Origin of the sequence: Streptomyces sp. NPDC056628 (assembly GCF_042792555.1) — a bacterium.
Taxonomy (GTDB): domain Bacteria; phylum Actinomycetota; class Actinomycetes; order Streptomycetales; family Streptomycetaceae; genus Streptomyces.
This window is the reverse complement of the sequence record NZ_JBHTWG010000030.1, coordinates 1-57671: the sequence shown is the minus strand read 5'-3', so window position 1 is coordinate 57671 and position 57671 is coordinate 1. Positions and strand designations below refer to the sequence as shown.

Genomic DNA, 57671 nt, shown 5'->3' with positions numbered 1-57671 from the left:
CAGGCTTTCTCCGCAACCGTCGCGAGGCGCTACAGCCGGAGGACGTCGGCATGCCTCGGGGACGGCGCCGCAGAACCAGCGGGCTACGGCGGGAGGAGGTCGCGACGCTGTGCAACATGTCGACCGACTACTACGCACGTCTGGAGCGCGAGCGTGGTCCGCAGCCGTCACCGCAGATGCTCGCCTCGATCGCCCAGGGACTCCACCTGTCCATAGACGAGCGTGACCATCTGTTCCGGCTGGCCGGGCACAACCCGCCACCCCGTGACAGCTCCAGTGAGCACATCAGCCCCGGGCTGCTGCGTGTTCTCGACCGGCTGCAGGACACGCCTGCGGAGATCGTCACCGAGCTCGGTGAGACCTTGCGGCAGACACCGATGGGCGTCGCCCTCACCGGCGACACGACGCGGTACGCCGGTCCTGCTCGCAGCATGGGCTACCGGTGGTTCACCGACCCGAGCGCCCGAGACCTGTACGCCCCGGAGCAGCACGCGTTCATGACCCGGATGTACGCCGCGGGCCTGCGCGGGATCGTCACCCTCCGGGGTCCGGACTCCCGAGCCGCATATCTGGCGGATCTGCTCCTGGACTCCAGCGAGGAGTTCCGGCGGGTGTGGGACGACCACGAGATCGGGATCCGCCCGCGCGAGGTCAAGCACTTCGTTCACCCCGAGGTCGGTGCTCTGGAGCTGAACTGCCAGCGGCTGATCGACCCGGACCAGGCCCACTCCCTGATGGTCTACACCGCCGTCCCCGGCACGGAGAGCTACGAGAAGCTGCAGGTCCTGTCCGTGATCGGCACACAGACGCTGCACTGAACCGACGACCGAACACCTGCTCGGCCGGATGCCGCCATGACGACGGGTGAGGTCGGCGTCGACTTCCGCGCTCACGTTAGAGCTTCGAGTAGTAGTAGTAGGACTCCGTTATGTTGCTCTGGCTCTTGGGTTTGGGCTGGTGGTGGCTGTTCTGGGGAGGGGGCGGTGGCAGGTGGTGCAGGTGCCGCTCCAGCAGTTCAGCAGGTCTTGGATGGCGTCGAGGGTCTGGTAGAGGGTGAGTCCGCTGTATCGGCTTTTGGGGCCAGGCGCTGTTCGGTGAGGAACGCGCGGGCGGCGGTGACCAGGGTGACGTGGTGGTGCCAGCCGTTCCAGGAGCGGCCTTCGAAGTGGTCCAGGCCGGGGCCGTGTTTGAGTCCCCGGTAGTCGTGCTCGATGCGCCAGCGGATCTTGGCCAGGCGGACCAGCTCGGCCGGCGGGGTGTCCTGGGGCGGGTTGGACAGCCAGTACTCGGTGGGTGCTTCGGCTCCGGCGGGCCATTCGATCAGCAGCGTGACCTCGGGCAGGGCACCGTCCCAGGGGCCCTCTTGCGCGGTTGCGGCGGCCTGGGCCAGGCGCCGGGCCCGGACCCCGTCCGGCCGCACCCGCAGTGCCACAAAGCGTGAGCGCATCGGCCCGCGGGAGCCTTCCCGCCAGGTGACCTCGGTGAAGGCCTGCCGCCCGTGGCCGGCCGCGACCGCGGCCAACGGGAGGGGCTTGTGGCGGTAGCGGGGCTGCGGCTTGCGGCCGTTGCCGGACCAGGGCGGGGCAACGGGCAGCGCATTATCCGGGTGGCCGGTCACATTCGAGCGGATCGTCACCACGTAGCCGATGTCCCGGTCGGCCGGCCCGGCCCGGAAGTCGGCGTTCTGCCCGTAGCCGGCGTCGGCCACCAGCACCGGCGGCACCAGGCCCCATGTGGCCGACTCGTCTGGGGTGACCAGGGCCAGACGCCACTTCTCCCGGTGCCCGGTCTCCTCAGGGATCCCGGTCTTCTGCCGCCGTTCGGCATCCTGTGCCCACTCCTGGGGCACGAACAGGCGCCACTGCAGCGGACAGGACGCGGTGTCGGAGACCGCGTGCACGCCCGCCGCGACCTGACAGTTGGCCTGCTTGCCCAACGCGCCGCTGTACTGGTGCGCGACCGCCACCGACATCCGGTCGTCCTTGGGGAAGGACACGTCATCGACCGACCAGGCGTCCGGGCCGATCAGCGGGACCATGCGCTCCGTGATCCGCCGCCGCACCGGCACCGGCACCGGATCTCAGGTCGACCGGTTCACGAACTGCTGCAGGTTCTGCTCGTTGCCGTCCGGCAGCCGCTCCGCCAACGGCTGGATCGACCTGCGCCGCCCGTCCAGCATCAGCCCCCGCAGATAGCAGCCGCCCTTGGCCCGCTGGTCCTTGCGCGGCACCGACGCGAACACATCAGCGCCGAATAACGCCAACGTCGCCCGAGCACGGTTCACTTCATGGGCATCCACACACCCAACATGCCCCCAAACAGGACCGCGAGACAGACCTAACGGAGTCCTACTGATGGCCTGCGCCGTAGTCCGTCGTCGTATCGTGCATGAGTTCGACGGCAGCCTCGGGAGCCCCGTTCGACGACTCCTGTCGGCCCCGTCAGGCATCGCGAACGGTCGCCCGTTGCACCCATTGCCCACGCCGGCTCTCTCACGCACCGCACCTCACAGGTCGCGGTGAGTGAGGAAGGGCTGTCGATGGCAGGGGGCGGCATCCTGGAGGAAGAGGTGTGACGGTCGGAGAGGAGGCGTGATGCGAACCAGCGACGAGATCTACCACCGCATCCTCTGGGACCCGCGGTTCGACCCGGCCCGGTTCGTGCTGGGGATCAGCCAGCGCGGGGGTGCCGTCCAACGCATCCCCCTGACGTCCTTCGTGCCCGGCGGCGACATCCCTTGGCACCGGGTGATGTTCATCGAGGCGGACGGCTGGGTGGTCTGGGACAGGACCACGGGCGTGGACCGCATCGACGCCTCGGGCGCCGGCCGAGTGCGGGACCACAACGGCTGACCCCGCTCGGCTCGCTGCCCGACGGAATCCGCCGTGGAGGCGCGGTGAGCGCGCACCAGCCCGCTGGTGACGGCCGCGGTCACGATGCTGTCCCCCGCGCCGGTGGCCCTGCCCCCCACTCGCAGGTCCGGGACCGACGCTTGAGGGAAGCGTTCAAAGTACAACGGTTCTATTTCTGTACGCACCAGGGGCTGACACCAGGGTCCCGGGCCGCGATAACGTGCGCGCTCGGCCCGATCATCGTACTGACCAGGGACTGTTATGCCTGATCCCTCCATGCCGCCGGACGACCGGCCGGCGTCGCCCGTGACGCCCCGTGTGACGGCCGAGACGCCGGCCGCGTCCCTGAGACGGCGTCTGGTGCTGTCGTCCGTGCTGCCGCCGGGCGTGGTCGCCGTGACCGGTGCGGTGGCCACCGCGCTGGCCCGCGATGGCCACCTGGACCGGGCGTACCAGGGCGCGGCGTTCGGCGGCGTGGTACTCATCGGCACCATGGCGACCGCGATCGCGGGCATACGGGCTTCGGCGCAGGCACGAGCAGTCACCGAGCACTGGGCGGAGCTGTCCCGCGCAGCCGACCGAAACAGTGCCGAGCTGGCCGAGTTGACCCGTGCCACAGCCGAGGGCAGGGCCGAACTGGAGTCGCTGTGCCGTCGGTTGAGGGCGGGGGAGCGGCCTGTGCGGCGCCGGCCGGAACTCCCCCCGCAGACAGGCCCGGACGAACTCTCCCGCCTTGGATTCGAGATCGCTGTGGCCCGGCACGACGCGGAGGCAGCCCTGCTGGAGACCGCCGTCTCCGCGATCGGCGCGGAACACCACTTCCGGCTGGAACAGTTCGAGGTGTTCGCCAACCTGGCGCGCCGTCTGGAGTCCCTGGTGCACCGCGAGATCGGCCTGCTGGACACCCTGGAGAACGAGGTCGAGGACCCCGATCTGCTCAAGGGGCTGTTCCGGGTGGACCACCTGTCCACCCGGATCCGCCGCTACGCAGAGAACCTGGCCGTGCTCGGCGGCGCGAACACCCACCGCCAGTGGACCCGCCCCGTCGGCCTGACCGACGTGCTGCGCTCCGCCGTCGCCGAGATCGACCAGTACGCCCGGGTCAAACTGGTCCCGCCCGTCGAAGGATCGGTCAGCGGCCACGCCGTGATCGACGTCGTCCATCTGCTGGCCGAGCTGCTGGAGAACGCGACGGTCTTCTCCCCGCCCCACACCACCGTGCACGTGCGGGTGGAGCCCGTCGCCGCGGGGGTGGCGATCGAGGTCGAGGACCGGGGCCTGGGCATGTCCCCGGCCGAGCGCGGACAGATGAACACCGTGTTGAGTGCACCCGACAAGGTCGCGCTCGGCGAACTGCTGCAAGACGGCCGCATCGGCCTGTACGTGGTCTCCGTCCTGTCTCAGCGGCACGACATCGCCGTGCAATTGCAGAGCAACGTCTACGGCGGCACCCAGGCCGTCATGGTGCTGCCCCAGGCACTGCTCGGTCCGCAGCCGGCAGCTCCCGCTCCGGCGCACCACACCGCCCCTGCCCCTGACGCGGAGCCGCCCGACCTGGGGGAGGCCGAGGCGGTGGACCCCCGGGCGGCAGAGACGAGCGTCGGCGCGCATCCGAGCGGGTCCGATACCGGACCCGAGCCCGCCCCGGCCCGCTCCGACGGCGAGGACGACCGCCCGCAGCTGCCTCAGCGCCGCCGTCAGGACCATCCCGCCGAAGCGCCGCAGCCGGTCCGCGGCGCCGCTGCTGCCGAGGACATCGCGCACGACCCCGGCCTGATGGCCGCATTCCAGACCGGACTACGCAGGGCCGAGGAAGCGCAGACGCCCTGATGACCGAGGCCGCCCCGAAGGCCTCGAGGTCCGTGCAGCACAACGTTTCCTTCTGCCGAAGAGGAGTACACAGATCGTGGCGAGCGAAGATCTTTCCTGGCTGTTGACGGGTCTGGTGAACCGGGTGCCGCACACCCGAAGTGCGTTGTTGCTGTCCTCGGACGGGCTCGTGAAGGCAGCGGAGGGGCTTGACCAGGACGCCGCGGACCAGTTGGCCGCGCTCGCCAGTGGGCTGTACTCGCTGGCGCGCAGCGCGGGCCGACACTTCGACGACGGCGGTGACGTGCGACAGATCGTGACGGAACTCAGCTCCTCGCTGCTGTTCGTCTCGTCCGCCGGGCACGGCGCGGTGCTGGCGGTGCTGGCCGGACGCGATGCGGACGCGGCGGTACTGGGCTACGAGATGGGGATGATGGTGAAGAGCGTGCGTCCGCACCTGGCCACACCGCCCCGGCACCCGGTGGGGTGACGGATGACGCCGGTCCTCCCAGACGGACCGCAGCTCGACGAAGCGGCCGGACGGCTCGTCCGTCCCTACACCTTGAGCGACGGCCGGACCAGGGCCACGTCCCACTTCACACTGGTGACCACGGTGCGGGCCACCGGCGCACAGACACAGGGCGCCTACGGCCTGGAGCATGCGCAGGTCCTGGCGCTGTGCGAACAGCCGGTGAGCGTGGCCGAGGTCGCGGCCCGGATGCAGGTGCCCGCCGCCGTGGTCAAGGTACTGCTGTCCGATCTGGCCGAGGGAGGCGCGCTGGTCGCAGGTGACACGCGCCCGGCGCCCACGGGCCCCTGCGCACCACCTGATCCGGACCTCCTGGAAGCGATACGCGATGGCCTCCTCAAACGACTGTGACCCGCTGCCCGCCGACATCCTGCCGGTGGGCGTCAAGGTGCTGATCGCCGGCGGCTTCGGCGTGGGAAAGACCACCTTCGTCAACGCGCTCAGCGAGATCGAGCCGCTGAGCACCGAGGAGATGCTGACCGCCGTCAGCGCGGCCACGGACCGGCTGGACGGAGTGGAGAACAAGGCCACCACCACGGTGGCCTTGGACTTCGGCCGGATCACGCTCAGTCCCTCCCACGTCCTGTACCTGTTCGGCACGCCCGGGCAGGAGCGCTTCTGGTTCATGTGGGACGAACTCTCCGAGGGAGCGCTCGGAGCGGTGGTCCTCGCCGACACCCGCAGGCTGGAGCACTCCTTCGCGGCGGTGGACTTCTTCGAGCGGCGCGGCATCCCCTTCGTCGTCGCCGTCAACGAGTTCGACGGAGCTCACCGCTACCGCGCGCAGGAGGTGCGCACCGCGCTCGACCTCAGGCCGGAGGTGCCGGTGGTGCTGTGCGACGCCCGCGTCCAGAACTCGGGCATACGCGTGCTGCTCGACCTGGTTCAGCATCTGATGACGACAAGGAGTTCCCATGGCAGCGACACCGACCAACTCACCGTCCGGGCCTGAGGCCGGGATCGCCCTGCGCCATCTGCTCCTCCCCCCGGAGGATCCGCAGATGCGTGCCCGATCCGAGCGGCTGCGCGAGCTGGGCATCGAAGCTCGTCCGGATGCCGAACTCGACGCCTTCGCACGCGAGCTGGCACACCGTACCGGCGGCTGCTACGCCGGGGTCAACTTCTTCCTCGACGCGGACCGCCAGTACTTCGCAGGGCTGTACAGCGCCGCGCAGGACACCACGGCTCACATGGGGCCGCCGTTGCTGGAGGAACCCGTGCCCGGCCGCGTCATGCCCCGCGACATCGACATGGGCATCTGCCCCCACGTGGTCAAGCGCCGCCGGGCGCTGGTACTGGAGGACATCCGCGACTTCCCGCGGTTCGCCGGCAACCCGGTGGTCGATGCGATCGGCGTCCACTCCTACCTGGGCGCACCGCTGATAGACAGCACCGGCGTGGTGCTGGGCACGATCTGCGTGGTCGACCAGGACCCGCAGCCGTGGGGGCGCCAGGGGCTGGAAACCATCAAGGCCATGGCTGCCGAACTGGTCGAGCGGCTGGAGCAGTCGGCGAGCCGCCGCAGCTGACGGCACTGTCGGACACGCGGCCGCCCCACAGCGGCGCCTACGGTGTTGTTCCCCACCCTGGCCCGGGCGGCCGCGCTGAGCCGTGACTTCGACGGGATCGTCGCCGCGAACGCCCTGGTCGCGGTGGACGACGAGCACGACCCCGAAGGGGGCACCACCGCTTTCGGGCGGGCCCGCGTCGCCGCCCTGATGGCGCAGACGCGTGAGCACCTGGAAGAACTGGACCGGGCGCTGGAGCGACTCGAACGGGGACAGTACGGGCAGTGTGAAGGCTACGGTTGGACGATTCCGCCCGAGCGCTTGGAGATGTCCTCACCGGGCCGTTGGGCGACGGCAGCGAGGACGTCGGGACCAGGAGCTTCGGCGCCCGCGGTCTCGGGGAGATCGGCACGGTGGGCTCGGCGGCCGCGATCGGGAACGCCGTCTACAACGCCACGGGGATCCGGGTGCGCGACGTGCCGATCACCCTCGACAAGCTGATCGAGCACCTGTGATCGGTGAACCGTGCCTCCCCTGAATGGCCCGGTCACGGGGGTGCTACGGCCAGTCTGTGAGTGCGGCGCACGGCGGGCCAACCGATCGGACTCGGCGTGGCCGAACCGCTGTGGCTGGTTGCCGCGGGCGTCACGGCGTCAGATCGCTGGTCGCTGATCAACAGCATCTCGCGGCGGCGGGCGTGCCGTCACCCGTGCCCGGCGGTACGCACGAGATCCAGGAATCACACCGTTTCGGTCGCGCACACCTCAAGCGCGGGCGTCCGACCGTCCGGTCAGGTAAGCGAGAACGGCCGGCGCATCAGCCACTCGATGTCTCGAGGTGTCCACGCTCGCGGTGAAAGGCCCGTGCTGCTGCCCCCAGGGAGTGGCCTCGCCGACGTACTCGGAGATCTGCCAGCCGTTCTTACGGGACAGCGGAGCCGGCAGGCCGCGCACGCACGCCACCGGCCGTCGCCACAGATCGACGCGCAGGAAGGTCCAGGCGATGTCGAGCAGCAGGTCGTCGAGCTGATCACCGATTCCCTCAGCGCACTCCGGGTCCGTGACATCCGCCGGGAGGTCGCGCAACTACGCCTTCATACACGTCAGTTACCGGTCGCACGACCGGATGCCGCGGTCCTTGAGCTCAACGGACCACCTCCGCGCGAAGGACCGGACAGCCGCCTTCGACGCTGCGTACGCGCCGAACGCCTCCATTCCGCGGTGGCCGTCGAACCGACCAGGACGATCGACCCTCCGTCGTTGAACACGCACCTCAGGGGTGGATCGTCAGGCCCTGAATAACCCAGTCCACTTCCGCGACAGTTGAACCGACGACCTGACCTTTAGGAGTGAACCCATGTCACGCACACCCATCGACATCACCATCCCCGACCTCTCGGGAAAGCTCGCCGTCGTAACCGGCGCCAGCGACGGCATGGGTCTGGGGATGGCTGCACGCCTCGCGCAGGCAGGTGCAGAAGTGATCATGCCCGTGCGCAATCGACGCAAGGGGGAGACCGCGATCAATGTGATCCGGGACTCCGTGCCCGCTGCGAAGGTCTCACTGCGAGATCTCGACCTGTCGTCGCTCACGTCCGTTGCCGCACTCGGTGACACGTTGCGCGCAGAGGGGCGACCGATTCATCTCCTGATCAACAACGCGGGCGTCATGACCCCACCGGACCGGCAGACGACAGCCGACGGGTTCGAGCTGCAGTTCGGCACGAACCACCTGGGCCATTTCGCGCTCGTCGCGCACTTGATGCCGCTGCTGCGGGCCGGCCGCGCGCGGGTAACCTCGCAAGTGAGCATCGCCGCCAATCAGGGCTCCATCAACTGGGACGACCTGAACTGGGAACGCAGCTACGTCGGTGCGCGCGCCTACAGTCAGTCAAAGATCGCATTCGGGCTGTTCGGTCTGGAACTCGACCGACGCAGCTGCGCGGGCGGATGGGGTATCACCAGCAATCTCTCACATCCAGGACTCGCTCCGACGAGCCTGCTCGCGGCGCGCCCCGAACTGGGCCGCGACAAGGAGGTGGCAGGCCGAAGGATGATCCGTCTCCTGTCCGGGAAGGGCATCCTGGTCGGGACGGTCGAAACGGCGAAGCTGCCCGCGCTCATGGCCGCCACGGACCCCCATGCCAAGCCCGGGGGCTTCTACGGTCCCCGATGGCCTGGACGCGTCGGAGGGCCGCCCGCTGAGCAGAAGCTCTACTCGCGACTGCGCAGCACGGACGAGGCCGCACGCGTCTGGGAAGTCTCCGAGCAGCTGACGACGACGACCATCGGTGCCGTCTGAGAGAGGTCGGGACCCTGTCACCCTCGTCGGCGTGTGGGCGCAGCGACCAAGGCCTGCCCGGTGGCCGAACACCCTTCAGCCAATCGGGGGAGGACTCCCGCAACATCGAAACCTGGGCCGCACCGGCATCGAGGTCTGTCCGTTCGTGCTCGGCGCGATGATGTTCGCCAATCAGATGGGCAATGACCCGGACGAGTCGGGCAAGGGAATCCCCAAAGCGTAGGACGCGGGGGTCAACCAGGCAGGGCTGTCGATGCCCCATCTCGATATGGCGTGCGCGATCGCGCACCCCTGAGTCACCAGTGGCTGCTCGCCCTTCGCACGATGAAGCAGCTCGGCGGCCTTCTCGCGGGACTGCACCCTGTCTTGTCCGACGAGGTCCTGGAGCAGATCGCCCTGCCCGGCGTCGGCACTCGCGACCAGGCGTACGTGCCGCCGTCGATCGAGCAACCCGAACTGCGCCGCCCCCGGGTCGACGAGCCGTTCATCGTGTGAGACCGGTACGCCACCAGCCACCAGCCACCAGCCACCAGCCACCAGCCACCAGCCGAATGCCGCGAGAAAGGTTGGCAGCGGTGAAGTTGACCATCCGCCTTTGCCTTGCGGCCCGAGTACATCATGACGAAAGGGGCCACCGACATGGCCGATATCAGTGAGACGGACCTGCCAGACAACTGGGGCCGATGGGGAGCGGACGACGAACTCGGCACCCTCAACCTGATTACCGACGAGGTACGCACCAGAGCCGCCGCGGAGGCGCAGACTGGCCAGTGGGTGTCACTGGCACAGCCGATCACGCCGAGCGCGATGTTCTTCAGCCCGTTCTCGCCCGAGACGGTCGACGCATCGCCGGTGCAGCAGATGGTGTCCCACACCGGTGGACCAGTGGCAGCCGATCTGGCGGTGGTCTACAACCACCACTGGAAGTCGACGCACCTCGACGCGCTCGCACACTGGTCGACCGACGGCCAGGTCTATCCGGGCCGAGCGAGGGAGCAGGTGGTCACCCCCGTCGGGATCACGCACGCATCGACGGCTGCATTCGCCGCCGGGATAGTGACACGTGGAGTCCTGCTCGATCTGGCCGTCGAAGGACCACTTCCCCCCGGCTATGCAGTGACGTCACACGACTTCGAACAGGCCGAGAAGCGGCAGGGAGCCCAGGTGGGCTCTGGGGACGCACTGGTGGTCCGACTCGGCTGGACGGGTCGCGCGCCCCACGACACACCGAGCCCGGGAATCAGCATGGAGGCGGTGCGGTGGATGCACCGCCGAGGGGTTGCCGTCGTCGCCCCGGACAGGGGGGACGCGCATCCTCCCCTGAACCCGGCCGAACCCTCCCCCCTGCACGGGGTAGCGCTCGGCCGGATGGCGATGCCCCTGATCGACGTGCCCCAATTGGATGACCTCGCGGCGTTGTGCTCGCGGCTGAAGCGCTACAGCTTCCTGCTCACCGTCGCCCCGCCCCGCATCCACGGTCTGACCGGCGTACCAGTCAACCCCATCGCGATGTTCTGACCGAACGATCGCCAGCGCCTCTTTGAGATCCCCGGGCACTCTCGTGGGAGGACTTCGCCGTACGCCCGCCGACCCGCATCTTCACCAAGCCACTGGTCCTAGCGGGCGGAATCGAGCTCCAGCGCCTGGGCGGCAACCACGCGCCGGACTCCACGGTCGTGGCCGTCCCTGATGCCAGCGTGATGCTGCTCGGCGACTGCTTCTACGCGCCGCCGCTCCATCTACGCGCGGCAGGCCCCGGCGGCGAGGGGATCGATCTGCCGCAGATCACCGCCTAGGTGGCCGAGCGCCTCGACTGGCACGTCGACAGCTCTGGCGTTCACCGTTGGCCTGAGCACCCCTGGTGAGCCTCGAACACGGCATCGTCGAAGGCAATGCCCTCGCGTCGGGATCACGATTGAACCAGCGTCTGGTGCATGACGTCCCCGACGCAGCGCCGTCGGCTCACGGCGGACCTCCGACGTTCTGGGTCTGCCTCAACGCCACGATGGCTTCTGGGCCGACTGCTTGCCTGATGGGGGCTGCCGGTTCACGTCACGGGTAGTACGGCGTGTGCGTGATGGCGGAGATCTTGAGGTAGCGGGCGCCGTCGGCGGTGGCCCAGGTGGAGCTGTTCGGGTTGCCCGGCCAGTCACCACCGACCGCGATATTGGCGATGAAGTGCATGCCCGTCCCGACTGGTGTGCTGTACCAGGTGGTGCCCGTGAAGGCGCCGTCCACGGCGAAATCGATGTGGTCGGGAAACCAGCTGAACGAGTAGGTATGGAAGGCGTTCGTCCAGCCCGACGCGTTCGTCCTGGAGAACTGCTGCTGGGCGTTGCCCGCGTCGTGGGAGGTCTGATAGACGACGCTGGGGCTCTGACCCACGATCTCGGCTGCGTCGAACTCGGGCAGCCACGGATTCAGGTACGCCGCCCACACGGCCGGCAGCAGGCCTTGGCCGTTGGGCATGTTCGCGGTGAAGCTGTACGTGCCGTACCCGTAGAGTGCCGTGGACTCCACGCGGCCTGAGTAGTAGACCCCGCCCCCAGCGTTGTACGCCTTGATGATCAGCGTGCTGCCCTCGTACCAGACACAGTCCGGCGTGTACGTCTCCAGTTCGTTGTTCGCGGTCCACCTTCCGCTGATCTTCTTCCAGGAGGTAACCGTGACGGGCGCGCCCCAGGAGGCGGCCCGTGCGCTGGGCGCGCCCAGCATCAGCCCGGGCGGCACGGCCAGCGCGGCACCCAGGACGCGCCTGCGGCTCGGCCTCAGTGATATGTCGGTCATCTCAGCTCCATTGCTTGGATGAACGAAGGGGCTTGGGAGCGATCCCACGCCTCACTTGCCGCCGGACTGTAGGAGTCCGTTCACCGGTTGACAAGGTGCGTCGCACGGAACGGCGCATGCCTTTGGCAACTGAACGGCTTCGTGAGCTGGGCATGGCTTGCCCGCCATCCGTCGCGTGCACAGCCTGATTCGGCGACGCCGTATGCCACCGGCTCGTCGGGGGCCGGGCTCACGATGTGGTCTTCTCTTGTGCGTCTCGTTCGCGTGCCCGACAGGTGAGAGCCGTGCTCGCCCGTTCTGTTGGAACGCAAGTGGATTGACTGTGCGTCATCGGGGTCCAGGCGCCTTCCCACGCTCGCTGGAGGACGCGTAGGAGGCAGCCGTTGTGAGCGGGGCAGCCCCCTTCGGTGCGGGCGCAGACCATGCGCGAGGGGGTCGAACCGCGACTGCGCCGCGCCGACCTGTTAGCGCAACTTGTGGCCATGGGATTCGGCACGTGGTTCGCGCGGCGGACGAAGCGGTGAGGGCCGAGTCGGTCCGAGAGATCCCGGGCCTGCGGCGCGCAAAAACGCACCGCGAACGGAAGGTGAACTTCTACTTGCATGCAGATGTACAACCTTCCCCATCTTGCTCACGTCGAACGGGTGTACCGCGGCGCCGCCGCCTCGCGCAGCCTTCCGAAGAGGAAACCCTTGCCCATGTTGATCCGTTGGCTCTGTGCCGTGCTGCGTGTGCGGGGGGCGGCCGACTTGCTCCTCGTGCTTCTGTTCGGCACCGCTTTCGCGGCCCTGCCGGTGTTTGCCCTGATGCCGTCCCTGTGGGGCTTCGCCGCGGCCTCGGCCGTGACGTACGCGGCCGACGAGGCGCTGCACGTGCGGGCGCCCGCCTTCGTGCGCCGGCTGGCGGCGCTGCAGCTCGACCGCACCCTGCGCTTCGCCGTGCGGACGGCCCTGCTGCTCGTCCTGGCCCAGCGCATGGACGTACCGACCACCCTCCTGGTTACCGGGCTGGCCGCCTTCAGCCTGCACTTCGCACTCGTCATGCTGTACACCGCCGTGCACCACGCCGTGCGTCGCCGGCGCGAGCTGCCCATGGCCGTCCGCAATCTCGACATGAGCGCGGCGGGTATCCCGCAGAGCCCGCCCGCTCTGCTGTATCGCCGGTTTCTGCGCAAGCTGCTCCACCTCGATGTACCGGCCCACATAGGACTGCTGGCCGCGCTGGCCGCAGGGACCAGGTACCCGGCCGAGACCGGCTTCGCGCTCACGCCGGGGCTGTCCCTGGCCGCGGTGCTGACCATGCTGGGGCAGCTGCACCGGGCACGCCGGATGCCGGGACCGGACGAGGTGGTCTTCGAGGTCAACCGGCAACTGGCCGCATACCGGCCCGAGGTGGCGCTGTACTTCAGCTTCGCCTCGGTGTCGCGGGACTTCATGTACCAGGTCAACATGTGGATCGAGACCCTGGAACAGCTCGACCGGCGCGCGCTGATCATCCTGCGTGAGCACGCCTCGTTCCGATACCTGAGCCGCACCCGCCTTCCCGTGATCTGTGTCCCCAAGGCCGACGACCTGGCCAAGCTGGAACTGCCCCACGTCCGGGTCGTCCTCTACCCCGGCAACGCCGGGAAGAACGTGCACATGCTGCGGGTCGCCGAGGCCAAGCACGTCTTCATCGGCCACGGCGACAGCGACAAGCTCGCCAGCAGCAACCGGGTCAGCAAGGTCTACGACGAGATCTGGGTGGCCGGCCGCGCGGGCCGCGACCGGTACCAGCGGGTACGGCACGCCATCAGCGACCAGGCCATCGTCGAGGTGGGCCGCCCCCAACTGGCGCCGATCCGCCCGGCCGCCGAGCACACCCCGGCGAGTCCGCTGCCGACCGTCCTGTACGCCCCCACCTGGGAGGGCTGGAGCGACGACGACTGCCACACCTCCCTGATCCCGATGGGCGTACCCCTGGTCGAGCGGCTCCTCGCGGAGAACGTGCGGGTCCTCTACAAACCGCACCCTCTCACCGGCAAACGCTCGGCCGAGGCGGCCGCCGCCGACCGGGCCATCCGAGAGCTGCTGTACGCCGACAACGAACGCCGCGAGACCTCCCGGGCCGAAGCCGCCGCCCCACGCTTGAAGGAGTTGCGGACCCATCTGGGCGAGCTGACGGGCCGTCGCAGTGGCGATTACGCCCAGCAGACCCGCGACGCACAACTGCCGAACGACGACGGCGCGGGAGAATGGAACGCGCTGCATGCCGCCTGGCACGAGCTCCACTGGGAGAGCCAGGGGCTGGTCCGCCACCAGGTGATTACCGGGCAACTGCCCACGCTCTACGAGTGCTTCAACCAGGCGGACATGCTCATCAGTGACGTCTCCTCCGTTGTCGCCGACTTCGTGGCCAGCCTCAAGCCGTACGCCCTGACCAACGCCCAGGACCTGCCCGACGAAGACTTCCGGGCCGCGTACACCACCGCAGGCGGCGCCTACCTGCTCGACCGCGCCTGCACCCGGCTTCCGGAGATCCTGAGGTCGGTCCGCGCACCACGCCATGACCCGATGGAACCGCACCGCCGCACCCTCAAGGAGTACGTCCTCGGCCCGGACCGTCCCTTGTCCATCGAGCGGTTCAACGCCGCCGTCAACGCCCTGGCCGAGAAGGCGACGGCGGAACGGGCCGAACACGACGCGGACCGACGCCACGACGTCGTGATCCCCTTCCAGCGTGCTGGCACGGACAGCACACATGAGCCGGAGAGCGAAACGGCAGCCCGGGAGGCGCTTGAGGCGGCCGCACGCCTGCAGCCGGGTGGAGGCTCAGGAAGGGGGGCGGCCGACGGTGTGCCGATGTCTGGTGCGGTGACGGAAGCCTGTGGTGCCCCGCCTCCTGAGTGAGGTAACCGTCCAGCGTGCGGGAATGGCGGCCGTGACTGGTGGACAGGGCTGATCACACGCTCGCTCCCGATGAAGTCTCGTCCCTGTCGCCCAGGAAACCTCTACACGGAGGGACTCTCTGTGGGCGGGGACGGAACCGTTTCCGCCGTGGTCGCCGGAACGTGCCCGGCAGAGATACGTTCCTTGCGCCACGGCAGGAGCAGTGCGCTCGCCATGCACAGCAAGCTGGCGATGAGCAGTGCGTCACGTACGCCCGCTGCGGCTGCGACAAGACCACCGGCGATCATGAAGGCGGCCTGGCACGTCTTCGCGCCGACGGACCAGGAGGTGCCGACGCGGGACATGAAGGCGTCCGGTGTGGCCGCCATGCGGTAGGTGGTGAACGACGGGTTGAAGACTCCGGCGGAGAAGAGCAGGCCGAAGTCGGCGGCCACGATGAGGAACAGGCCGGGGGCACCGGAGGGTGTCAGTGGCAGCAGGACCGTCCACAGTGTGCGTGCGGCACCGGACAGCAGCAGGATGCGGCGCTGTCCGAATCGCCGGGTGAGCAGCGGAGTCACGCGTGAGCCCAGTACGCTGCCCAGGCACGGCAGTCCCAGAGCGAGTCCGTACTGCCACGGTGCCAGGCCGAGGTCATCCAGCATGAGGACGGCCATCAGGGGTGAGGTCATCATGACGGATCCGCCGAAGAGCAGCGCGTTGAAGAACAGCGGCCGCAGTCCTGGGTGCCGCAGGAGGTACTGCCAGCCGGCAGCGATGTCACGGCCCAGGTGAGATGTGGCGGCGCGTGCTGGTGGTGCGGGTTCTGGCTGCCGGATGCGTCGGATGCCCAGGGCTGATCCGAGGAAGGACAGTGCGTCGGCCACCATCGTGGCGGCCGCGCCCAGTGCCCCGATGAGAAGCCCGCCCACGGGTGGGCCGGCGCTGGCGTTGATCCAGTTGGTGGTCTCAAGCAGGCTGTTGGCACGAAGGCGGTGCTCGGGCAGGACCAGTGCCTTCAGATGCGCCCCACTCGCCGCGTCGAACGCGACGGACGCCGCCGTCTGGAGGACGCCGACGGCACACAACTGGATGAAGGTGAGACTGTCGAAGGCCATGGCGACCGGAATGCTCGCCAGGAACACGCAGCGGGCCAGATCGGCGGTGATCATTACCGGCCGCTTGTATTGGTGCTCGACACGCACACCGAGCGGCAGAGCGATCACCGCACTGGCCACTGCGGACAACGCAGCGAGCAAAGAGACCTGGAACGCCGAGGAATCCAGCACCAGGAGGGCGATCAGCGGCAACGCCCCCATGCCGACGGCACTGCCCGCTGCGCTGACCGCGTAGGCACTCCACAGCCGTCGGAAGTCCTGCCCGAGCGTGCTCCGCCGTACCAACCGAACCCTCCCGAGTGCGACGGCGCTCAGCGTAGTGAATCGGACCAAGCACCAGGTCACCACACTTGGTTGGTCGGAGGTTCCAAGATCGCCAAGATCGCTGCCCAGTCCTATCGTTGTCTCATGCGCGCACACCCCATCGACCGACCGTCCGACCTGGACGAGGTTCGTGAGTCCTATGACCGTGTGGCCGACAACTACGCCCACATGGTGGTGACGACGGGAGTCGGCGACATCCGCCGCCATCCATGGCTCAAGGCATCGATCGACGCCTTCGCCGACACTGTGAGTGGGCTGGGGCCTGTCCTCGACGTCGGCTGCGGCCCCGGAACGGTGACTGCCTACCTCGCCGAACGTGGACTCGACGTGTCCGGGGTGGATCTTTCTCCTCGCATGATCGAGCACGCGCGCCGACTGCATCCGCAATGCCGTTTCAGCGTGGCTTCGGTGACCGACCTTGACCTTGCCGAAGCGTCACTCGGCGGCGTGCTCGGATGGTGGTCTCTGTTCAACCTTCCCCGCGACGTTCTCCCCCAGGTCCTCGCCCTGTTCTCACGCGCGTTGAAGCCAGGCGGACACCTCATCACCGCCACGCACGTCGGCGACGAAGACGTGGTGCGCACCGAGGCATACGGAGGCGTACCCGTGCGCTGGACGACCCACAAATGGCAGCCAGAACACCTGGTGGGCCTGATTGAAGAGGCCGGCCTGCACCCGGTCGCCGAACTTCGGCTCCCTCCCGAGGAATACAGCGGGCCGGGCCTAGTCATCATGGCCAAGCGTCCCGGCTGACGATCGAGCGTCGGAAGCGGCACTGGAGTTGCTGCACTGGAACGCGCCATCAGACGCCTACCGCCATCCTCCGTTGCGAAGCACAAGGTCTGGGTGTGAGGCAGACGGTAGGCACAGCCCGCCGTATCGGTAGCACGGAGCCACCTGTCGAGCCCGCCCGCACGTTGTCCAGGATGAGCCTCATTCAACCTCTGACGGGCCGTATGAGAACTTGTATCCGGCGAAGTCGGCAACGTGGACATACCCAATGCGTTGGTAGAGGGCGTTGCTCGTGGGGTTGTCCGGGTCGGTAAACAGGACTACGTCCGTTGCCCCCGCAGCGAGCGCGCTCCTGCTCGCTTCGACCGTCACAGCTCCCGCGTAGCCGTGTCCGCGGAGGTGGGCAGGGGTGTAGACGGGGTCGATCCGGACCATGCCGCCGGTGACCGAGGTCGCGGCTGCCATCGAGACGGGGGTGCCCTCATGGGTTTCCCAGAAGGTGAAGTGCCTGTCGCCGAAACGCGAGTCGTCCCATGCACCGGCGTCGATCAACTCGATGGAGTGCTGCTCCCCGACATCGACACAGAACTCACGGCACCAGCGCACGACTTGCTCACGGTCCTTACTCTCGGTGGGGCGCCCTTGGCCTTTCGGTCGCGGCTGTGGTGGGGTGAGCGTGCCGAGACGGTAAAGGTGCGTCCTCCAGAACCTCTCCGGGGCCGCGCCTGAGTGCTGCTGCCATGACGCGGCGAAGGCGTCGGCGGTATCCTGGTCCGCGATGACGTGGGCGGGTGAGTAGCCGAGGTCGGCCAGGTATGCAGCCAGGGCGTCAGTCTGTGCGACGGAGAGAGGCGTGAGGCCAAGGCGTCCTCGGGGAGTGAGATAGAAGATCGCGCGAACTTCGCCTTGTGATGTCAGCCAGCCGAACACGGCGGTTTGCTCGTCGTGATCAGCCGCCCTCTGCATCCGCAGTTTCTCGATGTCCGTCAGCGGCGTGTTGTGCAGGGCGGCACGTGAGGACAGGAAGTCCCCGGCTTGAGCGCGGAAGTCGTCGACGTCTTGAGTGAGGTGCCAGTCATCCAGGGGCATGGTTCATGATCCCGGACGGCCCCGGCCAGTCGGCGGCTGTTCCACGTCCCGGACACACCCGATGTCGACGGCCTTTTGTTCCAGTACGGGACCCCCACGCCTCCCGACGTCCGGCACCGCACCGCCGAACGCCGCAGCTGCCCAACGCTGCACCCGCCTCGGGCTGTGCGACGTCGGGGAAGCGATATCGAAAAGCCCCCGATCGCTCATCGCCCCACTTGAACCGTGCGATCGACTACCGTGAGCGGCCATCCGCCCGGACTGGGGGCGTCGCAGACGACGGCGGCTATCTCGAGCGCCCGCTGCTCGGTGTTTCGCCGCCCTCGATCCATGCATAAGAGGGCAAGCGCAGCGCGGTGGGTGCCGCCAGGACGACCGTGCACATGGTTGCCGCGGTGGCGACGATGGCCGAGACGGTGAACGGCCGCGCCATCTGGCTGTCAGCTCCTCTCCGCAGCCGGTGACCGCTGTGGAGAGGAGCGCGTGTCAGGAGGACTCGGAGGTCGAGGCCAGTGACGTGAGGTGCTTGCGCCAGGCAGTGCTCACGCTGGGCGGGATCTTCGTGGTCAGGCCCTCTTCCTTGGTGAAGGCGAGGCCTTCGCTAGAGGCGCCGCCACCGCAGCCGTCGGACTGGTGGGTCAGCTTGACGTCGGTGGACGCGTCGATCTCTGGATGGGTGCTCCCCTTGGGAGTGACGCGGAAGCGGACTGTGCCGAGGTGCTCATCCACGTCGTCGGGAAGGCGCAGGCTGAGCTGGGTGATGTCCTCCTGTTCCAAGTGGCCCTTGCCGCATCTGCCTCCCGCGCAGAGCTCGTAGGAGGCGCCGGCGAGGTCGGTGTAGCCCCGCTGGAGGAACATCACGCCGACCTGCGAGACGACGCCCACTCCGGCGCACGGCTTGGAGCTGCTGCACGCCGACGCGGTCATCGCCACGACGGACACAGCGGCGAGGACTGTGAGTCTCACCGTTCGTTTCACCACTTCTTGACCCCTCCGGGAAGCGCCTTTTGGGCCAGAGCAATGTCCGTGAAGAACACCGTGCACTTGCCGTCCCTGCTGTCACTGCACTCGCCGTTGTCACTCACCGAGTCACAGCCGCTAGAGATGATGCCCTCGGCGTTGACGTGTCCGGTGACTCCGGCGGTCCCGTCTACACCGTGAAGGCGAATGGACTCGCCGCCCGGTACCAGGCCGGACTCCACCTCGCGGCGCTCGTCCTCTGGCTCCGCGAACCTGCCCGCTGATCCTTACCAGCGGACTGTACTCAGCCCGTTACCGAGATCCGTCACCTCGGCTCCAGCAAGAACAGCCGGGACGGCGCTGAGCCGGTCCGTCCGGAAGTGCACTCGGTCCGGGCGCGGGCCCATCGGTAGTCGGCCATACAGGACCAGCGCGTCGTCGTCCTCGTCCGCTGTTTCGCCGCCCAGATCGATGAGCAGCGCAACAGTCCTGTCCAACTCCCTCTGGACCAGTCGCTGAACCGCATCGGTGGCTTGCTCACGCTCGTTCTCGGTCAACCCGCCGAGTACGAAGGTGAGGACCTGGGTGTCCGGCGTCGCGTACCTGACATCGCACACCACGTCAGTGTCAGCCGACAGCCGGAACTGCAAGCAGAGCGGTCCGACAGACAGGCAAACAAGGTCCAGAATTCGCCCGACAGGAAGCTTCACCTGTTCCCCCTCGACGTCCAACAGCATCCCGCAGCCCAGCACCGGGTGTTCGACGGTCAGCCCGGACTGGGCCAAGAGGTCGGTGACCGAGCGGAACTCGGACTCGTCCATCCGGCCCTCGCGGTACCAGGACAGATAGGTCTCCCACACCGCTGACACTCCTCTTCGTCATGGCCGGCCACGGGGGAGATGTGACGCCCCATGACGGTGGCCACCCTCCTCGGCAAGCATGCGGCATTCTCAGCCCGCGAGTGATCATTTATCAGACAGACCTAGCACCGCCCGCGCGGTGCGGCCGTGAAGCACAGCACCCAGGTGAACCGGCGATGACCTTCAGCGCGGGACGGCAGGAGCGCCTTCACTCGGGCAGTGAGCTTCCCGCAGCGTTGTCATGCCGACCTGCCGTCGGAGTGAACGCCGGCGGACAAGTGCTTACTGTGAGGGCCGAGGGACTGATTCATGGTCACGCCCTGACCGTCCCGATGCTGTTCGGTTCTTTCGTCATCCACGTCGACGGCCCCGGGGGGCTGGGGAGGGCCACCTCACGATCGGCCTCGTCGTCCTGTTGCGGGGACGCGTTTTGCGGGGCCAGGCCTTGAGGGTGCCGGGGCGGAGGGGGCCTCGCCCTGCTGGGCCGCCGTGTTCTCCCACCTGACGAAGCCTGACCCCAGCGCCCCGACGGTCACTCCGTGAGGGTGGCGAGTGCTGCGCGCCAGCCGCCGTGTGCGGTGATGTCCCGGGCGTCGTCGAGGGCCTCGGGTTCGCAGAGGAAGCCTGGCACGCTGGTGCCGTCCGCGAGTTCCACGCTGCCGAGGGTCATCGGGCGGGGGAGGGCCGCCACCAGCGCGCCCAGTCCTTCGGCGGGGAGCCGCCACACTTCGGCCTCGATCGCCGCGCCGTGTTCGCGGACCCGGACCAGACCGGGTTTCGCGGGCGTCGTGTCCAGCGCGTAGAGCCGGTACGCGGGCGCCGTCGCGGTCGAGCGGACGAACCGGCCGCCCAGGGCGAGCAGTTGCCCGTTGAGCGGTTGCCCCGACAGGTGCGCGCCCACCACCGCCAGGTCCAGGGGCGGTGCCGTGAGCAGACGGGCGATCCGGATGAGGCGTTCGTCGGTGTGGGCTGGTCCGATCAGCATGACGCCGAAGGGCCGTCCCGCCACCTCGCCCGCCGGGACGGCGACCGCCGCGAGCCCGAAGAGGTTGGTGGAGTTGGTGAACCGGCCGAGCCGGGCGTTCGCGTGGAGGGGTGCGGCGGCGACGTCGGCGAGGGTCGGGTGCCCGGGGGTGGTCGGCAGGAGCAGCGCGTCTGCGTCGCCGAGGGAGGCCAGGGCCCGGGCGCGGAGGACGGCCAGTCTCTCCCGGTCCGCGTACAGACGGTGGGCCGGCACGTCGCGCGCCCCGGAGATGATCCCGGCCACCGTCGGGTCGAGGCCGGGTTCGCCCGTGTGCTCGTCGACGAAGGCGCCGACGGCCGTGTAGCGCTCGGCGACGAACGCCCCCTCGTACAGCATGGCCGCTGCCTCGAGGAAGGGCTCAAGGTCCACGAGCAGGAGTTCGGCCCCCGCCTCGTCCAGTCGGGTCGCCGTCGTGGTGAACGCCTGCGCCCAGCCCTCGTCCAGCTCGCCGAGCTGCGGGACGTGGGGGACCGCGACGCGCCACGGTCCCGGGCGGCGTGGCGGCGTGGCGGCGCGATCCACCGGCGCCGCCATGAACGACAGGGCCTGCTCGGCCTCGGCAACGGTGCGGGCGAACACCGTGACGCAGTCGAGCGACGCGCAGGCCGGGACGACGCCCTCGGTGGGGACGAGGCCGGGGGTCGGCTTGAGGCCGACGACGCCGTTGAAGGCGGCCGGCACCCGGCCGGAACCCGCCGTGTCCGTGCCGAGGGCGAGGTCCACGAGGCCGAGGGCGACCGCGACCGCCGAACCGGACGAGGACCCGCCGGACACGTACGCCGGGTCGACGGCGTTGCGGACCGCCCCGTACGGGCTGCGCGTGCCGACCAGACCGGTCGCGAACTGGTCCAGGTTGGTGGTGCCGAGGACCACCGTCCCGGCCGCCCTCAGCCGTGCCACCGCCGGTGCGTCGGCTTCGGGCCGGTACGCGTACGAGGGGCAGCCCGCGGTGGTCGGGAGGCCCGCCACGTCGATGTTGCCCTTGACGGCGAGGACCGTTCCGGCCAAGGGCAGGCGCTCGCCGGCGGCGGTCCGCGCGTCGATCGCGGCGGCCTCCGCCTCCGCGTCCTGCTGGGGGCGCAGGTCGATCCACACCTCGGGCCGGTCCGCTCGGGCGATGCGGGCGTACGCGGCCCGTACCCGTTCCAGCGCACCGCTCATACGGCCACGTCCGCGGTCTCGACGGGGGCCAGGACGACGAGGGCGGTACCGGCCTCGACCTGGCTTCCCGGCCTGATCAGGATCTCCGCGACGACGCCCGCGGCGGGAGCCGTCACGGGGGACTCCATCTTCATCGCCTCCAGGGCGACGAGCTGCTGACCCGCAGAGACCCGGTCGCCGACCTCTACGTTGACCTGCCAGACGCAGGCGGTGAGGTCGGCCTCGACCAGCCGGCCGCCCTCGGGCACCTCGACGTCGGCGGGCGGCGGGACGACCTCGGTGGCCGCTTCGGCGCGGGCGAACTCGCCGGCGGCCTCCCAGGCGTCGCGCTCGGCGCCGAAGGCCGCGCCCTGCCGGGCCCGGAAGGCGGCGATCGACGCGGCGTCGGCGTCGAGGAAGTCCCGGTAGGAGGCGAGGGAGAAGGTGCCCTCCTCGGTCTTCGGCACGAACCGGCCGGAGACGATGTCCGCGCGCAGTTCCAGGAGTTCGTCGGCCCCGACCGGGTACCACTTGATCCGGTCGAAGAAGCGCATCAGCCAGGGCCTGTCCGGTGCGAAGGCGCCGCGTTGTTGCCAGGGCGACCACACCTGGGTCGTGCGGCCGACGAACTGGTAGCCTCCGGGGCCCTCCATGCCGTAGACGCACAAGTAGGCGCCGCCGATGCCGACCGAGTTCTGCGCCGTCCAGGTGCGGGCCGGGTTGTACTTGGTGGTGACCAGCCGGTGCCGGGGGTCCAGCGGGGTGGCGACGGGGGCGCCGAGGTAGACGTCGCCCAGGCCGAGCACCAGGTACTCGGCGTCGAAGACGGTCCGGTACACGTCGTCGACCGTGTCCAGGCCGTTGACGCGGCGGATGAACTCGATGTTCGACGGGCACCAGGGGGCGTCGTCGCGCACGCCGGCGATGTAGCGCTCGATGGCCTCGCGGGTCGCCGGGTCGTCCCAGGACAGCGGCAGGTGCACGGTCCGGCTGGGCACCACCAGTTCGTCCGTGGCGGGGAGCGTCTCCTCCACGCGCAGCACCACGTCGAGCAGGTCGTGCTGCGCCAGCACGTCCGGATCGGTCTGGATCTGGAGCGAGCGGATGCCCGGCGTGAGGTCGACGACTCCGGGGAGCTCGCGGGCGGCCAGCGCCCGCGCGAGGGCGTGGACCCGCATGCGCAGCGCCAGGTCGAGCTGCATGGGCCCGTACTCGACGAGGAGGTTGTCGTCGCCGCTGCGCCGGTATGTGACCGACGGACGGGCGTCGTTCTCGGGCAGACGGGCGAGGACGCCCCCGTCGACGATCACCTCTCGGTCGGCGCGCGGCACCGTGGCCGGGGCGCGGCGCAGTCCGGCGGCGGCCTGCGGGGTGACCGGGACGAACCGGACGGTGTCGCCGGGACGGAGCTGGCCGAGCTTCCAGCGCTGCCCGGTGACGACCGTCGCCGGGCAGACGAAACCGCCGAGGGACGGCCCGTCGGGGCCTAGGAGGACCGGCATGTCACCGGTGTAGTCGACGGCGCCGACCGAGTACGGCGTGTCATGGATGTTGGAGGGGTGCAGGCCGGCCTCGCCGCCGTCCGCGCGCGCCCAGCGCGGCTTGGGGCCGACCAGTCGGACGCCGGTGCGCGCCGAGTTGAAGTGCACCTTCCAGTGCGCCGCGTAGAAGTCGCGGATGTCGTCCTCGGTGAAGAACTCGGGGGCGGCGTGCGGACCTTCGACCGCGCCGACGTGCCAGACGGCGCCGAAGTCCGGCCGCTCGCCGACGGGGACGGCGGAGGTCTCCGTACGTGCCTCGCCGCCGTGCAGGACGTCGCCCGGGCGTAGGGCCCGCCCGCCGTGCCCGCCGAACCCGCCCAGGGTGAAGGTGGCGGCGCTGCCCAGGAACTCCGGTACGTCGAGGCCGCCCGCGAACAGGACGTAGGTGCGCAGACCGTGTGCGGTGGGTGCGGCGACGGCGAGGGTCTGTCCGGCGCCGACGGTGATCGGTTCCCACTGCGGCACGGCGGCGCCGTCGACCGTCACCCGTGCCGGGGCGCCGGTGACGCAGACGGTGGTCGGGTGGGTGAACCGCAGGGAGGGGCCCTGGAGGGTGCATTCCAGTCCGGGGGCGCCCTCGTCGTTGCCGAGGGCGGTGTTGCCGAGCCGGAAGGACAGGTCGTCCATCGGCCCGCCCGGGGGCACGCCGACCTGCCAGTAGCCGGTACGCCCCGGCGAGTCCTGCACGGTGGTCAGGGTGCCCGCGGCGACGACCTCGATACGCGGGGTCGGGTCGGTGACGGCGGCGAGCGTGGCCGTGCAGTGGGCGGCCGCGCGGATGTCGGCGTTCCGCAGGGCCGCGCGGACCAGGCCGAGGTTGGTCTCGATGCCGTCGACGCGGGTCGCCGCGAGGGCCGCGTCGAGCCGGTCGAGTGCGTCGGCGCGGTCGGAGCCGTGTGCGATCACCTTGGCGAGCATGGGGTCGTAGGAGGTGGTGACCTCGGTGCCTGTCTCGACCCAGGCGTCCACGCGGACGTCCTCGGGAAAGGCGACCCGCGTCAGCAGGCCCGCGCTGGGGCGGTGGTCGCGGGAGGGGTCCTCCGCGTAGACGCGCGCCTCGACGGCGTGGCCGGTGGGGGCCGGGGGAGCGGTGACGACGTTCGTGTCGCCCTGCGCGAGGCGCAGCATCCAGGCGACGAGGTCGACGCCGTAGATCGCCTCGGTGACCGGGTGTTCCACCTGGAGGCGGGTGTTGACCTCCAGGAAGTAGGCCTCCTCGCGGGCGGCGTCGTACACGAACTCGACCGTGCCGGCGGATCGGTAGTCGACCGACGCGCACAGGTCGCGGGCGGCGGTCGTGAGCCGGTGGCGGACGTGGTCCGGCAGGCCGGGTGCCGGGGCCTCCTCCACGACCTTCTGGTTGCGGCGCTGGAGGGAGCAGTCGCGGTCGCCGAGGGTGACGACCCGGCCCCGGCCGTCGCCGAAGACCTGCACTTCGACGTGGCGGGCCCGCTCGACGAGTCGTTCCAGGAAGACCCCGGCGGAGGAGAAGGAGGCGGCGGCGACCCGCTGCACCCGTTCCCAGGCGTCCGCGAGTTCGGTCGCGTCGTGACAGGCCCGCATGCCGATGCCGCCGCCACCGCCTGTCGCCTTGAGCATCACCGGGTACCCGATCGTGTCGGCGGCGTCGAGGGCCGCGGTCACGTCGGGCAGGAGGCCGGTGCCGGGGGCGAGCGGGACGCCCGCCGCCTCGGCGGCGGCGCGCGCGGTGTGCTTGGCTCCGAAGAGCTCCAGCTGTTCCGGGGTGGGGCCGACGAAGACGATGCCGGCGTCCGCGCAGCGGCGCGCGAAGGCGGCGTCCTCGGACAGGAAGCCGTAGCCGGGGTGGATCGCACCCGCCCCCGTGTCCTTGGCCGCCCTGAGGACCAGGTCGGCGTCGAGGTACGACTCCTTGGCCGGGGCGGGGCCGAGCCGTACGGCCTCGTCGGCGATCCGGACGTGCTCGGTGGCGCGGTCGGCGTCGGAGTACACGGCGACGGTCCGCAGCCCGAGCGTCCGAGCGGTGCGGATGACGCGCGCCGCGATCTCGCCGCGGTTGGCGACCAGCAAGGTGTCGAAGGTCATCGTGCGCCGTCCTCGTCGTTCTCGCCGGGCTCGGTGATGGTCATCCGGACGGCCGTCGGGTCGAACCCGTTGCAGGGGTTGTTGATCTGGGGGCAGTTGGACAGCAGGACGAGGACGTCGATCTCGGCGCGGAGCACGACCTTCAGGCCCGGGGCCGAGATGCCGTCGACGATGCCGAGCGTGCCGTCCTCCTCGACCGGCACGTTCATGAACCAGTTGATATTGGAGACCATGTCGCGCTTGCCGAGGCCGTGCTGGGCGCCCTCGCGGAGGAAGTTCTCCACGCAGGCGTGCTGCGACCAGGTGTGGTGGCCGTAGCGGAGGGTGTTGGACTCCTTGGAGCAGGCGCCGCCGAGGGTGTCGTGCCGTCCGCAGGTGTCCTCGACGACGGTCATCAGCGGCGTGTGCTCGTTGGAGAGCAGGACCGAGCCGGTGGTCAGGAAGACGTTGCCCTGGGCCTGGATCGTGTCGGGGGCGCTGTAGCGCACGGAGGTGTCGTGCGCGTCGTACACCAGGAAGTCCGCGGCCTGGTTGGCGTGCAGGTCGGTGAGGGTCAGCAGTTGCCCCTCGCGGACGACCGCGGACCAGCCGGCGCGGGCGGGGACGGTGTCGTCGCGGACGACGAGGCCGGGAAGGGTGGTGACGGTCATGCGAGCCCCCGGGCGGTGAGGTGGCCGACGGTGTTCAGGAAGGCGCGGCGGCCTTCGGGGCCGGCGTCCCAGAGGGCGTCTTCGGGAGCGGTCGGCCGGGACCGGTATGCCAGTACCTGGAGGTTTCCGCAGGCGTACTCGGGGCGCGGGTCCAGCGGGTGCGGCACGTTGGCGAGGAGGACGGTGACGTCCTGTTCGGCGCGCAGGGTGACGGACGCGCCGGGGCCCGCCGAGCCGGTGAACACGGTGGTGCCGTCCTCGGCGATCCGGACGCCCTGGAAGAAGGAGACGGACGGCGGGAGGTCGCGCGGGGCGAGGCCGTTCTTCAGGGCGGCGAGCTTGAACAGCTCGCGTCCCGCCGGCGAGGCGGACTGCGGGGTCCCGTCCCCGTACCGCGCGGTGTTGCGCGCGAGGGTGGAGGTGCCGGTGAGGGCGTCGTGCCGGCCGGAGGTGTCCTCGACGAGGGAGGCGAGCACCCGGCCCTGGTCGGAGAGGAGCAGGTGTCCCTCGCCCAGGTAGGCGTTCCAGAGCACCTTGACCGTGTCGGCCGTGTTCAGCCGTTCCCAGGGGCGGTCGGCGCAGTGCAGGAGGAGGTGGGCGCAGGCGTCGCCGGTGAGGTCGGTCAGCCGCAGTTCGGTGCCGCGGGCGAGCACCCCGTGGGTGTAGTTGCCACCCGCGACGGTCTCGGCCCAGACGAGGTCGCCCGCTGCGACGCCCTGGGGAGGGGCCGGCCAGTCGCTGGCGGGGACGACCGGCATGGCATCCGCCCGCGTGCCCTCCTGGGCGCGGGCATGTGCGCGGGCGCCGTACGCCGACGCGGTGACTGACGGTGGCGCTGAGGGTGTCCCCATGGCTCGACCTCCGGTGCGGGCTCGTCTCTCGGGCCTAATTTCTGTCGCTCGACAGAAATTAGACAGCGGCCGCTTCACCCCCATTGCCCGCGCGTTTCCGCTCGGTTACCGGGAACTCACCCCCACGGCCCGCTCCGAGGCGGCGACCGGCCCTGTGCGAGGATCACGGAGTGAGCACGTCGAACACGCCCGCCGGCAGGAGAGTCGGCCGCCCGAGAGCCCAAGAGCGCCGGGCCGACGGCCCGGAGCCGCGTGACGAAGTCCTCGCCGCGGCGGCGGAGTTGTTCACCACCCGGGGCTACACGGCCACCTCCACCCGCTCCATCGCCGAGCGCGCCGGGCTGCGACAGGCCTCCCTGTACCACTACTTCGACGGCAAAGAGGCGATCCTCGCGGATCTGCTGGAAGGGACCGTGCGCCCCTCGCTGGAGCTGGCGGCCGGACTCGTGTCCCGTACCGAGGCGTCCCCCGAGGCGCGCCTGTGGGCGCTGTGCCATTCCGACGCCACCCTGCTGTGCGCGGGGCCGTACAACCTCGGCGCGCTCTACCTGCTGCCCGAGGTCGGGACGGAGCACTTCGCCGCCTTCCACCGCCTCAGGAACGAACTCAAGTCCGCCTACAGGGGGTTGCTCGCCACCACCGAGCCCGCTGCGGACCTCGCCCCCGAGGAACTGGCGCTCCGTGCCGACCTCCTCTTCGGCCTCACCGAGAGCGTGATCCTCATCCGCCGCGCCGGCCCCGACCACGACCCCGACGCCCTCGCGGGGGCGACGGCCGACGCCGCGCTACGGGTGGCCGGCGTGCCGCAGCGCGCCCTGGCACGACTGCGCCGCGAAGGGCTGGGGCTCCTCGCGGCGCGGGTCTGATCCTCGGATTCCTGATGCGGGCGTGTCTCAGGCGCGTACGGTCGCGGCCTCCGGCTCCGGTTTCGCGGGAATCCCGTGTTCCGGGATGTTCCGGCGCCGGCGGTGCCAGCGGTAGGCCGCGCCCGTCGCGACCGTCGCCGCGAGGACCAGGACGGTGAACCAGCGGAAGTACCAGTGGCCGCCCTCGGGGTCGTACACCTCGGCACGCGGCCAGGCGAGGTTGACCGTCATGAAGACTCCGTAGGCGGCCGCGAGCACGTTGACGGGCAGTCCCCAGCGGCCGAGGGAGAACAGGGGACGCCCGAGCTCGTCGCGCTCACCGTCGGCCGGAGGCCGCCACTCGCCCCGCAGCCGCCGGACCAGCATCGGCCCGGTCACCATGGCGTACGCCAGATACACCATCGCGATACACGTCGTGCCGATGGCGAGGAACGCCTGCGGGGAGGCGAGGTTGAGCAGGAGCAGCAGGGCCGCACCGACGCCGACCACCACCGCGGCCGTGCCGGGCATCCCGGTCCGTCGCGGCACCCGCGCCAGCGCCGCCGACCGGGGCAGGACGCCGTCGCGGGCCATGGAGAAGAGCATGCGGGTCGCCGAGGTCTGGATGGCGAGGGTCGCCGCGCAGACGGCGACCGCCACGTCGGCGAGCAGGACCCGGCCGAGGCCGTCGCCGAGGGTGCTGGTGAGCACGTAGCCGAGCCCCTCCGTCGCCAGCCGTCCGTCGGTGAGGCTGGGCGCGGCGAGCAGGCCGCCGAGGAGCAGCAACCCGCCGCAGACGCCGGAGGTGGTGAGGGCGGTGAGCGTCGTGCGGGGCGCGGTGCGGCGGGGGTTGACGGTCTCCTCACTCATCTCGCTCGCGCTCTCGAAGCCGATCAGGACGTACGCCGCGGTGAACGAGCCCACGAGGAGCGCCGTGACGAGACCGCCCTCGCCACCGGTGTGCAGGGTGATGCCGGGGTCCCGCTCCGCGTGGGTGGCCAGGAGGGTGACGATCAGGGCTACGCCGGCAATCTCGGCGGTGACACCGACCGTGTTGACGGCCGACAGCGCGCGGTTGTCCAGGACGTTCAGCAGGGTGGTGAGCGCCAGCAGGGCGAGGCCGAGAAGGACGGCGTTGGCGGCGCCGCTGGTCGTCGTGGGCGACGGGTCGCCGCCGACGATCTGGAAACCGGGCCAGACGGCGGGCAGGACGACCTGTAGGGCGAGCGCGGCCGCCGCCACCACCACGATCCGCCCGATCACCATGATCCAGCCCGCGTACCACCCGAAGGCGGGGGAGCCGAGCCGGCTCGCCCACTGGTAGATCGCCCCGGCGATGGGCATGCGGGCGGCGAGCTCGGCGAAGCAGGCGGCGACGAGGAGCTGCCCGACGAGGACGAAGGGCCAGGTCCAGAAGAAGAACGGACCCCCGAAGGAGTAGCCGAGGGAGAAGAACTGGAAGACCGTGGTCAGCACGGAGATGAAGGAGAATCCGGCGGCGAAGGAGGCGTACCGCCCCATCCGCCGCCGCAGTTCCTGGGGATAGCCGAACGGGGCGAGTGCGCCGCCGTCACCCGGCGATGGAGAGGCCGGCGGCGTGGGATCGGTGGTCACGGTCATGGCGGTCCCCTGTCACGGAGGTGAGTCGTCCCTGCGAATTCCTGTCGGTTGACAGAAATTAGGGACGACCCGTTTCCGCCGCGTGTCGCGGCCGTGTCCCGCCCGTTAGTGACTGCTCTCCCGCCGGACGCGCCGGACGCGCCGGGAACCCGACTCAGCTTGCGGTCTCGCGGACCGCCTCCTTGATGAGGTCGACGACGGCCTGGGGCTGGGAAGCGGGGGAGGCGTGGCTCGCGTCGAGCGCGACGACCTCGCGGGGGTTCATGCGCGCGTCCGGAGGCGTTCATTGCCGTGGTGGATCACGCGGTCCTGAGTGGAGACCTGATACCGGATGGGCTCGGCGTGCCAGGCGGGGGCGGTAACGGTGTGTCGCCGAAGGTGGGGGATCCGCACGATGCCCCGCGCAGCCCGCGTGGGTCGGTGCGTCTTGGGCTCAGTAGCGGCTCGCCCGTCGGTGATGCAGGTTGGCGCGCCGCGCGTCGCCGCCGTAGTGCGCCAGGACCTTGGGGTCCATCACCCGGCGCCACAGCGGGGTCACCCAGGCCAGGACGATCATGGAGGCGTACCCGGAGGGGAGTTGGGGCGCCTCATCGAAGTGGCGCAGGGTCTGGTACCGGCGCAGCGGGTTGGCGTGGTGGTCCGAGTGCCGCTGCAACTGGTAGAGGAAGATGTTGCTGGTGGTGTTGTTGCTGTTCCAGCTGTGGCGGGGGGCGACCCGCTCGTACCGCCCGTCCGGCCGGCGCTCACGCGACAGGCCGTAGTGTTCGAGGTAGTTGACCGTCTCCAGCAGCAGGATGCCGCACGCTGCCTGGGCGAGCAGGTAGGGCAGGACCGTTGGTCCGAAGGCGGCGGCGAGCGTGGTGAAGACCAGAGCGGTCAGTCCCCACGCGGTCAGTACGTCGTTGTGGTGCGACCAGATGCGATGGTGGCGGCGGCCGAGGCGACGGGCCTCCAGGCGCCAGGCCGACCGCACGCTCCCCGCGACGGTCCGCGGGAGGAACGCCCACAGGCTCTCACCGAGTCGTGAACTGGCAGGATCCTCGGGCGTCGCGACCCGGATGTGGTGTCCGTGGTTGTGCTCGACGTAGAAGTGGCCGTAGGCGGACTGGGCCAGCGCGAGGCGGGCCAGACGGCGTTCCACGGTCTCCCGCTTGTGCCCGAGTTCGTGCGCCGTGTTGATGGCGACACCCGCGACCACGCCCACGGTGGCGGCGAGGCCCAGTGAGCTCTGCACGCTCATGCCCTCGGCCCAGAGCAGGCAGGCGTACAGCAGTCCGGCGTACTGCAGGGGCAGGTACAGGTAGGTGCACCAGCGGTAGTACCGGTCCTCCTCCAGCTGCGGAATCACCTCGTCCGGTGGGTTTGCCTGGTCCGGGCCAATCAGCGTGTCGAGCAGCGGGATGATCACGAAGGCGAAGAACGGCCCCCACCACCACAGCACCGTCCAGTCACTGACGGCGACCAGCGCCGCGGCCTGGAAGGGCAGCGTGGGGACGGCGAGACCGAGCAGCCACGCGTAGCGCTTGCGGTCGCGCCAGGGTATGCCGGCGGGGGATGCGGGAGGCGTCGTCGACGGTGCGGTCATCGGACTGTGCTCCTTGCGGGCGTTCGGCTCTGACCCGGCAGAGCGTGGCACCGGCCCCGATCGCTGACAATCAGGGACGCACTGTCAATGTTTTGACGGATCGTCAGGTAAGGTCGCCCGGTTCAGTGCCCCGATGGCCGCCGCCGTGATGACCTCGGCGGATTCGTGCGGCGAGTGGTCGGGCGGCGGCAGCACGATGTGCGACAGGGTGAGGCGCACGATGACGTCGGCGGCCTGATCCGTCCGCGCCTCGTCGAACTGCTGGAAGTGTGCCTGGCACCAGGCCCGCACCATGAGGCGAGCGCCCGTGACCACCGGTTCCGAGCGGGCCGTCAGGTAGGGCAGCAGGGAGTCCGTGCCGGCGCGGGCGGCCTTGACGACCGAGGCGACGAGTACGTTGTTACGGGCCTCCTGGAGCGCGTACAGCACGGCGGCGGCCAGCGCCTTCGACGCGGTGGGTGCCGGCTGCCGCAGCGCGTGGTCCACACCGGCGAGGAAGCGCTCCGCCTCGCGGTGGACCAGCGCCTGGCTCAGGCCGCCGCGGCTTCCGAACTCCTTGTAGACCGTGGGTCGTGAGACCTCGGCGCGTGCCGCCACCTGCGACAGGCTCACCGAGTCCCATCCCTTCTCCGCCGCCATGGCGTGGGCCGCGTCGAGCACGTCGTCCCGCATCCGTCTTCGCCACGCCTCGCGGGGCGGCAGAGGGGTGGAATCGCGGTCCGTGGCCGTGGCGAACGGCTTTGCCTCCACAGCGTCTCTCCTCGCATCTGGTGCCGGGCAAGGTGCCGATGATGCAATGCCGCAAGGACCTGATGAAGTGTCAGGACATTGACACCGCGTCACCCTGGGCGTCGTCCGGCCGGCGTGGCACGCTGACCGTCGGCGGAATCCCCCCCGTGTCCGCCAGGCTGGTAGCCCGCCCCGTACGGCCGCTTGCGTCCCGTCGGCGGCGGTACGGGCGCACGTATCAGGATCCGCTCGTCGCGCAGCGTGCCGGGGTGCCGGGGTGCCGTCATACGCATCCTCGTGCGCTGCCGCCGCAGGCGTCGTGCACGACGGACTGCCGACCTGGCGGCCCGCGCTGCCCCCCTCGCCCGCGCCGCAGCCCTGGGCGAGCGCGTACTAGGCCGGTGTCTTGTGCGCCGTGGCCGTCCGGCGCACGTACCGGCACTGGTCGCCGACCGCGACGTACACGACCCGGCGTGGCGGAAGTCCGTGCCGGCCCGGGGGCTGCTGTCGTCGGCAGCGGGGGTGGGGGTTCAAGTGGTGCGGGAGTTTGCCGGCGAGCTTGATGACGTCGTCGCATTCCGTCGTCCTGCTGCCCGAGGACGGCGCGGAGCCGGCGAGCACGACGGCATCGAGGGAGTCGATGCCCCGCTGACCGTGGCGACAACTCGGGCTGTGGAGCCGGCGGTGACCGAGCCGTCGCCGTTCATGGTGAAACGCCGGGCCGTTCCAGGTGTCGTGGCGGGTGTCGCACGCGCTGGCCGACCGGATCCGGTGGACCGCGGTCCGAGCGGCAGGGGGGCAGAAGCGAGCGTGGCGGCGAGGGCGGGGAGCGCGACTGCGGCGGCGGTGACCGGGCGGCGCGACAGGCGTGCGGGTACGGACCCCCTGGGTCGGGGCTTCACGGGTGGGGGAGCAAGGTGCTAGCGGGCGGTACAACCAGGCGAACTTGGCGGGAATCTGTATCGCACGCTCGGCTGTAGACGCGTCGCATGATGTTGAGAAAGTCCAGCTCGTGCCTGGTTCGGTGCGAGGGATCGATGTCTGTGCGTCGCGTTACGCGAACGTAACGTGCGATACATCTAGGCAAGAAGCGAAGCATTCTGTAATTTCCGGTGTGCGGTCGGCGGCACCTCCGTCGGCCAAGGATTCCGAGAGGCCCGATCCGCCATGAACGCTCGCACAGTCCGCCGCCTGGCGGCCGCCACCGCAGTGACCACCGCCCTGACCGCGCTCACCGCCTGCTCCGGCGATGACGACACCGCACCGGCCGCGAGCGGCAGCGTCACGGTCGCCGGTGTGAAGATCGACAAGGACCCCGCGCTGCACGACGCGCTGCCCGCGGAGATCAAGGACGCGGGCACCGTGAAGGTCGCCACCGATGTGCCGTACCCGCCCTTCGAGATGTACGTCACGGAGGGCGAGAGCGAGCTGACGGGCCTCGACTACGACCTCGGCCAGGCCATCGGCGCCAAGCTCGGCGTGCGGTTCGCCTTCACCCCGCAGAAGTTCGACGGCATCGTCCCGGCGATCCAGGCCGGCAAGTTCCACGCGGCGATGTCGGCCATCACCGACAACAAGGAGCGGCAGCAGGTCGTCGACTTCGTCGACTACTCGCAGTCCGGGTCCGGCGTTCTCGTCGCCGACGGCAACCCCGAGAAGATCGCCACTCTCGACGACCTGTGCGGCAGGAAGGTCGCCGTACAGGCCGCCACCAACCAGCTGGACCTGCTCAAGAAGCACCAGGCGCAGTGCAAGAAGGCCGGTGGCGGCCAGGTCGAGATCCTGACCTTCCCCAAGGACTCCGACGCCCAGCTCGCCCTGCGCTCCGGCAAGGTCGTCGCCCAGCTGCTGACCAAGCCGGCCGCCGGCTGGACCGCCAAGACGGCCGACGACGGCAAGACGTTCGACCTCGTCGAGGACCCGGCGGCACCCGGCGGCTACAACGCCTCACCCAACGGCATCGCCGTCACCAAGAAGCTGCCCGAGCTGACCGACGCGATCCAAAAGGCCCTGCAGGCCCTGATCGACGACGGCACGGCCACCAAGATCTTCGAGAAGTACGGCGTCGCCTCCATCGCGGTGAAGGAAGCCACCAAGAACGTGGCGGTCGACTGAACATGGCCACCCTGAAAGCAACCCGGGACACCGCGCCGCCCGCACCCGCGCGTCCGGCCGACGGCCTCGTCGTCGTGCCGGTGCGCAACTACGGCCGCTGGGTAGCCGCCCTGGCGGCCCTGGCCGCACTCGTCGGCCTGGTCGGCTCACTGGCCAAGAACGACAACCTGCGCTGGGACATCGTCGGCGACTACCTCTTCGCCGACCTCATCTTCGACGGCCTGTTCGCCACCCTGTGGCTGACCGCCGCCGCCATGGTCCTCGGGCTCGCCCTCGGGACGCTCGTCGCGGTCATGCGGCTGTCGCAGAGCCCGGTCCTGTACGGTCTCGCCACTTTCTTCGTCTGGATCTTCCGCGGCACCCCGCTGCTCGTACAGATCATTTTCTGGGGCTACGCGGCCGCGCTGTACAAGTACGTGAAGATCGGTGTCCCGTTCACCGACATCACCTTCTTCCAGGCCGAGACCAACTCGCTGCTCACCCCGGCCGTCGCGGCCCTGCTCGCCCTCGGGCTCAACGAGGCCGCCTACGCCTCCGAGATCGTGCGCGCGGGCATCCAGTCCGTCGACCTGGGGCAGACCGAGGCCGCGCACTCGCTCGGTATGCGTCCCGCCCTGACCATGCGCAGGATCGTGCTGCCCCAGGCGATGCGCGTCATCATCCCGCCGATGGGCAACGAGACCATCAACATGCTGAAGATGACCGCCTTGGTCTCGGTCATCTCCGCGCACGACCTGATGTCCAACATCCAGGACGTGTACGCCCAGAACTACCAGGTCGTCCCCATGCTGGTGGTGGCGAGTCTGTGGTACCTCGCCCTGGTCACGCTGCTCGGCATCCCGCAGGCCTGGCTGGAGCGGCGCTACGGCCGCGGCACCGCGGGCGCCCAGCACGTGTCGCCTCTGCGGCGGCTGCTCGGCACAGCCGCCCGGCCCACTCGCGTGAAGAACAAGGAAGCGGGCCGGTGAGCGCCCCCAAGACGCACGACGGCAGTGCCCCGACCGGGCACGACGGCATCGCCCCCAAGACGCACGACCGCAGTGCCCCGACTGGCCACGACCAGCGCGTGCCGATGCAGCATGACGAGCGCGTGCCGATGGTGCACGCGGAAGGTGTGCGCAAGCAGTACGGCAAGCTGGAGGTTCTCAAAGGCATCGACCTCACCGTCCGGCGCGGCAGCGTGTGCTGCCTGCTGGGACCGTCCGGCTCGGGCAAGTCCACGTTCCTGCGCTGCATCAACCACCTGGAGAAGGTCGACGGTGGCAGGCTCACCGTGGACGGCGAGCTCGTCGGCTACCGCCAGCACGGCGGCAAGCTGCACGAGCTGAGGGAGCGGGAGGTCGCCGAGCGGCGCCGTGACATCGGGATGGTGTTCCAGCGCTTCAACCTCTTCCCGCACATGACCGCCCTGGAGAATGTCATCGAGGCACCCGTACGGGTCGCCGGGGTGCCCAGGGCGCAGGCCCGCGAGGAGGCGGGCCACCTGCTGGAACGGGTCGGCCTCGCCGACCGCGCCGGTCACTACCCCGCGCAGCTCTCCGGCGGACAGCAGCAGCGCGTGGCCATCGCCAGGGCGCTTGCGATGAAGCCCAAGCTGATGCTGTTCGACGAGCCGACATCGGCCCTCGACCCGGAGCTCGTCGGCGATGTCCTCGACGTGATGCGCCGGCTGGCGGACGACGGGATGACGATGGTCGTCGTCACCCACGAGATCGGCTTCGCCCGCGAGGTCGGCGACACGGCCGTCTTCATGGACGAAGGTGTGATCGTCGAGGCCGGCGACCCGCGCCAGGTCCTGGTCGCCCCCGAGCAGAAGCGCACCCGCGCGTTCCTGTCGAAGGTCCTGTGAGCGCCCCCTCGCGGCAGCGGCCCCACCCCGCCGACCTGCTCGGCCCGGCCCGTAGCCGACTGCCGCGGTACCTGCACGACCTCGCCGAACTCGTGGCCATCGACTCGGGCTCCTACAGCCCCGGCGGTGTCAACGCCGTAGCCGACTGGGTGCAGACGCGCCTGACGTCGCTCGGCTTCGCCGTCGAGCGGATCCGGCCGCCCCGCGCCGACGGCCCCGGTGCCGATGACCTCCGCACGGGCGACGTGCTGGTCGCCCGCAAGGCGGGCCGCCTCGCCGAGGCGGACGGCGGGCGCCGGATCCTGCTGGCCGCCCACATGGACACCGTCTTCGAGGACGGCACCGCCGCAGAGCGGCCCTTCACCCTCACCGGCACCCGTGCGCACGGGCCCGGCGTCAGCGACGACAAAGGCGGCCTGCTGGCCGGCCTGACCGCGCTGGAACTCCTTCGCGAGCAAGAGGCGCAGAACTACGCGGAGTTGGTGTTCCTCGCCACCCCCGACGAGGAGATCGGCTCCCCGGCCAGCCGCAGGATCACCGAGGACGTCGCCCGGGGCGTGCACTACGCCCTGGGCCTGGAGTGCGCGCGGGAGAACGGGGACCTGGTGCTCGCCCGCAAGGGTGTCGCCGACTTCCGGCTCACCGTCACCGGACGCGCCGCCCACGCCGGCATCGAGCCCGAGCGGGGCGCAAACGCCGCCCTAGCCGCCGCGCACCTCGTGGTCGCCCTGCAGGCCCTCAACGGGCGCTGGGACGACGTCACCGTCAATGTCGGTGTCGTCAGGGCTGGCCACCGCCCCAACATCGTCTGCCCCGAGGCCGAACTCCGCCTGGAGGTACGCGCGGTCACCGCCACCGGTCTGAACAGGGTCAGGCGGACTATCGAGGCCGCCGCCGCCTGCCCGGCCGTCCCCGGCACGACCGTCACCGTCGAACAGCTCGACGACTGTCCCCCGATGGAGGCGACCGCGGCATCGCACCGCATGCTCGCCGCGGCCGAACAGGCGGCAGCCGCGCTCGGCTTCTCCCTCGGTGCCACGGCCACCGGAGGCGTCGGCGACGCCAACCTGATCGCGGGCACCGGTGTCCCCGTCCTGGACGGTCTCGGCCCCGTCGGCGGCGCCGACCACAGCCCTCAGGAGTGGCTGGACACAGCGAGCGTGCCCGAGCGCGTCGCCCTGCTCGCCGCGCTGGTCATGTCCCTCGGTGACCACAGCGGCGACAGCAGCGACAGGAGTGCCTGACCACCGGGCCCCGGCCGCGTCGCGGTCCGGCCGGTGGCCCGGTTTCCCCCTCGACCCTCCGATCACCCCCAAGGAGACACCATGCGCGATCGTTCCCTGCTCGGCCGGCGCCACTTTGTCGCCGGGGCCACCGCCCTCGTACTGACCCTCACCGCCGCGCCCGCGGCTCAGGCAGCCGTCCGCGGCGGCAGCGCACCGCGGACGGGTTCCCTGGTCCTGATCGGCGGAGGGCTCGCGCCCGACAACACGCAGGTGTACGGCGAGATCATCGAGCGGGCCGGCGGATCCCGCGCCCGCATCGGCGTCCTCACCGCCGCGTCCGTCCCCGAGAGCCAGGACCCGCACGCCGACGACCCCGAGAAGTGCAGCAACTCCGCCTGCAACGGCGCCTATTACGCCGGACTGTTCAAGAAGCACGGCGCGGCCGACGCCGAATGGATCCCCGTCGACCTGGACCACATCGCCAACGCCGACTCGGACGCCGTGGTCGACCAGATCAACTCCATGACCGGGTTCTTCTTCGGCGGTGGCGACCAGTACCGGTACGTCACCACCCTCCTGCACGGCGCCCGGCACACTGATTCCAAGGTGCTTGCCGCCGTCCGCGCCAAGCTCGCCGACGGCGCGGTCGTCGCCGGCACCTCCGCGGGCGCACAGATCGCCGCCGGCCCCGACATGGTCACCGGCGGTGAGTCCTACCAGGCACTGCGGGACGGCAGCGCCGCCGGCTACTTCGACGACGCCACCCGGCTCGGCTACCTCCCCGACGGCGGATTCGGCTTCCTGCGCTCCGGCCTCGTGGACACCCACACCGGCGCCTTGGGCCGGGAGGGCCGGGCGCTGCGCCTGGCCGCGGACACCGGGCACGACCGCGTCTACGCCCTGCAGGAGAACAGCGCACTCGTCGTCGACAACCCGGGAACGCTCCACGAGTCCACGACCGTCCTCGGCAGCAACGGCGTGGGCATCCTCGACCTGCGCGACGCCCGCGCCCGCACCACACCCGACGGCTGGACCCTCACCCGCGCCCGCTACACCCACCTCACCGACGGCGACCGCTACGACGCCCACCGCTGGTCCGCACACCCGGCCCCCGGCAAGCTCCCCCTGATCGCCCGCACGACGTCCCCCGTGCCTGCCAACGACGACGTCTTCTACTCGATCGACAACCCTTCAGGAGTCCCGTACTCCTTCCTGGGCACGGCCCGGGCACTCGCCGAGACCAGGAACCAGCGCACCGCCACGGCCACCACCTACGAGAACGAGCCCCGCTTCACCGTCACCTTCACCAAGCAGCCCGGCTTCACGGCCTGGACCAGCGACGGCACCACGGCGCGGACGCTCGTCGGACTGCGCATCGACGTCGCACCCCGGTGACGTGACCGACTCCAGCCCGCGCTCGGTGGCCCGGACCGGCAGGTACCTGCGGCCGGTCCCGGCCACCCCTGCGGGCATTAGGCTCGGCACCGGCGCACCGCGTGATCCGAAAGGAGCCCTCATGGCCTCCGGCACACTTGCCGACGACATTCGCCTCAAGCTGGGTACCCTCAGCCCCGCCGAGCGGAAGGTCGCGAGGGTGCTGCTGGCCGCCTACCCCGCCGCCGGCTTCGAGACGGTCGCCACCATCGCCGAACGCGCCGCCGTCAGCGCCCCCACCGTGCTGCGTTTTGCCGCCCGCCTCGGCTACAGCGGATTCCCCGAGTTCCAGGCCGCCCTGCGCGCCGAGCTGGACCAGCGCAACGCCTCGCCGCTGTCGCTGTACGAGGACGCGGAGGACACTTCGGGTGACGACTCGGCGGCAGGCCTCATGGCCCGCAGCAGCAAGCTGTTCACCGCCGCCGTCGCCCAGACCCTGGCCGAGACCCCGCCGCACGACCTGGAGCGGGCCGTGGCGCTGCTGTCCGATCCCAAGCGCCGGATCACCCTGGTCGGAGGCCGGTTCACGCACTTGCTCGCCCAGTACCTCGGCCTGCACCTGATGCAACTGCGAGACGACGTCCACGTCCTGTCCGAACGCGATGTGGAACGGGCCGCCGCCCTTGCCCGGCTGGGCCGCCGCGACGTCCTCGTCGTCTTCGACTACCGGCGCTACGAGGACGACAAGGTGGCCCTCGCCCAGCTCACCCAGGAACGCGGCGGCAAGGTCGTCGTCTTCACCGACACCTGGCTCTCACCGACCAGCGCGCACGCCGAGGTCGTCCTGCCCAGCCAGGTCACCACCCCGTCCCCGTACGACAGTCTGGTGCCGACGCTCGCGGTCATCGAGACGGTCGTCGCCGGTCTCCTCACGACCCTCGGCGACGACGCGCACCAGCACATGCGGCACACCGAGGACGTCGCCCGCCGCGCCGGGCTGGTGTGACCGGAACGGACCGGCCCGGCCGAATCCCGCTCCAGCCCGGCCATCGTGCGGCCCGAACCGGGGGCTACGTGCGCAGACGTCGTCGTGTCAGGAGCGCCCTCGCACCTCTCGGCAGCTTGGCATCCGACGACGGTCGTCGCCGGTGTGACTCGGACCGTCAGCCGTCAGCCGTCAGCCGTCAGCCGTCAGCCGTCAGCCGTCAGCCGTCAGCCGTCAGCCGTCAGCCGTCAGGTAGGTCAGTGCGCCGTGTGCTGTGTGCTGTGCGGCCAGCCGCACGGGAGCGTTGGGCGCGCCGTAGCCGCGGTAGCCGTCGCGCTGGACGAGCTCGAAGAAGACCCGGCCGACGGTCAGGGTGTAGCAGTGCAGGAACTCGCCGTGCGCGTCGCGGTCGTAGAGGATGCCGAGTTCGCGGTACGTCTCCAGTTCGTCGTCCGCCGGCTCGTACCGCGCGGCCAGGTCGTCGTAGTAGTTGGCCGGGATCGGCAGCAGCCGGCCGCCCGCCTCGCGGAAGGCACGAGCGGCGGCGACCACGTCGTGCGTGGCGAGCGCGATGTGCTGGGCGTGCACGGTGTCGTCGCCAGGTGCCGCGCCGACGCCGAGGGCGATGCGGACCGCGCCGTCGGCGCCGGTGAGGGCCCTGCTGCGCATGAGGCCGTAGGGGTCGGCGACGTCGACGCTCTCCTGGGCGTGCAGGCCGAGGACGCCGCGGTGGAAGAGCGCGGCCTGGTCGAAGTGGTGCCAGGGCTGGGTGAGGGCGATGTGGTCGATGCGGCGCACGTGTGCCCCGTCGGGCGAGGCGGGCAGATCGGCGAAGTCACCGCGCCAGTCCGGGGTTCCGGGGTGGCCCGTGGCGCAGAAGAACAGTTCCGTGCCGTCGGGGGCCGCGACCGCGTCGAGCGGGGCGTCCCCGGGGGCGCGGCGGCGCGGCAGCACGGGGGCGAGCAGGGCCTCGGCGCGCCGGGCGGCGGCGGCCGGGTCCGGCGACTCCAGGCCGATCGCGGCGAGCCGGCTGCCGTCGCGGCGGGCCGCGCCCGCGGTGTTCACCAGGATGCGGGCCTCGCCGTGCTGCCACAGGTCGACCGGTTTGCTGCGATGCCGTCCGGCGCGGGTGAAGCCGAGGGCACCGAGCACGGCGCCGACCGGTTCGGCGTCGGGCGTCAGCAGTTCGGCGAAGGCGACGCCGGTGGGGACGACGGGCTCCGGCGGGGTGGCGGCGCCGACCGCCTCCTCCAGGAGGATCAGAGAGCGGCGGGCGTCCACGGCAGTGGGGCCGGCCTCGGCCTGGCGGAGGACGTCGTTGAAGACCTCCAGGGAGAGCGGCCCGTCGTACCCGGTGCGCAGGACGTGCCGCAGGAGTCCCGCGACGTCGAAGCCGCCCTGTCCGGGAAAGCAGCGGTGGTGGCGGCTCCACTGGAGGACGTCCATGGCCGGCAGCGGGGCGTCGGCGAGTTGGAGGAAGAAGATCTTCTCGCCGGGGATGTCCTCGATGGCCTTGGGATCGGTGCCCCGCGAGAGGATGTGGAAGCTGTCCAGGCAGGTCCCGAGAGCGGGATGGCCGGCGGCCTCGACGATGCTCCAGGCATGGGTGTAGGTGTGCACGTGCCGCCCCCAGGCCAGTGCCTCGTAGGCCACCTTGATCCCGAACTCCTGGGCGAGGTCGGCGAGTCGGCTCAGCTGGTCGGCGGCCAGCGCGTCGTCGTCCACGGCGAGCGGGTGCACGCTGGAGCAGACGAGGACGGTGTCGGCGCCGAGCCTGCGCATCAGCTCGAACTTGTGCCGGGCGCGGCGCAGGTTGCGGGCGAACTCGTCGGCGGGCACCGCCTCGACGTCCCTCATCGGCTGGTAGAGCTCGATGCCCAGGCCGAGGTCCGCGCAGCGGGCGCGGATCTCCTCGGGGGTCAGCGGACTGGCCAGCAGGTCGTTCTCGAAGATCTCCACACCGTCGAAGCCGGCCCGCGAGGCGGCCGTCAGCTTCTCGGTGAGTGCTCCGCTGAGGGAGACGGTGGCGATGGATGTGCGCATACCGATACCTCTTCCTGCCTGTGGCCTAGCGTCGGGTTCCGACGGCGCCCGCGAGTTCGGCCATGTCCGCGAGCATCCGCACGCAGTCGGGCTCGCGGCCGGTGAACAGGCGGAAGGCGTCGGCAGCCTGGAAGACCGCCATACCGCCGCCGTCCAGGACGGGGCAGCCGAGCGCACGGGCGGCGCGCAGCAGTTCGGTCTCCAGGGGGCGGTACACGACCTCGGCGACCCACAGTCCGGGATGCAGCAGACCGGCGGAGAGCGGCATGCCGGGGTGGGCCGCCATGCCGGTGGGCGTCGCGTTGACCAGTCCGTCGGCGCGGCTGAGGAGGGCGGGCAGTGCGTCGGATGCGGCGCCGGCCGCCCGATCGGTGCCGAAATGCCGGTTCAGCACGTCGGCGAGGCCCGCGGCGCGTTCGCCGAGCGGGTCGACGACGGTGATCCGACCGGCGCCCAGGGTCAGCAGGGCGTGCGCGACGGCCGCGCCCGCGCCGCCGGCACCCAGTTGGACGACGTGCTCCAGCGGCGCGTCGGGCAGGCCGCGGGCGAAGGAGGCAGCGAAGCCGGTGACGTCCGTGTTGTGCCCGACGGCCCGGCCGTGGTCGAAGACGACGGTGTTGACCGCGCCCAGGGCTTCGGCCTGGGGGGAGAGCGTGTCCAGGTGTGCGAGGACGGTCTGCTTGCAGGGGTGGGTGATGTTGAGCCCGTCGAAGCCGAGGTCGCGGGCGGACCGCACCAGGTCGCCCACCGCCTGGGGCGGCAGGTCGAGGCGGTCGATGTCGATGAGCCGGTACAGATAGCGCAGGCCCTGCCGTCCCGCCTCCCGCTCGTGCAGCGCCGGGCTGAGCGAGGGGCCGATGCCGGACCCGATCAGCCCGACGAGATACGAGTCCTTGGCGTCCTTGGCCACCGCGGGGACCTCCTGAGCGTTCGCAATGTACGAACTGGTGAGTTAGTCATAGCAGCTGTCGCGGGACCTTGGGAAGGGTCGACCCGGCGCCAGGGACGTGCGGGCTTCTACAATCACCGGCACGCGGGTGGGCCACCGGGGCGCGCTCACCCCTCGCCGAAGGAAGCCGATGACCAGCGTCGAAGAGCCGGCACGCAGCAACGCGCGGATCCGTGACGCCGCGCGCACCAGGGCCGAGATCCTCGACGTGGCGACACAGGAGTTCGCCCGGGCCGGCTACGACGGGGCCCGCGTGGACGAGATCGCCGCCCGCACCCGGACGACGAAGCGAATGATCTACTACTACTTCGGCGGCAAGGAGCAGCTGTTCACGGCCGTGCTGGAGCGGGCGTACACCGTGATCCGGGAGGCCGAGCAGGAGCTCGACGTCGAGCACCTGGACCCGGTCGCCGCCATCAGGCGCCTGGCGGAGCTGACCTTCGACCACCATGAGCAGCACCCGGACTTCATCCGGCTGGTCAGCATCGAGAACATCCACGGTGCCGCGCACATCGCCTCCTCGGAGAAGCTCGGCAAGATCGGCTCGCCGGCCCTGGACGTCATCCGCCGCATCCTGGAGTCGGGCCGGGAGTCCGGCCTGTTCACGGCCGAGGTCGACGCGGTCGACCTGCACGCGATGATCAGCTCCTTCTGCTTCTTCCGGGTCTCCAACCGCCACACCTTCGGCGCGCTCTTCGGCCGTGACCTGGTGGATCCGGCGCAGCGCGAGCACTACCGCGCGATGCTCGGCGACATGGTGATCGCCTACCTGACGGCGGAGCGCACGGCCGGCTGAGGCCGGGGCGCCACCGGCCCAAGTCGTCCGGTAGCGCCCCTTGACACCCGGGAAGCGTGGGCGCACCATCCGTAGCCATCGCTACTAACTATCCAGTGGGTTAATTAGCCGCAACCCGGCCCCTTCCCCTCCTGGTCTTCGTCGTTCCCGCTCACTCCGCCGACGTCACCGTCCCCCGAAGGAGCACCACTGTGTCCGTCCCCGTGCCCGACGCACCTCCCGGCCAGCCGAAAAAGGCGGCGACGGCCGCCTGGATCGGCAGCGCGCTGGAGTACTACGACTTCTTCATCTACGGCAGCGCGGCCGCGCTGATCTTCCCCGAGGTCTTCTTCGACGAGTCGGACCCGGCGACCGCGACTCTGCTGTCCTTGGCCACGTTCGGCGTGGCCTACGCCGCCCGGCCGGTCGGCGCGCTCTTCCTCGGGCACTTCGGAGACCGGCTGGGACGCAAGAAGATCATGGTCTTCACGCTGATCCTGATGGGCGTCTCGACATTCCTCATCGGTTGCCTTCCCACTCGCGACCAGGTCGGCGCCCTGGCCCCCGTCCTGCTGGTGCTGTGCCGGGTGCTCCAGGGCATCTCGGCGGCCGGCGAGCAGGCCAGCGCCAACTCGATGACCCTGGAACACGCACCGGCCCACCGGCGCGGCTTCTTCACCAGCTTCACCCTCAGCGGCACGCAGGGCGGGCAACTGCTGGCCACCCTGGTCTTCATCCCGGTGGCGGCGCTACCCGAGGAGCAGTTGATGTCGTGGGGCTGGCGCGTCCCGTTCTGGATGAGCGTCGCGGTCGCCGTCGTGGGCTACGTCATCCGCCGCAAGCTGGACGAGACGCCCGCCTTCGAGCAGCAGGCGGCCACCGAGGGCGTCGTGAAGCTGCCGCTCGCGGTGCTGATGCGGGAGCACTGGGCGGATGTGCTGCGCGTGGTCGCCGGCGCGCTGGTCGCCTCGGTCAGCACGATCTTCACGGTGTGGGCGCTGTCGTACGCCACCAGTGACTCGGTGGGGATGAGCAGGTCGTCGATGCTGTGGGTGGGGGCACTGGCCAACGTGGTCGCGCTCGTCGCGATCCCGCTGTGGGCGTCGCTGTCGGACCGGATCGGCCGTCGCCCGGTGTTCCTTGCGGGCGCCGCGGGCAGCGCGGTGACGATGTTCCTCTACCTGTGGGCGATCTCGACCGGGTCCTACCCGCTCACCCTGCTGCTCGGCATCCTGGCCTTCGGAGTGGTCTACAGCGCCGCGAACGGTGTGTGGCCCTCGTTCTACGGCGAGATGTTCTCGACCCGAGTCCGGCTGTCCGGTATGGCCATCGGCACGCAGATCGGCTTCGCCGTCGCGGGCTTCGCCGTCACCTTCGCCGCAGGGATCGCGGGCCCGGACGGGGACGACTGGAGCGCGGTGGGCCTCTTCACGGCCGCCCTGTGCGTGCCGCCGGTGGTGGCCGCGATCTGCGCCCGCGAGACGGCCGCCGTCCCGACAGAGCGGCTCGGCGAGCCCGCGCCGCGCGAGTCCGGGAAGCCAGAGCGGGTGACGGCCTGATCAGGCGGAGTCCGCGGGGCCGTTGGACAAGGCCCGCCCGCACAGCACGAGCCGGTACCCGTCCAGGTCCTGCGGGGTGACCTCCCACTCCGTCCAGTAGGGGTCGGGAGACAGCACCCTCCGTCCTCCCCACTTCTCCAAAGGGCGACCAGGTCGTCCGGCACGGGGCCGTCCACGTGAACCCACCGGGAGTCCTCCTCGGTGGGCCACGGCTCGACCGGCCGGGCGGGCTCGCGGACCAGCGCCAGTTGCCGGCCGACGTCCGGCCATCCGAGCATCAGCAGATCGTGCTCGCAGGGTCCCGGCCCGCGCGCCGCGCCATACGACGCTCCGGCCCAGCCCTTCCCTCCAGAACCGCTCCGCCGCCGCCAGGTCGCGGCAGGGGCGGGCGACACGGATGTCACCGCGGCCGACGATCCGGACGACGACTTCCGCCCCAGGTCCTCGACGGCCCGACGACCGTGCAGCACAGGCTGCGGCCACGGGCGCGGTCATCGGCCCTCCGCCCTGAGGCCCGGAGTCCTACGCCCCCGGGTGGCCCGTCAGTCGACAGCCCTTGGAATGCCGTACACCCGCTCGACCCGCAGCCGCAGGACCAGTCGCCGATCGCGCACCATGGCGGCCCGGAAGTCGTCCCAGTCGGGGTGCTCGCCCTGGACTTCCCGGTAGAGGCGCACGAGTTCCTCGACCGTGGCGTCGTAGGGGTCCCCGGCCACCGGCGTCAGCTCCGCGGTGCCCTCGGCGACCGCGTAGGCCCACCGGTCGGCGGTCGTGACGTGGTACGACGCCCGGGGATCGCGGCGCAGATTGCGGGTCTTGGCGCGGCTCTCGGTGAGGGACACGCGGATGACGTCCTCGTCCGGGTAGTACGCGTGGGTGACGTTCGACAGCTGCGGCCGACCGTCACGCTTGAGGGTGACCAGCACCCCGCCGTGGCCCTCGGAGAGCAGCGCGCGCAGAGCGTGGTGCGTGGCGTCCTGAGTCATGTATCCCTCAACCCCGTGGCGCGGCCTGCCCATTCCCGGGCCGGACCCGCGCGAGAAGTGGAAGGGGTCACCGCATGATCATCAAGGGTTGTGTGGACTCATGACGATCGGGTGGTGGCCCAGGTCGCAGCATGGACGGCGCCCGATTGCGGGCGATGTTCCAGCAGGCCAGGCCAGGCCAGCCCGGGGGCCGACCTCGACGTCGACGTCGACGACATCGTGCAGGACACCATGGTCGCGGTCATCCGCGCGCTGCCGGACCTGCGGAACGCGGCGAAGGTCCGCTTGTGGCTAGTGGCCATCGCGGTCCGTCAGCTGACCGACACCCGGCGCCGAGCCCCGTAAGGGCTCCAACGTGCTGACCATCAACCGCTCGGGGCACCCGGGAGCTCCCATCACGTTCACGGCGTATCCCGGGCACCGGCCGGTCCGAGCCCGGAGACGACCTGGAACGGCGTCAGCGTCTACGGCGCGTCCCACATCGTCGTCAAGAACCTGAAGGGCAAGGGCAACAACGCCGCCCTGTCCCTGGCCGACGCCGAACGCTGGTCGAGCAGGACCGACTCCACGTGCGACACCAACTGCGTAACCGTGGAGAGGAACCGGGCGTCCGGCTCCTCCCCCCACCATGTCGACATCACCGGCAATCTGGTGCACGACTGCGCAGGCAGCGGGTCGGCAGGTGGTGTTGCCGCTACGGGACCCGTCGGCGCAGCCGACCCTCGGTGGAGGTCGACCACGTCGGTTGCTGTCAGGTCAGGGGCATAGGCCCGTGTCCGAGTTGTAGTAGATGTCGATCGAACCGCTCCAGGTCATGCACTGGCCGGGCTCGGGAAGGTCCTTGTACACCGGTCCGGCATAGGTCGTGTAGGAACCGGCGTCCGTCGCCGGGTGGTTGCCGGTCGGCCAGGTGTCCAGCGTGACCTCCATGAACACGCGGGTGCCGGGCTTGTTGCGCACCGTCACAGCGCACCACTGCTTGTCGGTGGAGCTGTAGGCCACGTAGGTGGTGGCGGCCACGGTGGTCTGCGAGGACTTGATCGGCGTCGACGTGAAGACCTCGTAGCCGGCGCCGCACGCCCCGTTGTAGGCGCCGGCCGTGGCGGCCGATGCGGGAGTCGTCGCGGCGAGCGTGCCGCTCAGGGTCAGGACGGCAAGGGCGCCGGCGGTGGCTGCCTTGTGGCGGATCGACTTCATGGTGTTCCCCCTGGTGTGTCGTGGTGGGACGGCCGGTCGTGACCGTCCACACCAAGTGAGACAGGGCAGGCCCGCTGAGAGTTGTGGGCGCTTTTGTCGCGGTCCTGTCACCTGTGTAACGGGGGCCCGTTACGCCAACGGCGTCTTGTTTGCGGGTTCGTATGCACGTCACCCGTCCGTCTGCCGCCATCGCTGATGTGTTGAGCACCGGCCCCCGTAGCCATCCGTGAGCCATGCTCAAGATCTGTGGATCGAGCTCGGGGAGCACGCGAAGGGCGTACCTTCCCGAGTGATCGATTGATGGTCATCGAGTTGGCCGGTGTTCGCAGCACTGGTCGGGAAGGCGGCCCGTGCTCAGCGAAGTCAACGACGACGGCACCACCGCCGACGGCTCCGCCCTGACCGACGAGATCGTCCGGGAAAGCGCAAGAAGGATGCTGGCCGCCGCGCAGAAAGAGGAAGTCAACGCCGAAATATCCGAGTGGGACGACCAGCGCGACGCGAACGGCCGACGGCTCGTGGTCCGCAACGGCTACCACCGGCCCAGGAAGCTCACCACCGCGGTCGGCGCCGTCGAGGTGAAAGTGCCGCGGGTGAACGACAAGCTCGTCGACGAGGCCACCGGCGAGCGCAAACGGTTCTCCTCCGCGATCCTGCCTCCGTGGTGCCGCAAGTCCTCGAAGATCAGCGAGGTGCTGCTGCTCTACAGGCACGGCCTGTCCTCCGGCGACTTCGTACCCTCGCTGGAGCGATCCTTCGGCAGCTCGGCCGGATTGTCCCCGGCCACGGTCACCCGGCTGACGACGCATAGGCAGGCCGACCACGCCGCGTTCATGAGCCGCGACCTCGCGGAGGTCGACTACGTGTACACGTGGGCCGACGGCATCCACCTCAACGCCAGCCTGAATGAGGCTAAAGCCTGCGTCCTGGTGCTCACCGGGGTGCGCACCGACGGCTCCAAGGAACTGGTCGCGCTCAGGGGCCGCTACCGCAAATCGGGCGAGTCCTGGGCAGACCTGCTCCGGGGCTGCGCCCGCCGGGACATGCGCGCCCCAGTGCTCGCGGTCGGCGGCGACGCCCTGGGCTTATGGAAGGCCCTGGCCGAGGTGTTGCCCGCCACCCGCGAGCAGAGGTACTGGGTTCACCGGACGGCCAACGTCCTGGACGCCATGCCGAAGTCCGCACAGCCGGCCGAGTCCGCACAGCCGGCCGCGAAGAAGGCGATCCAGAACACCTACAACGCCGAGGACCGCGACCACGCCAAGGCAGCAGTGAAGACGTTCGCCAAGCGCTACGGCGCGAAGCCCTCAGAGGTAGTCAGGAAGACCACCGACAACCAGGAGGAGCTGCTGGCGTTCTTCGATTTTCCGGCCGAGCACTGGATCCACCTGCGGACCACGAATCCGATCGAGTCGAGCTTCTCCATCGTCCGGCCGCGGAGGCAGGTCACTCGTGGGGCCGGCCTCCGCATCGCCGCCCCGGCCATGGTCTTCAAGCTCGTCGAGTCCGCACAGGCCCGTTGGCGAGCGGTGAACGCGCCCCACCTCGTCGCCCTCGTCCGCGTCGGAGCCCGCTTCGAACACGGCCAGCTCGTCGAACGCCCCGGGGAGGTCTCCGCGTGAGCGACTCGTCGCACGGCATGCTGCACCACGTCGAGCTGTGGGTGCCGGACCTCCATCGTGCGCTCGCCTCACTCGGCTGGCTACTGCAGGCGCTGGGGTATGCCCTCTACCAAAGCTGGGAAGGCGGACACAGCTGGCGGCTCGGGCCGACCTACCTGGTCATCGAGCAGTCGTCGGCCCTCACCGCCGAAGAGCACGATCGCTGCCGCCCAGGGCTGAACCACCTGGCCTTCCACGTCGAAGACGCCACCACGGTCGAGAAGCTCGTGGCCAACGCCATCCAGCACGGCTGGCACCTGATGTTCCCCGAGCGGCATCCCTACGCCGGCGGCAGTCAGCACTACGCCGCCTACCTGGAGAACGACGACGGCTTCGAAGTCGAACTCGTGGCGATCAACTCACCTGGACGAAAGTGAGATCAATCGATTCATGGGTCTTGACGATCACTCGCGTTCGGACACGCGTGCGCCCTGACGTCCAGGTGACGCCGGTGGCTGAATACCGGGTTCGGGCTCACCATGGCCGGCCGCCCCGAAGCCCGGTCGATCAGGGCCTCGGCGACCGTGTGCAGCTTGACGTCGGTGCGCTGGGAGACCTTGCGCAGCACCTCGACCCGGCCGTCGGCGCTTTCCGAGGGGGGCGCGAGCAGAACGCCTATGGCCTGATCCACTGTCGCGTGGGAGCCGACAGCATGCTGCAACTGTGCGGTGTACAGCTCCAGGTCGGCGATAGCGGCGTCGTCACACCTTGCACCAGAAGGGGGACGCTGCGCGCGGGAGCTCGTCTTGACTGGTCTCCATAAGGGCGAGGTCTCCGGTACGCCTGCCCACCATCGCGTCAGCAAGACGCGCTCGCTGTGGCCTGAAGACTCACCGCTCCCAGTAGGGACTCAGGGGTAGGCCATCGTTGCAGCGGGGTCGGGGCTCGGTCCGGCCGGCCGGCTGCGATTGCCGTGCCAGTCCAGTATGAGCACCGTGGCGTCGTCCTCGAGGTTGCCGTGGCAGGCGTCGAGCACCGCGGCGGTCAGGCTCCGGACGGCTTCTCGCGGGTGCAGTGCGCGGGTGTCGTGAACGACCGAGCCCAGGTCGACGGCCGCGGCACCGCGCTCCTGCATGCCGTCGGTGAGCAGGACCAGGCGGTCCCCGGGACGCAACTGCAGTTCCTGTAGGCGGTAGGGGGTGGGTGCCGCCACACCGAAGGGCAGGTTGACGGCGAGTTTCACCTCTTCGACGGCGTTGTCACGCAGCAGCAGCGGCCGGGGGTGGCCGGCGTTGACCATTTCGCACAGGCCCGTTTCGAGGTCGACGCACAGCAGCTGTCCGGTGGCCAGGCCGCTGCTGTGGCTCAGCAGGGCCTGATGGGCGTGGTGGGCCTGCTTGAGGGCGTCGCAGCCGCTGCGGCGTGCCCGCCGCAGCGCGCTGACCAGCAAGGTGGCAAGAAGCGCGGAGTTGGTGTCGTGGCCCATGGCGTCGGTGATGGACAGGTGCAGGGTGTCGCGGTCGAGGGTGTAGTCGTAGGTGTCGCCACCGATGTCGTCGGCCGGGACCAGCCCGGCGGCCAGAGTGAACTGGGCGGCCTCGCAGCAGGGGGCCGAGGGAAGCAACTGGTGCTGGATCTCCGCGGCCAGGCTGGTGTCGGTGGTGCGCCGGCCCAAGTGGTACAGGTCGGTGAAGCGCCCGTCTGTGACGATGATGTAGGCCAGGGTGTGGGCCGCGTCGCGGACCTGTCGCAGCACGATGTCGTCTGCGGACTGCAGGGTCACCTCCAGGACGCCGATGCAGTCGCCCCGGTTGGTGACCGGCGTGATGACGCGCCATCCGCCCTGGCCGTCCGGTTCCACGTGCTGGCGCTGGCTCTGCAGCACGCTGTCGTAGACGCTGTCCCGCAGGTCGATGAGCTCGCCTGGGACGGTGACCTCGTTGCCGGCCGCCGCGAGGCGTACCAGCCGCTGGCCGATGAGGTCGACGAACAGGAAGGACACGGCCTCGGCACCGAACCGCTTCTGCAGGTCGTGTGCCACCACGTCGACGGACTCACCGGGCGGGGCCGCTTCGGCGGCGGCCAGCAACTCGCCCAGTTCCAGATCTCCACCCTTCACAGCAACCTCCTTTCGGTTGCTGCACCTTCTTCCCCGAGTCTGCGCAACCTCACAATTCTGTCGATTTTACCTGGCCAGAGCGGTGTTCCATATCGGTGCGAGCACGTCCAGCCTCCCTCAGGCGGCGTTCGTGGGCGATCGTGCGGCCGGTGCGTCGGCGGACCTGGGACGCAGAGGAAACAGCATGTCGACTGCAGGGGGAGCGAGCCGGGAACGGGCGGATGGCGCTCCGGTGCACGGTGGTTGCTCGACGCGGTGCTGGTGCGGCCCTCGGCCAGGTTTGGTTGCCAGTGGAGGGGGCGACGCCCGATCTCAAAAGTTGACGCCCATGTGTTCGAACGAAAGATCATTACGGGACAAGTCCTGCTTCCACGTAGGTCGATGGAAGGGGGGCGGAAGCTCCCCGCGCACGCCACTTCCGGTCCGCGCGCGACGGCGTCAGGGGCGTCTCGCAGTCTGAGCGCCCGTCGGCGGCCGCCTCTTCGGCTCCGACGCAGCAGCGAGGCCCTAGGAGGGCGGTATGACACCTGATGCCTGATTCCTCGTTTCGTGCAGGGCAGGCGGGCGGGTCGTGGCGTCGCCGGTCGGCTATGGCCGGGGCTGGGTGAACAAGCCTGGCTCGGTCTCGGCCAGGATCCCGCGGTCGGCCAGCCGCTTGAGCTTGAAGCGGACGTTGTCGATGTTGTTGGGCGCGACTGGCAGGCCCGTCGCCTCGCACACCTGCCGGGCCGCAGCGCGTGGTCGGCGGCGGTGAACACCGCCATGATCGGCTGATAGGCTGGATGATCCGGCAATTTGGGTGCCCGTAGCGCGGGCGGTTGCGGGTCGGGCAGCCCCAGCAGTGACTTTCGGGTGATCCGGACTTCTTCGGCGGCCCGGCTGAGTTCGTCGAGCCGTGCGGTCAGATGCGTGACCTGTTCCCACATCGTCTCGGCCCGCGCGGTGATCGCCCGTTCCTGCTCATCCAGCCGTGCCAGCATCGCCCCGAGGGTCAGTTCCCGCCCGTCATGCGGAGTGCCAGGCGGGTACTTCTACACCTGGCATGATGACGGCATCGCCCTGTACCGCTTCGTCGACTCGACGACGAACACTTGCCGTACGAGAGGCGGATGGACGCCCCCGGACACGTCAGCGTCGAGCAGCTGCGGCCCAGGCCGCCGGGCTCGGCTTCTTCGCGGCCCGCGCCCTGGTCGTCCTAGCCGGGCGCGCGTACGTCGACGCCGTCACCGCCGTACGGCCGGACGCCCTGCGCCCCTGGACGGATGCTGCGGCATCGGCGAGCAGCGCTCACGCCTCGCCCGCCCGGCTGCTGCCGATGATCCGCTCGGCCTGGCCCGGACCTTCGCAGCTTGCCCAGCGTCGTCACCGCCCGGTTAGGTACTGGATGCGTGCACCGTGGACGCCGGCGGGATGCTCTCGGAAGAAGCCGGTAACTTACCGAGGACCGCTGCATCGTTCGAGCTCGTGGCCGCCGAAGCGGTGGACCTCGTAGCCGGAAAGCTTCAACTGCCGATCTTCCGCCACCATCTGGGCATACAGCTCGCGGTTCGCCTTGGAGTTGACGGCCCCGCCAGCTTTTCAGGTGAGCGATGCCGTGTTCGACCCGGATGCGGCGTGAGGAGTGGGCATTGCGCTGTCGTTCATGTATCAACGCCACCCGCAGGACATCGCCCTGTTGCGCCCCTTAACCTGTCACCCCCGTTCACTGATCCGGGCCCGGGCGCTGGCGCTGGCCGCTCTGCGACTGATGGGTGCACTGTCCTACGACGAACTGATGCCGTTCGCCGGCGACCCCGACCCTCTGGTCCGCAGCACCGCCGACCGCGCGCTGCGGCGCAGGTCCCAGAAGTCGAACTCGGGGAGCCCGGTGACATCGCGCCTCGTACAGGGACTGTCCCTGCAGGGCGAGTATTCGATCGATCCAAAGTCGGCGAAACCGTCCCGAGCCTCAGCGAAATCCCTAGCATCTGACAATGCGCACAACTCCTACACTGCTGCGGGCCTTTCGTCCTTCTGTCCAAGAGCGTCTGTACGACTTCTACGACGAGCTGCGAAGTGCCGACGACCTCTTCTTCGACCGTCATCTGGACGCCTGGATCGCGACCTCGCACGCACTGGTCAGCAGTGCCGCGGCCGATCCGAGGCTGTCGTCGGTGCGCTACCCCGACATCAGTGCCGTCTGCGAGGAACTGCGCCCGCTGGCGGAAGTCCTGAGTCGGCAGATGCTCTACAGCGACGCTCCCGACCACACCCGGCTGCGGTCCCTGATCGGCAAGTCGTTCACACCCCGGGCGGTGGCGTCGCTGCGCCCCCGGATCGAGGAAACAGTCGACCGGCTCCTCCTGCGGGCTGCGCCCACTGGCCGGATGGACGTCATGGCCGACCTGGCCCGTCCTCTGCCTCTCACCGTGATCTGCGACCTGATCGGCGTGCCTGAGCAGGACCGCCCTGCCCTCGCCGCCTGGTCGGCCCCGGTCGCCGAGGCCATCGGCAACTCCCGCCTCGACGCCGACGCCCATCGCACGGCCTCGCAGAGCATGGCGTCCACACTCGACTACCTCCGCACCCTCCTCTCACATCAGGACACCTCCACTCCGCACACCCTGGGCCGACTGCTGAGCACACAGGCGCAGCAAACCGACCAGGACCTCGACGAACTCCTCGCCAACTGCGCCCTGCTCCTCATCGCCGGCCACGAGACCACCACCCACTTCATCGGCAACTCAACTCTCGCTCTGCTGCGCCACCCGCACGCCGCCGACCGGTTGCGTAAGCGCCCCGACCTGATGCCCGCCGCCGTCGAGGAACTTCTGCGCTACGACGCCCCGGTGCATCTGCTGCTCCGACGAGCACGCCATGACCTCGAACTGGCGGGACGCACCATCGCTGCGGGGCAGACCGTGCTCCTTGTGTCCGGCGCCGCCAACCGCGACCCCGCCGTCTTTCAGGACCCTCACGTTCTGGATCTCGAGCGGTCCGGCACACGGCACATCGCGTTCGGACACGGTCCTCACTTCTGCCTCGGCGCGGCGCTGGCCCGGCTCGAAGGCGAGGTCGCGCTCGGCGCACTGCTCACCCGGTTCCCCGACCTCCGTCTCGACGGCCCTGAACCGCAGTGGCAGCGCAGTCTCAACTTCCGTGGCCTCACGCGCCTGGACGTCAGCTTCACCCCGGCAGGTGGATGAGCGCAGCAGGGGCCGCAGGACCGCCCGCCGGGGCGCCTGCGCACGCCCGTGACCACGCGGCGCAACACGCCCTCACTACATGCGGGTTGGCCGAGGAAGACAGAAGCCCTTGCCGGGGAAGCGTGCTGTGCCGACTGCGTGGGGCAGGCCACAGTTCTGCTCGCCGCTGGCCCGTAGGGTCGCGGGTATGAGTGACGACCAGCAGCAGGAACAGGCCACTGAGGGCGCCTGGGGGAGGATCGAGGCGTGGCTGAAGCAGAACGCTCCGCGCTCCCACCGGTTGCTCCCCCCGCCCGCACCAGAAGCCGACATCCACGCGGTTGAGCAGGAACTCGACCTCATCATCCCACCGGGACTGCGGGCGTTCTATCGCCTCCGCAACGGCACCGGTCACCCCGCCGACTTCGGCTGGACACTCGAACCTGAGACCGCACTCCACCAGCAAGGGGAGGGAACAGCCTGGCTGTTGCCGATGAAGCACGCGATCCCTCCCGTGGAGCAACTGCCGTACTGGGATGAAGGTCCCCACACCATCGGCATGCCGGCCGACCCCGCGATGCGCTACCTCGCCTTCGCCGCGACCGACCGCAGCGGCCTGTACGGGCTGTTCACGGACTGCACCCCAGGACCCGGCTACGGACGGATCGGAACCTTCGAAGAGGCCGGCATTCCCGAACTGGGGGTGTGGCTGTCGTTCGCCGACTACCTCATCGAAGTCGCCGACGCACTGTATGAGAACCGTGGTGTGGAGTACGCGGACGGGCGCCAGGACAGGACCGTGCCCGGTCTCGTCGATCGGGCCCTGGTGTGGGACGGACCTGTGTATCCGCTGGACCCGGACTGGGAACGCTTCGCGTAGCGCTGTGGCCGGAACACCATGCGGTGTTCCGGCCGCGGGATCGGTCCGTCAACGGTCAGTCAGCCGACGTTCTTCCATGCACAGACTGTGTCGGCGATCTTGCAGGGCTCGAAGCCGGGATCGCTGATGAAGAACCCGTCCTTGTCGAGGAGACGCGTCTGCGGGACGAACTTGATGCCGAAGTCGAGAAACGCGCCTTCGTTCTGGTCTTGCGGCACCAAGGCGCGACCGCACTTCGCGTTCCACTTCCGCACGAGTTCACCGTTCCCGACCAGCAAAAACCCAGCTCTAGGCCCCGACGGGGCACTGACCCCGGCCCGCCGAGCACCTCGGCCTCCCCGCGAGGCCGGGGCCCGAGTCATGCCGGCGCCCCTGTGGACGCGCAGCCCCGCGCCATGTGCAGGTAAAAACTCACGGCGCTCAACCCGTTGACGTACATACCGTCCGGTCAGTACGTTCCCCGGAACCCGGGCCACCGCTTCACCGTTCCCTCTGATTCGCCCCGTTCCGCCTGTTCCGTCCCCGAACCCATCGGAGCGCGCACCGCATGGACACCGCACCTTCCGCCCAGCCGCTCACCTCCACCACTCTCGCGGCCCCCAACCGCCGCCGGGTCGCCACGGCAGCCGCCTTGGCCTCGGCCGTCGAGTGGTACGACTACTTCGTCTTCGGCATCGCCGCGGCCTTGGTCCTCGGCGATCTGTACTTCCCGGCCGGGAGTCCCACCGCCGGGGTCCTCGCGGCCTTCGCCACCTTCGCCGTCGGCTTCCTGGCCCGTCCGCTCGGCGGCATCGTCGCCGGTCAGCTCGGCGACAAGCGCGGCCGCAAGCCCATGCTGGTGCTCGCGCTCACCCTGATGGGCGTGGCCACCATCGGCATCGGCCTGCTCCCGACGTACGAGACGATCGGCGTCGCCGCCCCGATCCTGCTCGTCCTGCTCCGCGTCGTGCAGGGCGTCGCCGTCGGCGCGCAGTGGGGCGGCGCGATGCTGCTGGCCACCGAGTACGCCCCTGAGGGCAAGCGCGGCGTCTACGGCAGCGTCGTCCAACTCGGCGTTCCCATCGGCGTGGTGAGCGCCAACAGCGTGTTCCTGCTGGCCGGCGCCTTCACCTCGGACAGCGCGTTCGCCTCCTGGGGCTGGCGCGTGCCCTTCCTGGTCGGGCTGCCCGTGCTCGCCCTCGCCTGGTACATCCACACCCGGGTGGAGGAGACCCCGGAGTTCCGGGAGGCCGAGCGGGCGCTGGCCGAGAAGGAGAGGGGCGAGAAGAACTCACCCCTGCGCACGGTCCTGCGCGGTCACCTCGGCACCGTGCTGCTGGCCGGCGGCTCCTTCGCGGTGAACACCGCGACGTTCTACATCATCATCACCGGCGTCCTGGACTACACGACCCGTGAACTGGGCATGGACAAGGGCGCTGTCCTCACCGTCTCCCTGTGCGTCAGCCTCACCCAGCTGGTGCTGATCCCCGCCTCCGCCGCCCTGTCCGACCGGCTCGGCCGGATCAGGATCTACGCGATCGGCGCGGTCGGCATCGCGCTGTGGGCCGTGCCAATGTTCCTGCTGATCGACACCGGGTCGCTGCTGTGGCTCGCGGTCAGCACGTTTGTCGCGAGCTGCTTCCTCAGCATCATGTATGGCCCCCAGGCGGCGCTGTTCGCCGAGCTATTCACTCCGGAGATGCGCTACACCGGAGCCTCCCTCGGCTACCAGATCGCCGCTGTCGCCGGCGGCGGGCTGGCACCGTTCGTCATGGTGCTGCTGCTGGAGGCGACAGGCACCTCGATGGCCGTCTCCGGCTACATCATCGGGCTGTCGCTGATCGCCCTGGCCTCCATCAAGGTCCTCGCGGACCGGGCCCGCTCACACTGAGCCGGCCGTCCGGCCGGGCCGCGGTTCCCCTGCCTCCGTCTGCTCCGGAGCCGGGACCGCGGCCGACGGGCCGTCGCCCCCGACCGGGCCTGGGCCGCGAGACCGCCACACCCGCCAGGCACAGGGCGCCGCCCACCAGCGTGAGCGGTCCCGGCACCTCGCCGAGCGCCAACCCGGACACCACTTCGAGGCCGCTGTCCGGGCATTGTCCGTGTTCAGGACGAGCGCCGCTTCGCCAGTACCCCGCCCCGGGAGAACTGGTCGTCCATCCCGCCGTTGGCCAGGACGTCCCCGCAGAAGACGGCATCGACCAGAACCGCACCGGAGCGTGGTTCCGCGCCGTGCCCTGCGCCTCAAGGGCGAGGCAGGCCGGGCGGAGGAACTGGCCGAGAGCAACCGTATCTGGACCGCGCTGTTCGCCGCCGTCAGTCACAACCTGCGCACCCCGTTCGCCGGCATCAAGGCCGCCATGACGTCGCTGCGGTCCCATGACGTCGAGTGGTGCGAGGAGGACGAGGCGGAGCTGCTGGAGGCCATCGAGGAGGGCGCCGACCGGCGCGACCAGTTGGTCGGCAACCTGCTCGGCATGTCCCGCCTGCAGACCGGCAGAGTCACACCCGTACTGCGCGAGACCGACCTCGACGAGGTCGTCCCCATGGCGCTCGGCGGGGTTCCCGGGGGCAGCGTCGAGCTGGACATCCCCGAGACACTGCCCGTGGTCCACGTGGACCGGGGACGCCTGGAGCGGGCCGGCCAATGTCGTCGAGAACGCCGTCAAGCACAGCCCAACGGGGGAGAAGGCGTTGGTCTTCGCCAGTGCCCGCGGCGACCGGGTCGACGTGCGGGTCGTCGACCGCGGCCCCGGAGTACCGGACGAGGCCAAGGCACGCATCTTCGAACCGTTCCAGCGCCACGGCGACTCACCCCGCGGCGTGGGTGTCGGCCTCGGCTTCGCGGTCGCACGTCGCTTGGCCGAGGCCATTCGCGGCACCGTGCACGCCGAGGACGGAGGCTGAGGAACATCCATGTCAGATCGTGCGCTACGCCGACGTCAGCCCTGGTGGGCAACTGACGGAACGTCGGCGGCCGGATCCGCTTAAGACGTCATCTCATTTGGCTGAGTAGGCTGCTGGCTGTGGTGAGGATCGTTGAGCGGCTGGTGCCGGATGAGTTGTGGGAGCTGTTTCAGCGGGT

Annotated in this window: 47 protein-coding genes and 6 pseudogenes (1 of these 53 running past the window's edge); 30 read left to right on the top strand and 23 right to left on the bottom strand. The window is 70.1% G+C overall.

The annotated features are described in order from the left end of the window. Positions 1–818: the 3' portion of a helix-turn-helix transcriptional regulator gene (locus ACFRAC_RS28315; RefSeq protein ID WP_382932930.1), read on the top strand. It extends 22 nt beyond the left edge of the window; only the last 818 of its 840 coding nucleotides appear in the window; its start codon lies off the left edge, out of view; the stop codon is at positions 816–818. 197 nt (positions 819–1015) lie between these two features. Here the strand turns inward: ACFRAC_RS28315 and ACFRAC_RS28310 are convergent. After that, positions 1016–2299, bottom strand: a pseudogene (locus tag ACFRAC_RS28310) (IS701 family transposase). A 295-nt stretch (positions 2300–2594) separates the two neighbouring features. Between ACFRAC_RS28310 and ACFRAC_RS28305 the strand changes: the two are divergent. The 8 genes and pseudogenes from ACFRAC_RS28305 to ACFRAC_RS28270 all read left to right on the top strand — a co-directional run. Then, positions 2595–2837 (top strand): annotated as a pseudogene (locus ACFRAC_RS28305) (DUF504 domain-containing protein); the annotation flags it as partial. 276 nt (positions 2838–3113) lie between these two features. Then, positions 3114–4682 (top strand): sensor histidine kinase, encoded by a 1569-nt coding sequence (locus ACFRAC_RS28300; RefSeq protein WP_382932922.1) that lies wholly within the window; start codon positions 3114–3116, stop codon positions 4680–4682. Positions 4683–4758: 76 nt separating this feature from the next. Next, on the top strand, positions 4759–5151 hold the full coding sequence (locus tag ACFRAC_RS28295; RefSeq protein ID WP_382932916.1) for a roadblock/LC7 domain-containing protein: 393 nt from the start codon (positions 4759–4761) through the stop codon (positions 5149–5151). A gap of 3 nt (positions 5152–5154) precedes the next feature. After that, entirely contained in the window at positions 5155–5541 is a 387-nt protein-coding gene (locus tag ACFRAC_RS28290; RefSeq protein WP_382932911.1) for a DUF742 domain-containing protein, read from the top strand. Next, positions 5519–6142 (top strand): ATP/GTP-binding protein, encoded by a 624-nt coding sequence (locus ACFRAC_RS28285; RefSeq protein ID WP_361354334.1) that lies wholly within the window; start codon positions 5519–5521, stop codon positions 6140–6142. Before ACFRAC_RS28290 ends, ACFRAC_RS28285 begins: the two co-directional genes overlap by 23 nt. Then, positions 6105–6719 (top strand): GAF domain-containing protein, encoded by a 615-nt coding sequence (locus ACFRAC_RS28280; RefSeq protein WP_382932901.1) that lies wholly within the window; start codon positions 6105–6107, stop codon positions 6717–6719. Before ACFRAC_RS28285 ends, ACFRAC_RS28280 begins: the two co-directional genes overlap by 38 nt. Before the next feature lie 42 nt (positions 6720–6761). Continuing rightward, positions 6762–7028: pseudogene (locus ACFRAC_RS28275) on the top strand (TraR/DksA family transcriptional regulator); the annotation flags it as partial. Between the two features lie 14 nt (positions 7029–7042). Further along, entirely contained in the window at positions 7043–7213 is a 171-nt protein-coding gene (locus ACFRAC_RS28270) for a hypothetical protein (RefSeq protein ID WP_382933151.1), read from the top strand. Positions 7214–7462: 249 nt separating this feature from the next. Here the strand turns inward: ACFRAC_RS28270 and ACFRAC_RS28265 are convergent, their stop codons facing one another. Continuing rightward, complete coding sequence (locus ACFRAC_RS28265) at positions 7463–7783, bottom strand: hypothetical protein (RefSeq protein WP_382932899.1); 321 nt, start codon at positions 7781–7783, stop codon at positions 7463–7465. A gap of 36 nt (positions 7784–7819) precedes the next feature. Continuing rightward, positions 7820–7965: pseudogene (locus ACFRAC_RS28260) on the bottom strand (SDR family NAD(P)-dependent oxidoreductase); the annotation flags it as partial. A gap of 89 nt (positions 7966–8054) precedes the next feature. Between ACFRAC_RS28260 and ACFRAC_RS28255 the strand changes: the two are divergent. From ACFRAC_RS28255 to ACFRAC_RS28245, 3 genes are all read left to right on the top strand, one after another. Further along, entirely contained in the window at positions 8055–8999 is a 945-nt protein-coding gene (locus ACFRAC_RS28255; protein WP_382932896.1) for an SDR family oxidoreductase, read from the top strand. A gap of 273 nt (positions 9000–9272) precedes the next feature. Next, positions 9273–9494 carry a hypothetical protein gene (locus ACFRAC_RS28250; RefSeq protein ID WP_382932892.1) on the top strand — a complete coding sequence of 74 codons (222 nt, stop codon included), beginning with the start codon at positions 9273–9275 and terminating at the stop codon, positions 9492–9494. A 144-nt stretch (positions 9495–9638) separates the two neighbouring features. After that, positions 9639–10517: a cyclase family protein gene (locus ACFRAC_RS28245; RefSeq protein WP_382932889.1), complete on the top strand. Its 879-nt coding sequence runs from the start codon at positions 9639–9641 to the stop codon at positions 10515–10517. Positions 10518–11051: 534 nt separating this feature from the next. Here ACFRAC_RS28245 and ACFRAC_RS28240 read toward each other — a convergent pair. After that, a complete protein-coding gene (locus tag ACFRAC_RS28240; RefSeq protein ID WP_382932884.1) occupies positions 11052–11786 on the bottom strand; it encodes a family 16 glycosylhydrolase in 735 nt (244 codons plus the stop codon). Positions 11787–12544: 758 nt separating this feature from the next. Between ACFRAC_RS28240 and ACFRAC_RS28235 the strand changes: the two genes are divergently transcribed. Further along, positions 12545–14674 (top strand): hypothetical protein, encoded by a 2130-nt coding sequence (locus tag ACFRAC_RS28235; protein ID WP_382933130.1) that lies wholly within the window; start codon positions 12545–12547, stop codon positions 14672–14674. Positions 14675–14775: 101 nt separating this feature from the next. Here the strand turns inward: ACFRAC_RS28235 and ACFRAC_RS28230 are convergent, their stop codons facing one another. Continuing rightward, positions 14776–16056: an MFS transporter gene (locus ACFRAC_RS28230; RefSeq protein WP_382933126.1), complete on the bottom strand. Its 1281-nt coding sequence runs from the start codon at positions 16054–16056 to the stop codon at positions 14776–14778. A 123-nt stretch (positions 16057–16179) separates the two neighbouring features. On the opposite strand from ACFRAC_RS28230, the gene ACFRAC_RS28225 reads away from it, so the two are divergent. Next, positions 16180–16848 carry a class I SAM-dependent methyltransferase gene (locus tag ACFRAC_RS28225; RefSeq protein WP_382932881.1) on the top strand — a complete coding sequence of 223 codons (669 nt, stop codon included), beginning with the start codon at positions 16180–16182 and terminating at the stop codon, positions 16846–16848. A 180-nt stretch (positions 16849–17028) separates the two neighbouring features. Here ACFRAC_RS28225 and ACFRAC_RS28220 read toward each other — a convergent pair whose 3' ends face one another. From ACFRAC_RS28220 to ACFRAC_RS28190, 7 genes are all read right to left on the bottom strand, one after another. After that, a complete protein-coding gene (locus ACFRAC_RS28220) occupies positions 17029–17916 on the bottom strand; it encodes a GNAT family N-acetyltransferase (RefSeq protein ID WP_382932875.1) in 888 nt (295 codons plus the stop codon). 486 nt (positions 17917–18402) lie between these two features. Next, positions 18403–18882: a hypothetical protein gene (locus ACFRAC_RS28215; RefSeq protein WP_382932869.1), complete on the bottom strand. Its 480-nt coding sequence runs from the start codon at positions 18880–18882 to the stop codon at positions 18403–18405. A 281-nt stretch (positions 18883–19163) separates the two neighbouring features. Then, positions 19164–19736, bottom strand: a complete 573-nt coding sequence (locus tag ACFRAC_RS28210) for a hypothetical protein (RefSeq protein WP_382932864.1) — start codon at positions 19734–19736, stop codon at positions 19164–19166. A 532-nt stretch (positions 19737–20268) separates the two neighbouring features. Then, entirely contained in the window at positions 20269–21921 is a 1653-nt protein-coding gene (gene atzF / locus ACFRAC_RS28205) for an allophanate hydrolase (protein WP_382932860.1), read from the bottom strand. Continuing rightward, positions 21918–25505: an urea carboxylase gene (gene uca, locus ACFRAC_RS28200; protein ID WP_382932856.1), complete on the bottom strand. Its 3588-nt coding sequence runs from the start codon at positions 25503–25505 to the stop codon at positions 21918–21920. Before uca ends, atzF begins: the two co-directional genes overlap by 4 nt. Then, the gene (locus ACFRAC_RS28195) at positions 25502–26155 is read right to left on the bottom strand and encodes an urea amidolyase associated protein UAAP2 (RefSeq protein ID WP_382932848.1); all 654 of its coding nucleotides are present in this window, start codon (positions 26153–26155) and stop codon (positions 25502–25504) included. The genes uca and ACFRAC_RS28195 overlap by 4 nt, the downstream gene beginning before the upstream one ends. Beyond that, the gene (locus ACFRAC_RS28190) at positions 26152–27006 is read right to left on the bottom strand and encodes an urea amidolyase associated protein UAAP1 (RefSeq protein WP_382932844.1); all 855 of its coding nucleotides are present in this window, start codon (positions 27004–27006) and stop codon (positions 26152–26154) included. The genes ACFRAC_RS28195 and ACFRAC_RS28190 overlap by 4 nt, the downstream gene beginning before the upstream one ends. A gap of 170 nt (positions 27007–27176) precedes the next feature. Between ACFRAC_RS28190 and ACFRAC_RS28185 the strand changes: the two genes are divergently transcribed. Then, entirely contained in the window at positions 27177–27872 is a 696-nt protein-coding gene (locus ACFRAC_RS28185) for a TetR/AcrR family transcriptional regulator (protein WP_382932838.1), read from the top strand. 27 nt (positions 27873–27899) lie between these two features. On the opposite strand, the gene ACFRAC_RS28180 is transcribed toward ACFRAC_RS28185, so the two are convergent. The 3 genes from ACFRAC_RS28180 to ACFRAC_RS28170 all read right to left on the bottom strand — a co-directional run bounded on the left by ACFRAC_RS28180 (position 27900) and on the right by ACFRAC_RS28170 (position 31806). Beyond that, complete coding sequence (locus tag ACFRAC_RS28180; protein ID WP_382932834.1) at positions 27900–29471, bottom strand: amino acid permease; 1572 nt, start codon at positions 29469–29471, stop codon at positions 27900–27902. 433 nt (positions 29472–29904) lie between these two features. Beyond that, positions 29905–31056, bottom strand: coding sequence for an alkane 1-monooxygenase (locus ACFRAC_RS28175; protein WP_382932826.1), 1152 nt, complete (start codon positions 31054–31056; stop codon positions 29905–29907). Between the two features lie 84 nt (positions 31057–31140). Continuing rightward, positions 31141–31806: a TetR family transcriptional regulator gene (locus ACFRAC_RS28170; protein ID WP_382932822.1), complete on the bottom strand. Its 666-nt coding sequence runs from the start codon at positions 31804–31806 to the stop codon at positions 31141–31143. Between the two features lie 1146 nt (positions 31807–32952). Between ACFRAC_RS28170 and ACFRAC_RS28165 the strand changes: the two genes are divergently transcribed. The 6 genes from ACFRAC_RS28165 to ACFRAC_RS28140 all read left to right on the top strand — a co-directional run bounded on the left by ACFRAC_RS28165 (position 32953) and on the right by ACFRAC_RS28140 (position 39355). Further along, on the top strand, positions 32953–33900 hold the full coding sequence (locus ACFRAC_RS28165; protein WP_382932818.1) for an ABC transporter substrate-binding protein: 948 nt from the start codon (positions 32953–32955) through the stop codon (positions 33898–33900). A gap of 2 nt (positions 33901–33902) precedes the next feature. Further along, entirely contained in the window at positions 33903–34868 is a 966-nt protein-coding gene (locus ACFRAC_RS28160) for an amino acid ABC transporter permease (RefSeq protein ID WP_382932815.1), read from the top strand. Positions 34869–34996: 128 nt separating this feature from the next. After that, positions 34997–35749, top strand: coding sequence for an amino acid ABC transporter ATP-binding protein (locus tag ACFRAC_RS28155; protein WP_382933119.1), 753 nt, complete (start codon positions 34997–34999; stop codon positions 35747–35749). Continuing rightward, the gene (locus ACFRAC_RS28150; RefSeq protein WP_382932808.1) at positions 35746–36993 is read left to right on the top strand and encodes a M20 family metallopeptidase; all 1248 of its coding nucleotides are present in this window, start codon (positions 35746–35748) and stop codon (positions 36991–36993) included. The genes ACFRAC_RS28155 and ACFRAC_RS28150 overlap by 4 nt, the downstream gene beginning before the upstream one ends. Before the next feature lie 81 nt (positions 36994–37074). Continuing rightward, positions 37075–38370, top strand: a complete 1296-nt coding sequence (locus ACFRAC_RS28145) for a cyanophycinase (RefSeq protein WP_382932803.1) — start codon at positions 37075–37077, stop codon at positions 38368–38370. Between the two features lie 121 nt (positions 38371–38491). Then, the gene (locus ACFRAC_RS28140) at positions 38492–39355 is read left to right on the top strand and encodes a MurR/RpiR family transcriptional regulator (protein ID WP_382932797.1); all 864 of its coding nucleotides are present in this window, start codon (positions 38492–38494) and stop codon (positions 39353–39355) included. A 213-nt stretch (positions 39356–39568) separates the two neighbouring features. On the opposite strand, the gene ACFRAC_RS28135 is transcribed toward ACFRAC_RS28140, so the two are convergent. Both ACFRAC_RS28135 and ACFRAC_RS28130 read right to left on the bottom strand, forming a co-directional pair. Beyond that, positions 39569–41377, bottom strand: a complete 1809-nt coding sequence (locus ACFRAC_RS28135) for a bifunctional sugar phosphate isomerase/epimerase/4-hydroxyphenylpyruvate dioxygenase family protein (protein WP_382932794.1) — start codon at positions 41375–41377, stop codon at positions 39569–39571. A 25-nt stretch (positions 41378–41402) separates the two neighbouring features. Then, complete coding sequence (locus ACFRAC_RS28130; protein WP_382932788.1) at positions 41403–42287, bottom strand: shikimate dehydrogenase; 885 nt, start codon at positions 42285–42287, stop codon at positions 41403–41405. Positions 42288–42456: 169 nt separating this feature from the next. On the opposite strand from ACFRAC_RS28130, the gene ACFRAC_RS28125 reads away from it, so the two are divergent. Together ACFRAC_RS28125 and ACFRAC_RS28120 are read left to right on the top strand one after the other, a co-directional pair. Continuing rightward, positions 42457–43122, top strand: coding sequence for a TetR family transcriptional regulator (locus tag ACFRAC_RS28125; protein ID WP_382932784.1), 666 nt, complete (start codon positions 42457–42459; stop codon positions 43120–43122). 191 nt (positions 43123–43313) lie between these two features. Continuing rightward, complete coding sequence (locus tag ACFRAC_RS28120) at positions 43314–44660, top strand: MFS transporter (protein WP_382932779.1); 1347 nt, start codon at positions 43314–43316, stop codon at positions 44658–44660. On the opposite strand, the pseudogene ACFRAC_RS28115 reads toward ACFRAC_RS28120, so the two are convergent. Together ACFRAC_RS28115 and ACFRAC_RS28110 are read right to left on the bottom strand one after the other, a co-directional pair. Continuing rightward, a pseudogene (locus ACFRAC_RS28115) lies at positions 44661–45077 on the bottom strand (VOC family protein). A 125-nt stretch (positions 45078–45202) separates the two neighbouring features. Then, positions 45203–45646, bottom strand: coding sequence for a PPOX class F420-dependent oxidoreductase (locus ACFRAC_RS28110; RefSeq protein ID WP_382932774.1), 444 nt, complete (start codon positions 45644–45646; stop codon positions 45203–45205). A 114-nt stretch (positions 45647–45760) separates the two neighbouring features. Between ACFRAC_RS28110 and ACFRAC_RS28105 the strand changes: the two genes are divergently transcribed. After that, the gene (locus ACFRAC_RS28105; protein ID WP_382932770.1) at positions 45761–45991 is read left to right on the top strand and encodes a sigma factor; all 231 of its coding nucleotides are present in this window, start codon (positions 45761–45763) and stop codon (positions 45989–45991) included. Positions 45992–46402: 411 nt separating this feature from the next. Here the strand turns inward: ACFRAC_RS28105 and ACFRAC_RS28100 are convergent, their stop codons facing one another. Beyond that, positions 46403–46843, bottom strand: coding sequence for a hypothetical protein (locus ACFRAC_RS28100; protein WP_382932764.1), 441 nt, complete (start codon positions 46841–46843; stop codon positions 46403–46405). A gap of 350 nt (positions 46844–47193) precedes the next feature. On the opposite strand from ACFRAC_RS28100, the gene ACFRAC_RS28095 reads away from it, so the two are divergent. Beyond that, positions 47194–48465: an IS256 family transposase gene (locus ACFRAC_RS28095; RefSeq protein WP_382932761.1), complete on the top strand. Its 1272-nt coding sequence runs from the start codon at positions 47194–47196 to the stop codon at positions 48463–48465. Positions 48466–48482: 17 nt separating this feature from the next. Beyond that, positions 48483–48881, top strand: a complete 399-nt coding sequence (locus tag ACFRAC_RS28090; protein ID WP_382933113.1) for a VOC family protein — start codon at positions 48483–48485, stop codon at positions 48879–48881. Between the two features lie 11 nt (positions 48882–48892). Here ACFRAC_RS28090 and ACFRAC_RS28085 read toward each other — a convergent pair whose 3' ends face one another. Continuing rightward, a complete protein-coding gene (locus tag ACFRAC_RS28085; RefSeq protein WP_382932756.1) occupies positions 48893–49165 on the bottom strand; it encodes an ANTAR domain-containing protein in 273 nt (90 codons plus the stop codon). A gap of 189 nt (positions 49166–49354) precedes the next feature. After that, on the bottom strand, positions 49355–50563 hold the full coding sequence (locus ACFRAC_RS28080) for a PP2C family protein-serine/threonine phosphatase (RefSeq protein ID WP_382932752.1): 1209 nt from the start codon (positions 50561–50563) through the stop codon (positions 49355–49357). A 1973-nt stretch (positions 50564–52536) separates the two neighbouring features. Between ACFRAC_RS28080 and ACFRAC_RS28075 the strand changes: the two genes are divergently transcribed. Together ACFRAC_RS28075 and ACFRAC_RS28070 are read left to right on the top strand one after the other, a co-directional pair. Then, entirely contained in the window at positions 52537–53748 is a 1212-nt protein-coding gene (locus tag ACFRAC_RS28075; RefSeq protein WP_382932747.1) for a cytochrome P450, read from the top strand. Between the two features lie 187 nt (positions 53749–53935). After that, positions 53936–54607 carry an SMI1/KNR4 family protein gene (locus tag ACFRAC_RS28070; protein ID WP_382932740.1) on the top strand — a complete coding sequence of 224 codons (672 nt, stop codon included), beginning with the start codon at positions 53936–53938 and terminating at the stop codon, positions 54605–54607. A 59-nt stretch (positions 54608–54666) separates the two neighbouring features. Here ACFRAC_RS28070 and ACFRAC_RS28065 read toward each other — a convergent pair whose 3' ends face one another. After that, on the bottom strand, positions 54667–54861 hold the full coding sequence (locus ACFRAC_RS28065) for a hypothetical protein (RefSeq protein ID WP_382932733.1): 195 nt from the start codon (positions 54859–54861) through the stop codon (positions 54667–54669). A 293-nt stretch (positions 54862–55154) separates the two neighbouring features. On the opposite strand from ACFRAC_RS28065, the gene ACFRAC_RS28060 reads away from it, so the two are divergent. Both ACFRAC_RS28060 and ACFRAC_RS28055 read left to right on the top strand, forming a co-directional pair. Further along, entirely contained in the window at positions 55155–56477 is a 1323-nt protein-coding gene (locus tag ACFRAC_RS28060; RefSeq protein WP_382932731.1) for an MFS transporter, read from the top strand. Between the two features lie 349 nt (positions 56478–56826). Beyond that, positions 56827–57484: pseudogene (locus ACFRAC_RS28055) on the top strand (sensor histidine kinase); the annotation flags it as partial. Positions 57485–57671 lie beyond the last annotated feature (187 nt).

Coding starts and splice junctions, on each gene's coding strand:
- ACFRAC_RS28300 (WP_382932922.1), top strand. CDS start 3,114: ATGCCTGATCCCTCCATGCCGCCGGACGACCGGCCGGCGTCGCCCGTG.
- ACFRAC_RS28290 (WP_382932911.1), top strand. CDS start 5,155: ATGACGCCGGTCCTCCCAGACGGACCGCAGCTCGACGAAGCGGCCGGA.
- ACFRAC_RS28285 (WP_361354334.1), top strand. CDS start 5,519: ATGGCCTCCTCAAACGACTGTGACCCGCTGCCCGCCGACATCCTGCCG.
- ACFRAC_RS28280 (WP_382932901.1), top strand. CDS start 6,105: ATGGCAGCGACACCGACCAACTCACCGTCCGGGCCTGAGGCCGGGATC.
- ACFRAC_RS28255 (WP_382932896.1), top strand. CDS start 8,055: ATGTCACGCACACCCATCGACATCACCATCCCCGACCTCTCGGGAAAG.
- ACFRAC_RS28245 (WP_382932889.1), top strand. CDS start 9,639: ATGGCCGATATCAGTGAGACGGACCTGCCAGACAACTGGGGCCGATGG.
- ACFRAC_RS28240 (WP_382932884.1), bottom strand. CDS start 11,786: ATGACCGACATATCACTGAGGCCGAGCCGCAGGCGCGTCCTGGGTGCC.
- ACFRAC_RS28225 (WP_382932881.1), top strand. CDS start 16,180: ATGCGCGCACACCCCATCGACCGACCGTCCGACCTGGACGAGGTTCGT.
- ACFRAC_RS28220 (WP_382932875.1), bottom strand. CDS start 17,916: ATGCCCCTGGATGACTGGCACCTCACTCAAGACGTCGACGACTTCCGC.
- atzF (WP_382932860.1), bottom strand. CDS start 21,921: ATGAGCGGTGCGCTGGAACGGGTACGGGCCGCGTACGCCCGCATCGCC.
- uca (WP_382932856.1), bottom strand. CDS start 25,505: ATGACCTTCGACACCTTGCTGGTCGCCAACCGCGGCGAGATCGCGGCG.
- ACFRAC_RS28195 (WP_382932848.1), bottom strand. CDS start 26,155: ATGACCGTCACCACCCTTCCCGGCCTCGTCGTCCGCGACGACACCGTC.
- ACFRAC_RS28190 (WP_382932844.1), bottom strand. CDS start 27,006: ATGGGGACACCCTCAGCGCCACCGTCAGTCACCGCGTCGGCGTACGGC.
- ACFRAC_RS28180 (WP_382932834.1), bottom strand. CDS start 29,471: ATGACCGTGACCACCGATCCCACGCCGCCGGCCTCTCCATCGCCGGGT.
- ACFRAC_RS28175 (WP_382932826.1), bottom strand. CDS start 31,056: ATGACCGCACCGTCGACGACGCCTCCCGCATCCCCCGCCGGCATACCC.
- ACFRAC_RS28165 (WP_382932818.1), top strand. CDS start 32,953: ATGAACGCTCGCACAGTCCGCCGCCTGGCGGCCGCCACCGCAGTGACC.
- ACFRAC_RS28160 (WP_382932815.1), top strand. CDS start 33,903: ATGGCCACCCTGAAAGCAACCCGGGACACCGCGCCGCCCGCACCCGCG.
- ACFRAC_RS28155 (WP_382933119.1), top strand. CDS start 34,997: ATGGTGCACGCGGAAGGTGTGCGCAAGCAGTACGGCAAGCTGGAGGTT.
- ACFRAC_RS28145 (WP_382932803.1), top strand. CDS start 37,075: ATGCGCGATCGTTCCCTGCTCGGCCGGCGCCACTTTGTCGCCGGGGCC.
- ACFRAC_RS28140 (WP_382932797.1), top strand. CDS start 38,492: ATGGCCTCCGGCACACTTGCCGACGACATTCGCCTCAAGCTGGGTACC.
- ACFRAC_RS28135 (WP_382932794.1), bottom strand. CDS start 41,377: ATGCGCACATCCATCGCCACCGTCTCCCTCAGCGGAGCACTCACCGAG.
- ACFRAC_RS28125 (WP_382932784.1), top strand. CDS start 42,457: ATGACCAGCGTCGAAGAGCCGGCACGCAGCAACGCGCGGATCCGTGAC.
- ACFRAC_RS28110 (WP_382932774.1), bottom strand. CDS start 45,646: ATGACTCAGGACGCCACGCACCACGCTCTGCGCGCGCTGCTCTCCGAG.
- ACFRAC_RS28100 (WP_382932764.1), bottom strand. CDS start 46,843: ATGAAGTCGATCCGCCACAAGGCAGCCACCGCCGGCGCCCTTGCCGTC.
- ACFRAC_RS28090 (WP_382933113.1), top strand. CDS start 48,483: ATGCTGCACCACGTCGAGCTGTGGGTGCCGGACCTCCATCGTGCGCTC.
- ACFRAC_RS28075 (WP_382932747.1), top strand. CDS start 52,537: ATGCGCACAACTCCTACACTGCTGCGGGCCTTTCGTCCTTCTGTCCAA.
- ACFRAC_RS28070 (WP_382932740.1), top strand. CDS start 53,936: ATGAGTGACGACCAGCAGCAGGAACAGGCCACTGAGGGCGCCTGGGGG.
- ACFRAC_RS28060 (WP_382932731.1), top strand. CDS start 55,155: ATGGACACCGCACCTTCCGCCCAGCCGCTCACCTCCACCACTCTCGCG.